Here is a 56,393-nt window from a genome sequence, read left to right as displayed (position 1 = left end):
AGCAAGAACCCGATCTACGCCAAGATGGCGAAGGCCTACGACTTCGTCGGCTTCGACCCGCGCGGCGTCGGCCACTCCGCGCCGATCTCCTGCATCGACCCGCAGGAGTTCGTCAAGGCGCCCAAGGCCGACCCGGTCCCCGACAGCGAGGCGGACAAGCTCGGCCAGCGCAAGCTCGCCAAGGAGTACGCGGACGGCTGCTACGAGAAGAGCGGCGAGATGCTGCCGCAGATGACGACGCCGAACACCGCGCGCGACCTCGACGTCATCCGTGCCGCCCTCGGCGACAAGAAGCTCAACTACCTCGGCGTCTCCTACGGCACCTACCTGGGCGCCGTCTACGGCACGCTCTTCCCGGGCCACGTCCGCCGCATGATCGTCGACAGCGTCGTCAACCCGGCGAAGAGCAACATCTGGTACCAGGCGAACCTGAACCAGGACATCGCCTTCGAGGGCCGCTGGAAGGACTGGCAGGACTGGGTCGCCAAGAACGACGCGACCTTCCACCTCGGCGACACCCGCGCCAAGGTGCAGCAGCAGTGGGAGACCCTGCGCGCCGCCGCGAAGAAGAACCCCCTCGGCGGGGTCGTCGGCCCGGCCGAGCTGATCGGCTTCTTCCAGAGCGCGCCGTACTACGACTCCTCGTGGGTGCCGGTCGCCCAGACGTGGAGCAAGTACGTCGCCGGTGACACACAGGCCCTGGTCGACGCCATCGCCCCCGACATGTCGGACACCGCGGGCAACGCCGCGTCCGAGAACAGCAACGCGGTCTACACCGCCGTCGAGTGCGCCGACGCCAAGTGGCCCACCAGCTGGTCCAAGTGGGACAGGGACAACACCGAGCTCCACAAGAAGTACCCGTTCATGACGTGGGCCAACGCGTGGATGAACCTGCCCTGCGCCACCTGGAAGACCAAGCAGCAGACCCCGCTCGACGTGAAGACCGGCAAGGGCCTGCCGTCGGTCCTGATCGTGCAGTCCGAGCGCGACGCCGCCACCCCGTACGAGGGCGCCGTCGAGCTGCACAAGCGCTTCAAGGGCTCCCGCCTGATCACCGAGAAGGACGCGGGCTCGCACGGTGTCACCGGTCTGACCAACCCCTGCATCAACGACCGGGTCGACAATTACCTGCTCACCGGGAAGACCGACAGCAAGGACGTGACGTGCGCGCCGCACGCCACGCCCAAGCCGTAACGATTCCCTAGGCCTACGCGGCCGAGGAAGCCAGCCAGGCGTCCTCGGCCGCGTAGTCGAAGATGCCGGTCGTGTACGACGCCACCATCTTCGGGAAACCGGTCTCCCAGTCCTGCTCCCGCAGCCGTCCGGCCAGCCACTCGACCGTCTCCGGAAGCGCGTCGGCGTACGTCGTCACCGGCTTGTACCCGAGCTCCCGCTCGGCGGCGGACATGTCGAGGATCAGCGGGTGCGGTACCGACCAGGGGCTGTCCCCGACGTTCGGCGCCGGGGGAGGACCGTCGACGAGCACCGTCTCGGTCTCCACACCCATCAGTTCGTCGACCATCGCCCCGATCTCGGCGACCGAGGGGTGATCGGGGTCCGCCGCGTTCAGCACCCGCGATCCGGGCCGCGCCGCCGCGAGCCGCACCAGCTCCGCCAGATTCCGTACGCTCGCCGGATGGAAGCGGCTCTCGCCGTTGTACGCGAGCACGCGCGTACGGCGGCCGTCGAGGTTCCGCTTGACGAAGTAGAGCTCCCGGGGCGTTCGGCAGTACGGACCGTGCACGGCGGACGGCCGCAGCACGGTCGTCGGCAGCCGGTCGCCGAGCGCCAGCAGGTCCTGTTCGATCCGCACTTTGCGCGCCCTGGATCCGTCGCCGGGTGACGCCGTCCGCAGCGTCTCCGGGATCGGCACGGGATAGTGCGGCCAGCCGTCCGGCTCGCCCTGCGTGTGGAAGCCGCGCCCCTGCTCGTCCTCGTACACCGCCGCGCTGGAGGCCACGACCGCCGACCCGATCCGGTCGGCGAGCCCCGCGAGCTGCTGCGCGTGGGCCGGCGTGAAGGCGATGAGGTCCACGACGAGGTCGACCCCGTCCCCGACGAGCGCCGCGACGGCGTCCCCGTCCTCCCGGTCGAACGCCACCGCCCGTACGTCCCCCTGCCAGCCCGCGTCCCGCCCGCCACCGCGCGAGGCCGCCGTCACCTCCCAGCCGTCCGCCGCGAGCGCCCGCACCGTGGGCCGCCCGATCTGCCCTGCCGCACCGATCACCAATGCCTTCTTCATGACCGGACCGTACGTCGGTGGGGGCCGCCCCGGCCCCGGAATCTGCTCAGCGCAGAGCGCGGAACCCTGGGAAGGTCAACTCAGCGGCAACCGCGGGAACTTCCGGGCCTTCTCCTCCTCGGCCTCCGCTTTCACGAGGGCCGCGTACTTGTCGACGTACTCCTGCCCGGACAGTTCCAGGATCGCGTACATGATCTCGTCGGTGACCGCCCGCAGGATCGCCTTCTCCTCGTCCATGCCGTCGTAGCGCGAGAAGTCGAGCGGCTTGCCGAACTTGATGGTCACCCGGCGCATGTTCGGGATCTTCTGGCCGGGCGGCTGCGCCTCGAACGTGCCGATCATCGCGCACGGGACCACCGGCGCCCCCGCCTTGAGCGCCATCGCGGCGACGCCCACCTTGCCCTTGTACAGGCGTCCGTCGTGCGAGCGCGTGCCCTCCGGGTAGATGCCGAGCAGCTCCCCGCGGCGCAGCACCCCGAGGCCCTCGCGGATCGCCGCCTTCCCGGCCTCCTTGCCCGAGCGGTCGACCGGGATCTGGCCCGCGCTGCGGAAGAACGCGGCGGTGAGCCGGCCCCTGATGCCGGGGCCCGTGAAGTACTCGGCCTTCGCCAGGAACGTGATCCGCCGCTTGATGATCGCGGGCATCAGGAAGTGGTCGGAGAACGACAGATGATTGCCCGCGACGATCGCGGCGCCGGATTCCGGTATGTGCTCCAGGCCCTCGATCCGGGGCCGGAAGAGCAGCCGCAGCAGCGGCCCGAGGATCACGTACTTGAGCAGCCGGTAGAACATCCCGATCGCCTTCCCCCACGAACCACTTGAACCGCTTGTACTGCCGCTTGTACCGCCGTGTGCTTGCGCACAGTAACCAATCGGCAGCGTCGGCGCGAGAGCCCGATCGGGCCCTGTCCTGGGCCCGCACGGCGCGTCCGCTTGGCGGTGGCGGTCCCGGCGGGTGCGCTGTTTCCACCCTGACGTCCCACCGCCCTGACGTTCCCCTGACGCCACAGGCGGACGTTCCAGCACCGGAGGTTGTCCGTATGCGTTCCCTCTACGTAGCCGCGGCCGCGTTCCTGTCCCTGGCCGCGGCCGCCCCGGCCGCCCACGCCGGGGCCGAGCAGCCGCGGGGCCTGTTCCTGACGGTCTCCCGCGCCGAGAACACTTGGGTCCGGGGTGTCCTCCTGCGCTGCACGCCCGAGCCGTCGGGCCACCACCCGTACGCCGCCGAGGCCTGTGCTGCCCTCGATGAGGCGGGCGGCGACCTGGACGCGCTGCCGGTCGAACAGCAGATCTGCACCAAGGAGTACGACCCCGTCACGGTCGCGGCCACCGGCACGTACCGCGGCAAGGCGATCACCTGGGACAAGACCTTCGGCAACGCCTGCGAGATGAACGCGTCGACGGGCCACGTCTTCCGCTTCTGACCTCCAGGGCGCCTGCCGTCAGTTGCCGCGTGAGGCCACCATCGCCACAGTGAGTAGGCCGAGCACCACCCAGCCGAACCACAGCCACCCGTTGCTGCCGAGCGCCACCGTGTAGGCGGTCACGGCCACCAGGCCGCCCACGGTGAACGCACCCATCGTCTTCGTGGAACCGGGCATCACACCCTCCTCCCAGCAGCCGGACAAAAGTCCGAGCCGCGACCAGGAGGCCATATTCACCTGTAACGGGGCAGTGGCGCTACTGCCGCGCGCGGGGTGGCGCTTTACCGGCCCCTACTGGCCGCGCGCGTTGAGGGAGGCCAAGTAGGCGTTGTACGCCGCCAGCTCCTTGTCGCCGTCCCGGTCCGCGGCCCGGTCCTTGCGGCGCGCCTGCCGGTCCTCCGACTTCTTCCACTGGAAGAGCAGCGCCAACAGGACGAGCACCGAGGGCACCTCGCTGAACGCCCAGGCGATGCCGCCCGCCGCCGTCTGGTCGGCGAGCGGATCGATGCCCAGCGAGGCCGGCGGATTCTCGAACGTGCCGACCATCGTCGTCGACGCCATCATCAGCGCGATCCCGAAGAAGGCGTGGAACGGCATACCGGCGAACAGCTCCAGCATCCGCATCACATAGCCGGGCCGGTGCGGCCCCGGGTCCACGCCCATGATCGGCCAGAAGAACACCAGGCCGACGGCGAGGAAGTGCACCATCATCCCGAGGTGCCCGACCTTGGACCCCATGAGGAAGTCGAAGAGCGGCGTGAAGTAGAGCGCGTACAGGCTCGCGATGAACAGCGGGATCGTGAAGGCCGCGTGCGTGATGATCCGCATGTAGCGGCTGTGCAGCAGCGCGAGGAGCAGCTCGCGCGGCCCCTTGCTGCCGCGCTTCGCGGAGACCGGCAGCGCCCGCAGCGCGAGCGTGATCGGGGCGCCCATCAGGAGCAGGATCGGCGACAGCATGCTGATGACCATGTGCTGCACCATGTGCACGCTGAACATGACCATGCCGTAGTCGTTGAGCTTCGTGCACATCACCAGACCGATGGTGAGCACGCCCACGACGTACGCGATCGTCCGGGACACCGGCCACGCGTCACCGCGCCGGGCCAGGCGCACCACGCCCCATCCGTAGAGGGCGAGCGCCAGCAGGCACCCGACGAGGAAGAAGGGGTCGGCCGACCACTGAAGGCCACGCCCCAGCGTGAACGGCGGCAGATCCATGTTCATGCCGTGCCCGCTGTGATCCATCCGCCGGCTCCTGTTGCTCGTTTCGTACGGATTGTGCGCACCCAGACTAGAACTGCCCCCGGCCGGTGTTTCGGCCGGGGGCAGTTCTGTGTGTCCTGGAGCAGGTGTGGATCAGAGGGTGTCGATCAGCGGGTGTGGATCAGAGCACGCACTCGGCTTCGGCGTACCGCTCGTCCGGCACCGTCTTCAGCGTCTCCACGGCCTCGGCCAGCGGCACCATCAGGATGTCGGTGCCACGCAGCGCGGTCATCTTGCCGAACTCGCCGCGGTGCACGGCCTCCACGGCGTGCCAGCCGAACCGCGTCGCGAGCACGCGGTCGTACGCGGTGGGGGTGCCGCCGCGCTGCACATGGCCGAGGATCACGGGGCGCGCCTCCTTGCCGAGGCGCTGCTCCAGCTCGATGGAGAGCTGGCGGGCGATCCCCGCGAAGCGCTCGTGGCCGTAGACGTCCTTGCCGCCCTCGTCGTACTCCATCGAACCGGCCCGGGGCTTGGCGCCCTCGGCGACGACCACGATGGCGAACTTCTTGCCGGCCTCGAACCGCTCACCGACCTTCTTGGTCAGCTCGTCGATGTCGAAGGGGCGCTCCGGCACGACGACGGCGTGCGCGCCCGCGGCCATGCCGGAGTGCAGCGCGATCCAGCCGGTGTGCCGGCCCATGACCTCGACGATCAGCACGCGCTGGTGCGACTCGGCGGTGGTCTTGAGGCGGTCGAGCGCCTCGGTGGCGACGCCGACGGCCGTGTCGAAGCCGAACGTCACGTCGGTGACGGCGATGTCGTTGTCGATCGTCTTCGGTACGCCGACGATCGGGAGGCCGTTGTCCGAGAGGAGGCGGGCCGCCTTCAGGGTGCCCTCGCCGCCGATCGGAATGATCGCGTCGAGACCGAGGTCCGCGACGTGCTCCTTGGCCCGCTCGATGCCGTCGCGCAGATGCGCGGGCTGTACGCGGGAGGAGCCGAGGATGGTGCCGCCGCGGGCGAGGATGCCGCCCACCGCGTCGAGGTCCAGCTTGCGGTAGTCGCACTCGAGCAGGCCCTTCCACCCGTCGTGGAAGCCGATGACCTCGTCGCCGTGGTCGACGACGGCACGGTGCACGACCGAACGGATCACGGCGTTCAGACCGGGGCAGTCGCCGCCTGAGGTGAGGACACCAATACGCATAAGCCCGGATTACCTTTGCAAACGTGGGCCGATGGCCGGACTGCGTCGTCCGCCTTGACCCCCGTACCTTATCGGCGGCCGGGGGCCCGTCCGCACGTGGCGTCCGACTGGTGGACTGGCCTGCTCACATGGGCGCGAGGGCGCCCTAAAGGGCCCTGGGGGAGGGCCCCCGAGAGGGTCAGGCGGGCTGCGTCGTGGCCGCCGCGATCCGCTCGTTGCGGAGCTCCTCGTACCACTGGTCGTTCACCGGCGGCAGCGCGTTCACATCGAGCGCCAGCTTGATCAGCAGGTCGGCGATCTGCGGATTGCGCGCGAGCACGGGCCCGTGCATGTACGTGCCGAAAACGGTGTCGTTGAAGGCGCCTTCGGTGCCGTCCCCCGTGCCGTTGCCCTTGCCCATCCGGGTCCGGGCGAAGGCCCGCGCCGTGGGGCCGAGGTGCGTGACGCCCTGGTGGTTCTCGAAGCCGGTCAGCTCCGGCAGGCCCAACGACGGGTCGATGTCGCCCAGTACGTCACCGACGCAGCGCTCGCCCTCGCCGCGCGTCGAGACGACGTCGAGCAGGCCGAGACCGGGCTCGCGCTCACCGAGGTCGTTCACGAACTCGTGGCCGAGGATCTGGTAGCCGGCGCACACGGAGAAGACGATCGCGCCGTTGGCCACCGCGCGCTGCAGGCCGCCGTCGCGGCGCAGCCGCTCCGCGGCGAGGCGCTGCGGACGGTCCTCGCCGCCACCGATGAGGTAGATGTCGCCGGAGGTCGGCACCGCCTGATCGCTGCGCACGTCGTAGCGCTCGACCTGGAGGCGGCGCTGCTGGGCGCGGCGCTCGACCACCAGGACGTTGCCCTGGTCGCCGTAGGTGCTCAGCAGGTCGGGGTAGACCCACACGACACGCAGGCTGTTGTCACTCATGCTCATGATCCTTCGCTCTTCGCGCTCTGTGTGGGGCTCGTCAGTTGCCCACGCGGCGGCGGACGTCCTGGAACGCGGTGTAGTTGGCGATCAGTTCGATCCGCCCCGGGGGCGACATCTGCACCGCCTCGTCGAGCGTCTCGCAGACCCGGAAGTCCAGGCCCGCGACCTCGAGCCGGACCGCGAGGTCGAGCCGGCGGTCGCCGATCACGCAGATCGGGTGCCCGGCCAGGCGCGTGTAGTCGACGTCCCACAGCCAGGAGGTGTCGGTGCCGTCGGCGCCCCGCGCGTTCACCGAGAGGATCACCGGGGTCGGCGGCGGGTCGATCAGAGTGAACGTTTCGAGCCAGCCCGCCGGGTTCTTGGCGAGCAGCAGCCGCAGGTCGCGCTCCTGGAACTGCACGACGTCGTAGCGACCCGCCACCGCCTGCACCTGGTACATGCGCTCCAGGGCGACCTGCGGGGGTACCCCGAAGCAGGCGGCCACGGCCGCGGACGTCGCCGCGTTCGCCTTGTTGGCGCGGCCCGGCAGTTGGAGGTTGATCGGCCATGCGGAGCCGTGCGGGTCGATGACGTGGTCGCCCTGGAGCGCCCAGCTCGCGAGCGGGCGGCGGAAGCCGCACTCGCCGCAGAACCAGTCGTCACCGGGGCGCTGCATCACGCCGCCGCACGCCGGGCAGGACCAGGCGTCGTCCTTCCACTCCTGGCCCGCGGCGACCCACACCACGTTCGGCGAGGAGGAGGCGGCCCAGACGATCAGGGGGTCGTCCGCGTTCGCGATCACGATGGCCTTCGAACCGGACAGGCCCTCGCGCCACTTCTCGGCGAGCATGCGGGTCTCACCGGCGCGGTCCAGCTGGTCGCGCGAGAGGTTGAGCAGCGCGATCGCCTTCGGGTCGGTGTCGCGGGCGACACCGGCCAGGTACTTCTCGTCGACCTCGATCACGCCGTACTTGGCCTCGCCGCCGCCGGCCAGGGCGGAGGTGATGCCCGCGGGCATGTTCGCCCCCAGCGCGTTCGACACGACGGGGCCGCTGGCGCGCAGGGCCTCCGCGAGCAGTCGCGTGGTCGTCGTCTTGCCGTTCGTGGCCGAGACGAGCACCACGTCCAGGTGCTGGGCGACCCGCGCGAGCAGCTCGGGGTCGAGCCGCAGCGCGACCTTGCCGCCGATCACTGATCCGCTGCCGCGGCCCGCCGCCCGCGACACCGCGGCCGCGGCCCGGCCGGCCGTCACGGCCAGCTTGGCGCGCGGAGTCATCGGCTCCGAGTTGCCTGCCATCTTCCTGGGTCCTCCTTGCGTACGGCGCCGCGCCTGCCCCCGGCATCGTTTATGGGCTCAGCCTATCGAGATCCTCTGACAAGCCCGAACAGTGGCACCACCAGCACTTCGTGGTGCGCACAGGACCGTACCCTTACCGGCATGCGACACGGCTCGATCCCGGGCGCCTCAGGGCGCGTACGACCCCTGACCCTGCTCGGTGAAACCGTGCTGCACCAACCCTGCGCGCAGGTAACGGACTTCGGCCCGGCCCTCGCGCGCCTGGTCGAGGACATGTTCGCCACGATGTACGCGGCGCAGGGCGTGGGCCTCGCCGCGAACCAGGTCGGCGAGGGACTTCGGGTCTTCGTCTTCGACTGTGAGGATGACGACGATGTGCGCCATGTCGGCCACGTCGTGAACCCGCGCCTGGTCGAGGCCGACGGCGACGTGATCCGCGGCCCCGAGGGCTGCCTGTCGCTCCCCGGCCTGGAGGCGGGCACGCCCCGCTTCGACCACGCGCGCGTGGAGGGGTACGACCTCGGCGGCGAACCCGTGGTGATCCACGGCACGGGCTGGTTCGCCCGCTGCCTCCAGCACGAGTGCGACCACTTGGAGGGGCGCACGTACACGGAGTGGGTCACCGGGTGGCGGCGCAGGAAGGTGCTGCGTCAGGCGGCGAAGGCGCCGTGGGCGTCGGGTTCCGTGCCTTCCTGAGGCCCGGTCAGAAGCCGGGGCCGCCGACCTTGTCGCCCGCCGCGGCGAGCCGCCCCCACAGCAGGTCGGCCAGTGCGCGCACCAACTCGGCGCGCTCGCACGGGCGGTCGCCGAGCCACCAGTCGCCGGCGGCGTGCATCATGCCGACGATCCCGTGCCCCCACACGCGCGCGAGCTGCTGGCTGCCGGGGCCGAGGTCCACGCGCTCCTCGATGACCTCGGCCAGCTCCTCGCCCATCCGGCGCAGCAGCGGCGCCGAGTGCCGTCCGATGTCGAACCCGGATTCGGCGGGGGCGCCCTCCGACGGATGCATCAGGAAGCGGTAGACCTGGGGGCGGGCCTCGATCGCCGCCAAGTAGGTGTCGAGCGTCGCCTCCACGCGCTCGCGCCGCTCCGCGGGCGCGTCCAGGGCGGCCCGCAGCGAGGCGAGCAGCGCGTCCGTGTGGCGCGTGGCGAGCGCGGCGTAGAGGCCGCCCTTGTCGCCGAAGTGCCGGTACAGGATCGGCTTGGTGATCCCGGCCTCGGCCGCGATGGCGTTCATCGAGGCGCCTGGGCCGTCCCGGAGCACCACGCGGTCCGCGGCCTCCAGCAGCTCGCGCCGCCGACGCTCGGCGGCGGACTGTTGGTCCGCGCGCTGATCGGTCCGCTGTGTGGTCTCCATGAGCTCTCCCCACCCCCGTGCGATTGCCTGACGCACGCCGAAAGGTAACACCCGGCGGCCATCCGGTATCGAACGCGTACTCGGAGGTTGACAGGGGCTACTCGCCAGTAACAGACTCGGGTTACCTTAAGTAACACAGTATTGCGTGCGCCCTGGAGGGGTTATGGCCGAGTTCACCATGGATCTCAGCGACGAGCAGAAGGAAGTCCGTGACTGGTTGCACGGCTTCGCCGCCGATGTGATCCGCCCCGCGGCCGCCGAGTGGGACGAGCGCGAGGAGACCCCCTGGCCGGTCATCCAGGAAGCGGCCAAGCTCGGAATCTACTCCCTGGACTTCTACGCGCAGCAGTTCTTCGACCCTTCGGGCCTCGGCATTCCGATGGCCATGGAGGAGCTGTTCTGGGGCGACGCGGGCATTGGCCTGTCCATCGTCGGCACGGGCCTCGCCGCGGTCGGCGTCCTCGCCAACGGCACCGAGGAGCAGATAGGCACCTGGATCCCGCAGATGTACGGCGACGCGAACGACGTGAAGGTGGCCGCCTTCTGCTCCTCCGAGCCGGACGCCGGCTCCGATGTCGCCGCCATGCGCACGCGTGCCGTCTACGACGAGGCCAAGGACGAGTGGGTCCTGAACGGCACCAAGACGTGGGCGACGAACGGCGGCATCGCCAATGTCCACGTGGTTGTCGCCTCCGTGGACGCGGAGCTCGGCTCCAAGGGGCACGCCTCCTTCATCGTGCCGCCGAACACCCCCGGCCTGTCCCAGGGGCAGAAGTTCAAGAAGCACGGCATCCGCGCCTCGCACACCGCCGAGGTCGTCCTGGAGAACGTCCGGGTGCCCGGCTCCTGCCTGCTCGGCGGCAAGGACAAGCTCGACGAGCGCCTCGCCCGTGCGCGCGAGAAGGCCAAGAAGGGCGGCGAGCGCGTGAAGAACGCCGCGATGGCCACCTTCGAGGCCTCGCGTCCCGCCGTCGGCGCCATGGCGGTCGGCACGGCCCGCGCCGCCTACGAGGAGGCCCTGGAGTACGCGAAGACGCGTGAGCAGTTCGGCCGCCCGATCATCGACAACCAGGGCGTGGCCTTCCAACTGGCCGACATGCGCACCCAGATCGACGCCGCGCGCCTCCTGGTGTGGCGTGCCTCCTGGATGGCGTCCACGGGCAAGAAGTTCGAGAACGCCGAGGGCTCCATGTCCAAGCTGTTCGCGAGCGAGACCGCCAAGAAGGTCAGCGCCCAGGCGGTCCAGATCCTCGGTGGCAACGGCTTCACCCGTGAGTACCCCGTGGAGCGCATGCACCGCGACGCCGCGATCTACACGATCTTCGAGGGCACGAGCGAGATCCAGCGCCTGGTCATCGCCCGCACCCTCTCGGGCATGCCGATCCGCTAGCGATTTCGCGGTGGCCGCAATGACGTCGGTGCGGCCACCGCGGGACTTCACCTAGTAGGACTGCGCCTGGTGGGACTCCGCTTGGTGGGACTACGTCTACCCGTCCTCGTCGGCGGAGCCGAGCGCTCCGGCCAGCGCGGAGGCGGGGTCGGACGCCGAGGGCCCGGCGGGCGCCCAGCGGCCGCGCTGCTTGCGGTAGGGCCACCAGCGACCGTCCCGGCCCAGCCGCAGTTGGGCCTGCCCGTCGGCGGTGCTCCAGCGGCCGCGGGCGGCCTTGAACGCGGGGCGCTCGTCGTCGTCCCAGGCCGCTTCGAGCGCGGCACGCGCGCGTACCAGGCCTTCCGCGTCGGGGACCCAGTCCTCGTCCAGTACGTCGAGCGCGGCGGCGCCCCCGTACCCCCAGGCGTGCACGGCGAGCGTCAGGCCCTCCCGGCCGCGGCCACCGACCTCGGCGAGCCGTGCCCGGATGTGCGGCACGGGGGACGCGGAGGCCAGGCGTACGGCGTCCTGCGGCACGGTCAATTCCGGTGGGGCGGGGCGCTGTTCGTGTCCGGGGGACAGCGCTTCCGCGAGCAGCCGGTGCGCCTCGGCCGCCGCCTGCCCGCCGAGGAAGCCGAGCGCGTCGACGTCCGTGCCCGCGGGCGGCGCCGTCTCCGTGTCGAGCGACGGCGGCAGGCCGGGCTCGTCGGGCAGTGGCGGCGGACCCGGCAGCGGCGGCAGCACGATCGCCGACGCGTAGGCCTCGGCCGCGTCCACGCCCTCGGCCTCCTGGGCCTCGTGCGGCGCTTCCGGTTCGGCCCCTATGGTGCTGCGCACCTGAAGCTCGTCGAGCAGCGCGCGCTCGCCGCGCCCGCGCAGCAGGAGCAGCACGAACGGATCCTGGTCCAGCAGGCGGGCGAGCTGATAGCTCAGCGCCGCCGTGTGCGCGCAGTGGTCCCAGGCGTCGCAGTCGCAGCGCGGCTCCAAGTCGCCGATCCCCGGCAGGAGTTCCACCCCGGAGGCCGAGGCGTCCTCCACGAGGTGCGGTGGCATGTCGCGGTCCAGGAGCGCCGCGATGTGCCCGGACCGCTCGGCCGCCATCGCCAGGAAGCCGTCCCACTCGTCCTCGTCCAGGCACTGCAGCAGCACGTCCGAGCGGTGCGTGGCGCCGCCGCGGTCCTCCACCACCGCGGTGATGCGACCCGGTCTGACCGACACCGCGCCCACCGCTCCCGCGCGCGCGAGCCGGCGCCCCGCCTTCAGTTGCGCGGTGTCGAGCGCGGTGTCCTCCAGGGCCTTCAACCAGGCCTGCCCCCACCAGGTCTCGGCGAAGGCCCGTCCGCGCGCGGGCGGCAGCGCTGCGAACGTGCGCACGTCGTCTTCCATGTGGCTCATCGGGTGCCCCCTCGCAACTCGACCAGGTCCGCCAGTTCCGCGTCGGTGAGTTCGGTCAGCGCCGCCTCACCGGAACCGAGCACGGCGTCCGCCAACTCCTGCTTACGGAGCAGCATTTCCGCGATCCGGTCCTCGATCGTGCCCTCGGCGATCAGCCGGTGCACCTGCACCGGCCTCGTCTGTCCGATGCGGTACGCGCGGTCGGTGGCCTGCGCCTCCACGGCCGGGTTCCACCAGCGGTCGTAGTGCACGACGTGCTCCGCGCGCGTGAGGTTGAGTCCCGTGCCCGCGGCCTTCAACGAGAGCAGGAACACGGGTACCTCGCCCTCCTGGAAGCGCTGCACCATGGCCTCGCGCTCCGCGACCGGGGTGCCTCCGTGGAGGAACATCACCGGGATGCCGCGGGCCGCCAGGTGCCGCTCCACGAGGCGGGCCATCTGCACGTACTGCGTGAAGACCAGCACGCCGGCGTCCTCGGCCAGGATCGTGTCCAGGAGTTCGTCGAGGAGTTCCAGCTTCCCGGAGCGGCCGGTGATGCGCGGCTTGTCCTCCTTGAGGTACTGCGCCGGGTGGTTGCAGATCTGCTTGAGGGCGGTGAGGAGCTTGACGATCAGGCCGCGCCGCTCGAATCCGGCCGCGCCGGAGATCTCCGCGAGCGTCTCCCGCACCACGGCCTCGTACAGGCCCGCCTGTTCGGCGGTGAGGGAGACTGCGCGATCCGTCTCGGTCTTGGGCGGCAGCTCCGGGGCGATGCCGGGGTCCGACTTGCGCCGACGCAGCAGGAAGGGCCCCACGAGCTTGGCCAGACGCTCCGCGGCCGCCGGGTCCTTGCCGCCCTCGATCGCCTGGGCGTAGCGCGTACGGAAGGTGCCGAGGCGGCCCAGGAGGCCGGGCGTCGTCCAGTCGAGCAGGGCCCACAGCTCGGAGAGGTTGTTCTCGACCGGGGTGCCGGTGAGCGCCACGCGCGCGCGTGCGCCGATCGTGCGCAGCTCCTTGGCCGTCGCCGAGTAGGGGTTCTTCACGTGCTGCGCCTCGTCGGCGACGAGCATTCCCCAGGACGCGGCGCCGAGTTGGGCGGCGTCGAGGCGCATCGTGCCGTAGGTGGTGAGCACGAACTCGCCGTCGGCGAGGTTCTCCAGGGAACGGCGTCCGCCGTGGAAGCGGCGTACGGGGGTGCCGGGCGCGAACTTCTCGATCTCGCGCTGCCAGTTGCCCATCAGGGACGTCGGGCAGACCACGAGTGTCGGTCCCGCGCTCTCCGGGGAGCTCTGGCGGTGCAGGTGCAGCGCGATCAGCGTGATCGTCTTGCCGAGACCCATGTCGTCGGCGAGGCAGGCGCCGAGGCCCAGCGAGGTCATGTGGGCGAGCCAGTTGAGTCCGCGCAGCTGGTAGTCGCGCAATTCGGCTTCGAGCGCCGCCGGTTGGCCGACCGGCGTCATGCCCTCGGGGTCCGCGAGGCGGTCCCGCAGGGCCGTGAGCCAGCCCGTCGGCCGCACGTCGACCCGGCGGCCCTCGACCTCCGTCGACCCCGTGAGAACGGCGCTCAGCGCGTCGACCGGGGTGACCTTGCGGTCCTGGTGCGAGCGGGCGCGGCGGGCCTCCGCCGGGTCGATCAGCACCCACTGGTCGCGCAGCCGTACGACGGGACGGTTCGCCTCGGCGAGCATGTCCAGCTCGGCGCGGCTCAACTCCTGGTCGCCGAGGGCGAACCGCCAGTCGAACGCCAGCAGGGCGTCGGCCGACAGGAAGGACGGTCCGTCGGAGGAGAGCCCGTCGGGGGCCTCGCCCTCGGCCGGGCCGATCACCGCACGGGCCGTCAGCTTGCGGGCCAGCTCCTTGGGCCAGTGCACCTCGACGCCGGCCGCGGACAGCGCCCGCGCGCCCTCGCCGAGCAGCTCCGTGACCTCCTCGTCGGCCAGTTCGACGGCGTCGGGCACGGTCGCGGAGAGCAGTGGCGCGAGCGGTGTCCACGCGCGCGTGGCGCGGCGCAGCGCCAACAGCGCGTCCATACGGGCGCGGTCGCCGAAGGCCCGGGCCGAGGATCCGCCCCCGGACCACACCTGTGCCGCGTCCGCGACCAGGGTGGGGTCGCTGACGCTGTGCAGTTGGAGCACCGCGCGGAACGCGGCGCGGGGCTCGTCGTCCGTGAGCTGTTCGAGTCCGGGGACCTCCACGCGCAGCGAGATCCGCACGCCCGCGTCGAGCCCCGCCGCGACATCGCCTGCCCAGGGGCGCAGCTCGGGCACCCGCTGCGGTTCCCGCGCGGCGAACGCCGGTCCACCGGCGGCGTGCGCGGCGGCGGGGGAGCGCGGCAGGGCGTCGGCCACCGCGTCCAGGAACGCGCGCAGCAGCCGCTCCGGGGCGTGCAGGCGCGGCGCTTCGGCCTCGTCCAGCGGCACGGCGTGCGCCTCGGGCGGCATCGCGGCGGCCAGCTCCCTGACCCGGTCGAGGTCGCCCGCCCCCAGCGGGCCTGCGCGCCACGCGTCGTGGCCCTCGGCGCTCACCCCCGGCAACAGCAGCCCACGGGCGACGAGTTGCAGCGCCAGGAGGCCGGCCGCGCCCCAGAAGGTCGCCGTCGGGTCGGCGTCCGCGGTGGTACGCGCGCGGGTGAGCACCGGCAGCGCGGCGCGCACGGGCAGGGTGACGGCCGGTACGGTCACCGGCTCCACGGCGTCCTCGCCGGGCAGCGCGAGGCGCAGCTCGGTGCGGGTGCCCGCGTCCGGCAGTGGCGGCTCGCCGCCTTCGGGCCGCCAGAAGGCCACGGTCGAGGTGCGGGCCGGGTCGGCGGGGGTGAACACGACGCCGCAGCGCGCGAGTTCGGTGGTCTCGGAGGGGGTGGGCGGAGCGGTGCGGGTGTGCTCGGAGATGGCGACGTCCTCGTATTCATCAAACTTGACTACTCACCCTGGAGGCGCCGAGGGTACACCTCCCGATCAGCCGGACGCGCCTCCATATGTCGTGATCTGAATCACCTGACCCTTAAGGGTGGGGCTTACCCCCCTGTCGCGGTGGGGTGACCCCAGGCGGTACTCGGGTGGTGGCGCCATGGTCGACGAAGGTCCGTGATCCATAGGTTTTCAGGGGTCGGGCGACGCGTAGCCCGCCGCATCGACCTCACCCACCACAGACCGGAGACCGCCATGCCCTCGGCCGTCGGAACCCTGCCGGAGCCCACCACCGGGCCGGCCGCCCCCGAAGGGGGAAGCGAGTTCACGCCATTGCTGCGCGCCATCAAGGGGCAGGGGCTGCTGGAGCGGCGCACCGGCTGGTACGTGCGCACCATTGTGGTCAACGCCCTGTGCCTCGGCGCCGTCGTCACGGGCATGGCCCTTCTCGGCGGATCGTGGTGGGTGCTCGCCCTGGCGCCGGTCCTTGCGGCGCTGTGCGCACGCACCGCCTTCATCGGGCACGACGCGGGCCACGCCCAGATCACCGGGAACCGCTCGGTGAGCCGGCTGATCGGCCTGGTCCACGGCAATCTGCTGCTCGGCATGAGTTATTCCTGGTGGAACGACAAGCACAACCGGCACCACGCCAACCCGAACCACATCGAGAAGGACCCCGACGTCGCCGCCGACGTACTCGTCTTCACCAGCAAACAGGCCGCCACGCGCGCGGGGTTCCGCGGCTGGCTCACCCGCCACCAGGCCTGGCTCTTCTTCCCGCTGACCCTGCTCGAGGGCCTCGCCCTGAAGATCTACGGATTCCAGGACCTGCGCCGCCAGAGCGGCCGCGAACGCCTCGTGGAGGGCGCGTTCCTGGTCGCGCACGTGGCCGGTTATCTCACGCTGCTCCTCACCACCATGCCGCTCGGCCACGCACTCGTCTTCGCGGCCCTCCACCAGGCCCTGTTCGGGCTGCATCTGGGGATGGCGTTCGCCCCCAACCACAAGGGCATGGAGATGCCCGACCCGGACGGCGACAAGTGGGGCCACCTGCGCCGCCAGGTCCTCACCTCGCGCAACATCAAGGGCAGCGCGTTGACCGACTGGTTCCTCGGCGGCCTCAACTACCAGATCGAGCACCACCTGTTCCCGAGCATGCCCCGCCCCCACCTGCGCCTCGCCCAACCCCTGGTGAAGGCCCACTGCCGCGGGCTCGGCATCCCCTTCGTGGAGACAGGGCTTGTCGACTCCTACCGCCAGGCGCTGCGCCACATGTATGAAGTGGGAGAGCCGCTGCGGGTCGACATCTGACGGCCGCCCGGCCGTGCGCGGGGGCGCGGAATCAGGGATGTCTCAGGGTTACCCGACGGAACTGCGGGCGACGTGGGCCCGTTTCTCACAGCAGAGGCGGGTCCGCTCCACTCAGGCGAGGGCGGGCCGCCCCGAAGGAGGGCACACATGTCGAAGAACGCGAAGATTGCCGCGGGAGGTGTGGCGGCCGGCATCATCCTGCTGATCTGGCTGCCCTGGTGGGCGGCCCTGCTCATCGTGCTGGGCGCGCCCGCCGCCGCGTACATGATGCTCGACCCCTCGCAGCGGCGCAGGCTGCGCCGCGCCTCGCGCAAGGAGCTGGGGCGCTGACGGGGCCTCGTGACGGTCGCAGCCGCGCGGGGCGTGAACGTCCCGTGCGGCTCCGGCGATTCACGTAGGGCGTACGGCCATCTTGTCGAGCGCTTCGAGCAGGCTCGGCAGTTCCCGGCCGCGGCCGACCGGGAGCACTTCGCCCGGCTCGTCGTCGAGGAGCACGAAGGCGATGTCGTCGGTCCGCGCGACCATCGACCAGCCGGGCCCGTCGGCGCGCAGCGTCCGGGCGTCGCCGGAGGCGAACGAGGAGCGCACGCGGCCCAAGGGCGGCGGCGAGTCCACGTACCCGCGCACCTCCGAGAGCACCCGCCGGATGCCCGTCCGCGTGCCGCTCGGCTCGCCCTCCTGAGGCGCCTCGGCGTCCTCCTCCGTGGCGAACTGGGAGTCGTCGAGCTGTTCCCGCCACACGGCCCACTGGAGCGCTATCTCGTCCGCCCCCAGGCGCCGTTGGGCCGGGCCCCAGGTCTCCGTGTCGGGCGGCGTCAGCGGCGGCGCGTCGTCGTACTCGGGGTCGGGCTCGGGATCGTGCGGCGCGGGGACGCCCGGGGCGGCCACGGCGAGCGCGAGCGGCCAGCCCGGCAGCGCGGCGACCATGCTGTCCTCGTCGGGCGAGAGCTCGTACTCCATGCCGCAGTCCCACGACGCGATGGCGACGGCGACCAGCGACACGTCGTCGACCACGACGGTCCAGCGGGCGCCCGTCCCGTCCTGGCCGAGCACCAGGCCGTACCCCTCGGCCACCGGCGCGAGCCCCAGGGCCCCGCAGGCCTCCGGGTAGTCGTCACCGAGCACGCTCGGGAACTTCGCAGGTGTCAGCAACACCGCCGTCAGCACGTACAGCGCGTCGTCCCCTTCGACCGCCGCTTCGTCCACTCCGGTCACGCCGGCCTCCCCTGAACTTCGTTCCACCGGCGAGACCTTAGCCAGTGCCCGATGCCGTCGTACAGGGGGGTCCACGCTCGATGACCAGGAAAATCGACAGCGATCCAGCCCCTGCACCCCTCCCGTGAACAAACTGTCGACATCCCGTGCCCGCCATGTGCGCCGCGCGCACGCCGGTCAGCCGGCCGGCAGCCCAAGAAGAGCGCGGGCGACGGTTCGTGGCGGCTCGTCGCGTTCCCGCGCGAGGGCGATGACGGCCCGGCAGGCGAGCTCATTGACCCCGAACGCCAGCGCACTCGGCTCGACCCAGCCCGCCGCCTCGTCGGCCCGCTCCTGATCGTCCTCGACGCCCGCCACCACGTAGGTGGCAGCCGCCTCGAACAGATTGTGCCCCCGCTCCTTCTTGCTCGGCGTGCCACTGTCCTCGTGCCACGTTTTCCACGCCTTACGGATCCGATCGATCATGGACGCCACCGTCCCCCTACCCGTAACCCCCGACGTGTGTCACGGAGTTCCGGCCATGGTGACAGACCCGACCACGCAACGGATCCCGTGCGGCGGGGGTCAGTGGGCCCCGGTTCCGGGCGGCCGCCTTCCAGTGTTGTGGGCGCGGTTCAGTCCTCCTCCCGTACCGCGAGTGCCAGGAAGCGATCGTCCTCGTCGGTGTACGAGGTCAGGCGCCAGCCGGCGGCGGCGAGCAGGGGGCGCAGGTTGGGCTCGGCGCGCAGGTCGTCCGGTGTGAGTGCGCGGCCGTGGCGGGCGGCGAGGGCGGCACGGCCGATCGGGTGGAACAGTGCGAGCAGTCCGCCGGGGCGCACCACGCGCGCCAACTCGCGCAGATTCTCGGCCGGTTGCGGCAAGTGCGAGATGAGCCCGGCGCCGAACACCGCGTCCAGCACGCCCGCGCGCAGCGGCAGCCTGGCCACGTCCGTGAGCAGCAACCGCCCCTCGGCGTCCCTGCCCGCCCGTACGGCCCGCTCCAGCATGGCCGCCGTCAGGTCGGCGCCCAGGACCACCCCGGAAGGCCCCACGGCCGCGCGCAGTGGCGCCAGCGCCCGTCCCGTGCCGCACCCGGCGTCGAGCACACGGGCACCGGGGCGCAGCCCCAACGCGGCCACCGCGGACGCGTAGGCCGGGCCGTCGTCGGGGAAACGGGTGTCCCAGTCGGCGGCTCTGGCCGCGAAGAACTCCTGCACACGTGTGGCGTCGTCGCTCATGCGCTCCATGATTGCGCAGCGCACTGACAGCGGCGCCGAGGCGCGTCCCGTGACACGAGTGGGGGACGCAGGATCGAAAGGTCCCGTTCTTCGGCGAAGACATCGCATGCACGTGCGGTGCGCATGTTCGACTCTCCGGCGACCGTTCCGAACCGTATCTCCTCCGTATTCCAAAACCTTTCGAACTGCGCCCCTGCTGTACGCCCCCACCGGCATACCGTCCCTGACCCATGGGACACCTGGACCACGCCACCTTCGGCTGGCTTACCCCCGTGCTGTCGTACGCGATGGCCTGCATCGGCGCCGCGCTCGGACTGCGCTGCACCGTACGCGCCCTGAACACCACGGGGAGCGCGCGGCGCAACTGGCTGCTCACCGCCGCCTCCGCCATCGGCACCGGCATCTGGACCATGCACTTCGTGGCGATGCTCGGATTCACCGTCACCGGCACCGAGATCCGCTACAACGTCCCGCTGACCATCCTCAGCCTGCTCGTCGCCGTGACCGTCGTCGGTGTCGGCGTCTTCGCCGTCGGCCATCACCACGAGCGCGGGCGCGCGCTGGTCCTGGGCGGCCTCACCACGGGCATCGGCGTGGCCAGCATGCACTACCTGGGGATGGCGGCCCTGCGCCTGCACGGGAAGGTCGGCTACGACCCGCTGCTGGTCGCCCTCTCCGTGGTGATCGCCGTCGTCGCGGCGACCGCCGCGCTGTGGGCCGCCCTCAACATCAAGTCACCGGGCGCCGTCGCGGTCGCCTCCCTCGTCATGGGCGGCGCCGTGAGCAGCATGCACTACACCGGAATGATGGCGGTCAGCGTGCGGGTGACCCCCTCCACGGCGGAACTCGCCGGTGCCACGGCGATGCAGTTCATCTTCCCGCTGGCCGTGGGGCTCGGCTCCTACCTCTTCCTGACCTCGGCGTTCGTCGCGCTGTCCCCGACCGCGGACGAGAGGGAGGCCTCCACGTCGGCGCAGCGCCCGCTGGAGCACCAGACCCCCTGACCGCATCCGCCCCCGCACCGCCACCGCCCCGGCACCAGGAGCGCGAATGGTGCCCCGACCCCGATCGAGGAGGCCATGCGCCCGCCCCGCAGCACCCCCAGCTCCGGCCCTCCGCACGAGACTTCGGCCCCCGCGCGCGGACGGCGTGCGCACGCCGGGCTGCCCGCCGACGAAGACGTCCTGGTGGAGCCGGAGCCCCGCAGCGCGTCCCCCGCGCGCGGGGAAGCCATGCATCTGCGTCCGCGTACGGTCCGGGCGAAGATCATCTGCCTCCTGATGGTGCCCGTCGTCTCGCTGCTCGCCCTGTGGGCCTTCGCCACCGTGAGCACCGCCCAGGACGTCGCACGGCTACGGCAGTTGCAGCGGGTCGACGAGACGGTGCGCACCCCCGTGGGCGCGGCTGTCGCCGCCCTGCAGGCCGAACGCACCGCGGCCGTCGCCTACGCCACCGAACCCACCGCCGGCCGCGGCGATGCCCTCACACGGCGTGCCGCCACCACCGACCGCACCGTTTCCGCCCTGCGCATCGGCAAGGACGGCACGGTCGCGGACGGAGCCGACCTCCCGCGCGCGGTGGTCGGACGACTGGACTCGTTCGTCGGCGGCGTCGAGCACCTACGAAGCGTGCGCAAGGCGGTACAGGAGCGGCGCACCGGCTGGGACGACGCATACGGGCAGTACACCAGGACCGTCGACAGTGCCTTCGCGGTCAGCGGTGCGCTCACCGGCATCCAGGACTCCGAACTCGGCTCCGACGCGCGTGTACTCCTGGAGTTCGGCCGCTCCGGCGAGATGCTCGCCCGGGAGAACGCGGTGCTCGTCGGCGCACGCCTGGCCGGTTCCCTGGATGGCGAGCGGCTGCGGCTGTTCACCGGGGCGGTAGGGACCCGCGGGAACCTGATCGGGACGGCCGCGAGCGACCTGCGCGGGCCCGAACGTGCCGCCTGGAAGCGCCTCTCGGCGAGCCGCGCCTACGGAGACGTACGCGCCGTCGAGGACCGCACCCTCATCGCGGAACCGGGCGGGAAGGCGCTCGCCGCCGCCTCCGCCGACGACTGGAACACGGCGTACGCGACCGTGCAGGACCGCATGCGCGCCATCGAGACGGACGCCGCACGCGGCGCAGCCGTCCGCGCGGACCCGCTCACCCGCGGACTGCTCACCCCGGCGGGAGGCGCCGTCCTGCTCGGCCTCTTCGCCGTGGCGGCCTCGCTGGTGATCTCCGTGCGCATCGGCCGCGGCCTCGTCGTCGAACTGGTCAGCCTGCGCAACACCGCGTTGGAGATCGCCCGCCGCAAACTGCCCGACACCATGCGCAGGTTGCGGGCCGGCGAGGAGATCGACGTGGCGGCCGAAGCCCCCCAGGGGCCACCCGCGGAGGACGAGACCGGTCAGGTGTCCGAGGCGCTCACCACGGTGCACCGCGCGGCCCTGTACGCCGCCGTGGAGCGCGCCGAACTCGCCAGTGGCATCTCCGGGGTCTTCGTCAACCTCGCCCGTCGCAGCCAGGTCCTCGTCCACCGTCAACTCGGCCTCCTGGACGGCATGGAGCGCCGCGCCGACGACCCGAGCGAACTCAGCGACCTGTTCCGGCTCGACCACCTCACCACACGGATGCGCCGCCACGCGGAGAGCCTGATCATCCTCTCCGGAGCCGCGCCCGGCCGCGCCTGGCGACAGCCCGTACCGCTGACGAACGTCGTGCGGGCCGCGGTCTCCGAGATCGAGGACTACGCGCGCGTGGAGGTGCGCCACTTGTCCGCCGCCCAGGTCTCCGGTGCAGCCGTCGCCGACCTCACCCACCTCGTGGCCGAACTCGTCGAGAACGCCGCGCAGTTCTCGCCCCCGCACACCAAGGTGCGCATCAGCGGCGAGCCCGTCGGCAACGGGTACGCGATCGAGATCGAGGACCGCGGCCTCGGCATGGGCAAGGAGAGCCTCGAAGAGGCCAACCAGCGCATCGGGCACTCGGAGGCCCTCGACCTGTTCGACAGCGACCAGCTCGGCCTCTTCGTGGTCAGCAGGCTCGCCAAACGCCACGACATCAAAGTGCACCTGCGTACGTCCCCGTACGGAGGCACCACCGCCGTCGTCCTCCTGCCCACCCCCTTGCTGCACAAGGACGGCGAGATCGGGCCGAGCGCCCATGAAGCGCACCAACTGTCCCAGGAAGAGCGCCGCTACGCGCGCGTGCCCGAGCCCGAAGCGGGGCCGATGAACGACAGCCACCCCGTCCCCGCGCCGGCGCCCCGCCCGGCGCTCGCCCCCTCGACGGAGCCCGAGATCCCCCGGCACCCACCAGGCGTCACCGCGCTGCGCCTGCGCACCTCACCGGAGCCCGCGCCCCCCGAACACCCCGGGGACGAGACGGACCCACCCACCGACGGCCTCCCACGCCGCGTACGCCAGGCCAGCCTCGCGCCCCAACTGCGCGAGCGGCCGACCGAACAGACGTCCCCCGCGCGCGTACCCGCACCGAACGAGCGCACCCCCGAACAGGTCCGGGCCCGGATGGCCTCCTTCCGGGACGGCTGGGCCAGAGGCGGTGGCCGACCGCCCGGCCCCGACACCCATGAAGGAGATCCCGCATGATCAAGGAACCGAGCACCACGGGGACGGCTCACGGTGCCGGCGAACTCGACTGGCTCCTTGATGACTTGGTGCTGCGAGTGCCCGAACTGCGGCATGCCGTGATCCTCTCCAACGACGGGCTCGCCGTCGGCTCCTCCAGCGGCCTGCGCAGGGAGGACGCCGAACATCTCTCGGCCGTCGCCTCCGGCTTCAACAGCCTCGCCAAGGGCACAGGGCGGCACTTCGGCGCGGGCGGGGTGCGGCAGACCATGGTCGAGATGGATGAAGGTTTCCTCTTCGTGGCGGCCGCGGGCGACGGTTCCTGCCTCGCCGTCCTGAGCACCGGGACCGCCGATATCGGGCTCGTCGCCTACGAGATGGCGCGCCTGGTCCGGAGGGTCGGCGAACACCTCTACACGGCCCCGAGGGCCGCCGGGCAGACGCCCACCGCGGGTTGACGGGCACGGTCGACGACATGAACGACAACGACCCCGGCAGCCAGTGGTTCGACCAAGAGGCCGGGCCCCTGGTCCGCCCCTACGCGATGACCGGTGGACGGACCGCGCCGGGGCCCCAGGGAGCGCACTTCGACCTGATCGCCCTGGTGTCGCTCGACACCGGGGCACCCGGCACCCACGACGACACCGCCCTCGGTCCCGAGCACCGGTCGATCATCGAGCTGTGCCGCACGGAGACCCAGACGGTCGCCGAACTGGCCGCGGGCACCGACGTACCCGTGGGCGTGGTCCGTGTGCTCCTCGGCGACCTGATCGAACTGGCCTGCGTGAAGGTCAGCAGGCCGGTGCCGCCCGCACAGCTACCTGACGAGAAGATCCTGAGAGAAGTCATCGATGGACTCAGAGCACTCTGACACCACAGCCGAAGGCACCACCACCGCACTGGCCCTGAAGATACTGGTCGCGGGCGGATTCGGGGTGGGCAAGACCACCCTGGTCGGCGCGGTCAGCGAGATCAGGCCGCTGCGCACCGAGGAACGCCTGAGCGAAGCGGGCCAGCACGTGGACGACACCGGGGCGGTCGAACGCAAGACGACCACGACCGTCGCCATGGACTTCGGCCGCATCACCATCAGATCCGGTCTGTCGCTCTACCTGTTCGGCACGCCGGGGCAGGACCGCTTCTGGTTCCTGTGGGACGAGCTCTCGCAGGGCTCGCTCGGCGCCGTGGTCCTCGCGGACACCCGGCGGCTGGAGGACTGTTTCCCCGCCGTGGACTACTTCGAGCACCGGCACATTCCGTTCGTCGTGGCGGTGAACTGCTTCGCGGACAGCAGGGCATTCGGGGCGCACGAAGTGGCCCGCGCCCTGGACCTCGACCGCGGGACACCCGTGGTGCTGTGCGACGCGCGCGACCGTGACTCGGGGAAGGAGGTGCTGATCAGACTGGTCGAGTACGCCGGGCGCATGCACTCCGCCCGGCTGCTCGACTCCGTGGGCTGACGCGGGTGACCGGCCGGCTCAGCCGGTCATGTCGCCCAGCGCCACGACCTTCTCGACCCGTACGCGGACGACGAGTTCACCCGGCACCGCGTTGCGCCGGCCGAACTCCTCGGCGCGGTCGGCGCCCATGTACCGGCCGCCGATCCTGGTGGCCGAATCCAGCAACTCGTCCGGGTCCTCGCTGAGTTCGGCGCGGCCCTGGATCGACACGAACGAGAACGGGGGCCGCTCGTCGTCGATGCAGAGGGCGACCCGCCCGTCCCGGGCCAGGTTGCGCCCCTTGACGGTGTCCTTGCCGGTGTTGAACACGATGTCGTCGCCGTCGACAACGAACCAGACGGGCGCGATGTGCGGGCTGCCGTCGGCCCGCACGGTGGACAGCTTGGCGGTGTGAGTGCCTTCGGAGACGAAGGCCTTCCATTCCTCATCGGTCATCTTGTGTGCCATGCGCCCATCCTCCTTGCCCGGATGCCCACCGTGGGGAAGGCTTGCGAGTGAATCCTCCGGCCAGGGGAGCGGATCCCCTCCGGGGCGGGGAGCCACAGGGAAGCGGGGACAGGGGATCATGGGGCAGCAGTACGAAGGACTCGGTTGGCTGCTGGACGACCTGACGCAGCGCGTCGAACACGTGCGGCACGCTCTGGTCCTGTCCAACGACGGCCTGGTGACGGGGGCGAGCACGGGCCTGCGCCGCGAGGACGCCGAGCACCTCGCCGCGGTCTCGTCCGGACTGCACAGCCTCGCCAAGGGATCCGGAAGATACTTCGGCACCGGCGGAGTGCGCCAGACCATGGTCGAGTTCGACGACGCGGTGCTGTTCGTCACCGCGGCGGGCCAGGGCAGCTGCCTGTGCGTGCTCAGCGCGGCCGAGGCAGACATCGGGCAGGTCGCGTACGAGATGACGCTGCTGGTGCACCGCGTCGGCGAACATCTCACCGTCGGTGCGCGCAATCCGGAGCGAGGCCCGCTCGCAGACCTCTGACCTGCGGCGATACAAGGCTCGGAAGGGTTATCCACAGGCTCGCACGGGCCTGGTCGATCCGAGCTACGGTTTTCTCAAGTGGTCACGGAGAGTGACCGCGTCTGATTCGCAGACGGGGGAGAACCATCGTGCAAGGCGACATCATGACCAGGCCTCAAAGCAGCGCGGCGCGGGAACTGGGGCTGAAACGCGGCGAGTTGGACCTCGCCGTCCGGCTGGGCCGTATCCGTACCGTCCCGGCGCCGGGCGGCGGCCGACGCCGTGTCCCGCGCGAGGAGATCGTCCGCATCCGTGAGGCCGAAGGGTTCCCGGACACCCTGCTCGAGCAGGTCAAGGTCGTGGGCACGGCGGAGGGTGCCGGGCTCATGGACATCCCGTCGTCCCGCTTCACGAGGCTGGCCCGCGCCGGGATGCTGACGCCCGCGAAATTTTACGTCAACCGGTACCGCACGGTGGTGTGGCTGTATCTCGCCCAGGAACTACGGGAGTTCGCGGCGGCAGAGGTCAATGGGCCGCTCCTGACGGGGCGGGCGCCCGACCGGGTGCGCGCCAGGCTGCAGGACGGCGCGGATCTGCGGCCGAAGAACTGGCGGGCCAGGCACGCCGGGTACTTGCTCGGGCAGGCCGACGGTCCGTGGGACCGGGCGGCGGCGGTCGCCACGCTCCTGGACCCGACGCAGCTCGCGGAACTCGTCGTGAGCCCCTACGAGCGGGCCCATCTGCAGCGGCTGCGGCCCGACGAGTTCTGGTACGGCGCACCGGAGTCGCCCAACGCCGCGATCGTCCAGCGCATCGTGACCGCCGACGACCCGGACGAGATCAGCTGGCTGCGCGGAACCCTGCTGCTCAACCTGGAGGAGGCCCGGAGGCGGCGCCCCGCACCGCGGCCCGTCGCGCACATGGAGCCCGCGGCGGCGCTGCCGCAGGCCCCGCCGCAGCCCGTCGCCGAGCCTGCGGAGGTGCGGCCGCGGAGCCTGTGGGCCCGCCTCGTCGGAAGAGGAGCCTGAACCGCCGCGCGGCCCCCGCCGGTTCGCTCGCCCTGCGCGGGCCACCGGCCTCGCGCCCGGTCAGCCCTCGAGCTTGCGGAACAGCCCCTCTTGGACCACGGAGACGAGCAAACGCCCCTCCGTGTCGTAGATGCGGCCACGGGCGAGGCCACGGCCGCCCGTCGCGATCGGCGACTCCTGGTCGTACAGGAACCACTCATCGGCACGGAAAGGACGGTGGAACCACATGGCGTGGTCGAGCGAGGCCATATCGAAGCCGCGCGGCCCCCACAGCGGCTCGACCGGCAGCCGCACGGCGTCGAGCAGCGTCATGTCGCTCGCGTAGGTGAGCGCGCACGTGTGCACGAGCGGATCGTCGCCGAGGGGGCCCACGGCACGCATCCACACCGCGCTGCGCGGCTCGGCCGCCTCGATGTCCTCGGGCGACCAGCGCAGCCGGTCGACGTAGCGGATGTCGAAGGGCTGCCGGCGGGCCATCCGCTCCAGGGCGTCGGGCAGCGCGCCCAGATGACCCCGCACCTCGTCGGCGATCGTCGGCAGCGAATCCGGGTCCGGCACCTGCCGGGCCGGCGGCAACTGGTGCTCGAAGGCACCCTCTTCGGGCTTGTGGAAGGAGGCGGTGAGATTGAAGATCGTGCGGCCTTGCTGCACGGCGGTGACGCGCCGCGTGGTGAACGAGCGCCCGTCGCGCATCCGCTCGACCTGGTACACGATCGGCACGCCGGGGCGGCCGGGGCGGATGAAGTACGCGTGCAGCGAGTGCACGGGACGGTCGCCCTCGGTGGTGCGTCCCGCCGCCACCAGGGCCTGGCCCGCGACCTGCCCGCCGAAGACGCGCTGGAGGGACTCGTCCGGGCTGAGTCCGCGGAAGATGTTGACCTCGATCTGCTCCAGGTCGAGCAGGTCGACGAGCTTCTCCGCAGGATTCGTCATGGGTGGATCTCTTTCGTGTGTGCGGCCGGAGGGGCCCGGCGCAGGGGCGCGGCCGGAATCTACCGTCCGGCCGTCCTTGGAATTACAACTGACCGACGTCCGTGACCCGGACGACGGCACGGCCCTCGGCGTCGGATGCCGCGAGGTCGACCTCGGCGCTGATGCCCCAGTCGTGGTCGCCGTTCGGGTCCGCGAAGGTCTGGCGCACCTTCCACAGCCCGTGCTCCGGATCCTCCTCGATCATGAGCAGCTTGGGGCCGCGCGCGTCGGGGCCGGTACCGAGGTCCTCGTACTCGTCCCAGTACTTGTCCATCGCGTCGCCCCAGGCGTCCGCGTCCCAGCCCGAGTCGCCGTCCATCTCGCCGAGTTCCTCGACGTTGTCGAGCGCCGCGAGTTCGACGCGGCGGAACATGGCGTTGCGGACGAGGACCCGGAAGGCGCGCGCGTTCGTCGTGACCGGCTTGACCTGGTCGGCCTTCTCCTGGGCCTCCTCGGCGGTCATCTCACCCGGGTTGGCGAGCTGCTCCCACTCGTCCAGGAGGCTGGAGTCGACCTGGCGCACCATTTCGCCGAGCCAGGCGATCAGGTCCTCCAGGTCCTCCGACTTCAGGTCGTCGGGCACCGTGTGGTCGAGCGTCTTGTACGCGCTCGCCAGGTAGCGCAGAACGATGCCCTCGGTGCGGGCCAGCTCGTAGTAGGACACGAACTCCGTGAAGGACATGGCGCGTTCGTACATGTCGCGGATCACGGACTTCGGGGACAGCGGGTGGTCACCGACCCACGGGTGGCTCTGCCGGTACGTGTCGTAGGCGTGGAAGAGCAGCTCCTCCAAGGGCTTCGGGTACGAGATGTCCTGGAGGCGCTCCATCCGGTCCTCGTACTCGACCCCGTCCGCCTTCATCTGGCCGACGGCCTCGCCGCGCGCCTTGTTCTGCTGGGCGTGCAGGATCTGCCGCGGGTCGTCGAGCGTGGACTCCACGACGGAGACCATGTCGAGGGCGTACGAGGGCGACTCCTGGTCGAGCAGGTCGAACGCGGCGAGGGCGAACGTCGACAGCGGCTGGTTGAGCGCGAAGTCCTGCTGCAGGTCGACGGTGAGGCGCACGATGCGGCCGCTCGGATCCGGCGTGTCCAGCTTCTCGACGATGCCGCCGTCCAGGAGCGAGCGGTAGATCGCGATGGCCCGGCGGATGTGCCGCAGCTGCGCCTTGCGCGGCTCGTGGTTGTCCTCGAGGAGGTGCCGCATCGCGTCGAAGGCGTTGCCCGGGCGGGCGATGACCGACAGGAGCATCGTGTGCGTGACACGGAAGCGCGAGGTGAGCGGCTCCGGATCGGAGCCGATCAGCTTCTCGAAGGTGCTCTCCGTCCAGGCGACGAAGCCCTCAGGGGCCTTCTTGCGGACCACCTTGCGGCGCTTCTTGGGGTCGTCGCCGGCCTTGTTGAGCGCCTTCTCGTTCTCGATGACGTGCTCGGGCGCCTGCGCCACGACGAAGCCCGCCGTGTCGAACCCGGCGCGACCCGCGCGGCCCGCGATCTGGTGGAACTCCCGCGCGCGCAGCGTCCGCACGCGCGTGCCGTCGTACTTGGTGAGGGCGGTGAACAGCACCGTGCGGATGGGCACGTTGACACCGACGCCCAGGGTGTCGGTGCCGCAGATGACCTTCAACAGGCCCGCCTGGGCGAGCTTTTCCACCAGGCGGCGGTACTTCGGCAGCATGCCGGCGTGGTGCACACCGATGCCGTGGCGTACGTAACGGGAAAGGTTGCGGCCGAACTTGGTGGTGAACCGGAAGTTGCCGATCAGCTCGGCGATCTGGTCCTTCTCCGCGCGCGTGCACATGTTGATGCTCATCAGCGCCTGCGCGCGCTCGACGGCCTGCGCCTGCGTGAAGTGCACGATGTAGACGGGCGCCTGCTTCGTCTCCAGGAGCTCCGTCAGCGTCTCCGTGAGCGGCGTGAGCCGGTACTCGTACGAGAGCGGTACGGGGCGCGTGGCCGAGCGGACCACCGACGTGGTCCTGCCGGTGCGGCGCGTGAGGTCCTTCTCGAACATGGAGACGTCGCCGAGCGTCGCCGACATCAGGATGAACTGCGCCTGCGGCAGCTCGAGCAGCGGAATCTGCCAGGCCCAGCCGCGGTCCCCCTCCGCGTAGAAGTGGAACTCGTCCATCACGACCTGGCCGATGTCGGCCTGCGCGCCGTCGCGCAGCGCGATGGACGCGAGGACCTCGGCGGTGCAGCAGATGACGGGCGCGTCCGCGTTCACGGAGGCGTCGCCGGTCAGCATGCCGACGTTCTCCGTGCCGAAGAGCTTGCACAGCTCGAAGAACTTCTCGGACACCAGCGCCTTGATCGGCGCCGTGTAGAAGGTGACCTCGTCCCGCGCAAGCGCCGCGAAGTGCGCACCGGCGGCGATCATGGACTTGCCGGACCCGGTGGGCGTCGAAACGATCACGTTCGCGCCCGACACCACCTCGATCAGCGCCTCCTCCTGGTGGGGATAGAGGGTGAGCCCACGCTCCTCGGACCACGACTCGAAGGCGTCGTAGAGGGCGTCCGGGTCGGCGGTCTTCGGGAGCTGATCGATAAGGGTCACAGCACCATCTTGCCTGCCTTCCGGCTCGATCCGGCAATCGGATGTCGGAGCGAAGATCACGAAGGCTACGCTGGGTCGCCGACGGGGCGTCAGCACGCGCGCGGCCCTCACGGGGCAACTCGGCGCAGCAACAAGCGACATGTCGGTACATCGCGCGCGGCCGGCACAACGGAAACAGGGGCGGAACACAGCCATGATGGGACCGGCACACTCGCTGTCAGGAGCGGCGGCCTGGCTGGGGGTGGGGGCGGCGACGACGGCGGCCGGGTACCCGATGCCGTGGCCGGTCCTCCTCGTCGGAGCGCTGATCTGCGCGGGCGCCGCACTCGCCCCGGACCTCGACCACAAGTCGGCGACCATCTCGGGCGCCTTCGGACCCATCTCCCGGGGCCTGTGCGAGATCGTCGACAAACTCTCGTACGCCGTCTACAAGGGGACCCGGATGCAGGGCGACCCCCGGCGCTCGGGCGGTCACCGCACGCTCACCCACACGTGGGTCTGGGCGGTCCTCATAGGGGCGGGCGCCTCGGCCCTGGCGATCTTCGGCGGCCGCTGGGCCGTCCTCGGGATCCTCTTCGTGCACATGGTGCTCGCCATCGAGGGCCTGCTGTGGCGGGCGGCCCGCGGTCACAGCAGCGACCTCCTCGTGTGGCTGCTCGCGGCGACCAGCGCGTGGATCCTCGCGGGCATCCTGGACAAGGCCGGCAACGGCTCGGACTGGCTGTTCACGGACCCCGGCCAGGAGTACCTGTGGCTGGGCCTGCCGATCGTGCTCGGCGCGCTGGTGCACGACATCGGGGACGCGCTCACCGTCTCGGGCTGCCCGATCCTGTGGCCCATCCCGATCGGCCGCAAGCGCTGGTACCCGCTCGGACCGCCGAAGCCGATGCGGTTCCGGGCCGGCAGCTGGATCGAGCTGAAGGTGCTCATGCCGGTGTTCATGCTGGCCGGCGGCGTGGGCTGCGCGGCCGCACTGAACTTCATCTGACCGAGGGCCGCCCTCGCGCTGGGCGGGCCTCAGCCGCCCAGGTCGAGGTCGGCGGACGGCCAGACCCGACCCGTGCCGTCCACCAGGTCGATCAGGCCCACCATGTCGACCCGGTCGATACGCCTACTGAAGCGACGCCGGTCGGGAGCCGTACCGAAAGAGGGCTCCCGACCGCCGCCGTCGGCACGTCAGCCGTGCCAGGACCGCCACAGCGCCGCGTACGCGCCGTCGGCCGCGACCAGGTCGTCGTGGCTGCCGAGTTCACGGATCCGGCCGTCCTCGACCACGGCGATCACGTCCGCGTCGTGCGCGGTGTGCAGCCGGTGCGCGATGGCCACGACCGTGCGGCCGTCGAGGACCCGGCCGAGCGAGCGCTCCAGGTTGCGGGCCGCACGCGGGTCGAGCAGCGAGGTCGCCTCGTCGAGGACCAGCGTGTGCGGGTCGGCCAGGACCAGCCGGGCCAGCGCGATCTGCTGCGCCTGCGCCGGGGTGAGGGCCACCCCGCCCGAGCCGACCTCCGTGTCGAGTCCGTCGGCGAGGCCACCGGCCCACCCCTCGGCGTCGACCGCGCCCAGGGCGGCCCACAGTTCCGCGTCCTCGGCGCCCGTGCGGGCCAGGCGGAGGTTGTCGCGCAGGGAGCCCACGAAGACGTGGTGCTCCTGGTTGACCAGGGCCACATGGGAGCGGACCCGCTCGGCCTGCATCCGGGAGAGTTCCGCGCCGCCCAGCGTGACCTGCCCGGTGCGCGGCGCGTAGATCCCGGCGAGCAGCCGCCCGAGCGTCGACTTGCCCGCGCCCGAGGGGCCGACCAGGGCGAGCCGCGTGCCGGGCGCGACCTCCAGGGACACCTTGCGCAGCACGTCCACGCCCTCGCGGTAGCCGAAGTGCACCGCGTCGGCCTGCACATCACGGCCGTCGGGCCGCACGGAGGCATCGCCCGCGTCCGGCTCGATGTCCCGCACACCGACGAGCCGGGCCAGCGACACCTGGGCGACCTGAAGCTCGTCGTACCAGCGCAGGATCAGCCCGATCGGATCCACCAGCATCTGAGCGATGAGCGCACTCGTGGTCAGCTGCCCCACGCCGATCCAGCCCTGGAGGACGAAGACACCGCCGACCACCAGCACCGACAGCAGCACGAGGACATGCACGGTGTTGATCACAGGGAAGAGCACGGAGCGCAGATAGAGGGTGTACCGCTCCCAGGCGGTCCACTCCTTGATGCGTCGCTCCGACAGGTCGATGCGGCGGTCGCCGAGCCGGTGCGCCTCGATGGTGCGCCCGGCGTCGACGGTCTCGGCGAGCGCGGCGGCGACGGCCGCGTACCCGGCGGCCTCCGAGCGGTACGCGGACGGCGCCCGCTTGAAGTACCAGCGGCAGCCGAGCACGAGGACCGGTACCGCGATGAGCAGCGCGGGCGCCAGCGGCGGCGCGGTCACCGCGAGCCCGCCGATGAGCAGCGCCGCCCACACGACACCGATGGACAGCTGGGGCACGGCCTCCCGCATCGCGTTCGCGAGCCGGTCGATGTCCGTGGTGATCCGGGACAGCAGGTCGCCCGTGCCCGCCCGCTCCAGGACGCCCGGCGGCAGGCCCACGGACCGCACCAGGAAGTCCTCCCGCAGGTCCGCCAGCATCCGCTCGCCGAGCATCGCCCCGCGCAGCCGGACCTGCCGGATGAACACGGCCTGGACCACCAGGGCGAGCGCGAACAGGCCGATGGTGCGGGCCAGTTGGGGCCCTTCGAGGGAGTCGACACCGCCCGGGTTCTCGGAGACGTCCTGGATGAGTCCACCCAGCAGGTACGGGCCGGCCATCGAGGCGATGACGGCGACCGTGTTCACGCCGATGAGCAGGAGGAACTCGCGCCGGTGGCGCTGGTACAGCTCGCGCACATAGGCGCGGACCGTGGCCGGGGCACCGACCGGCAGGGTGTGCGCCGTGGTGGGGGCCGCCGGGTCGTAGGCCGGGGGCGCTACGCCGATCATGCCGTCTCCTCGATGTCGATCTCGATATCGGTGCTGATGCCGGAGCCGGAGCCGCCGGTCCCGATCCCGGTGCCGGCTCCGGTGTCCGTGCCGTCCTCGCCGAGCCGCGGCCCGGCGCCGGGGGAGGACTTCTCCTCGTCGGTCTCGCGGGTGACGACCGCGCGGTACCGGGGCTCGGTGCGCACCAGTTCGCGGTGCTCGCCGACCGCGGCGACCACGCCCTCGTGGACGAACACCACGCGGTCGGCGCGGTCGAGGACCAGCGGGGACGAGGTCAGCACCACGGTCGTGCGGCCGCGCCGCAGCGCGCGCACGCCCTGGGCGATCCGGACCTCGGTGTGCGAGTCGACGGCGGACGTCGGCTCGTCGAGCACCAGCGTCTCCGGGTCGGTGACCAGCGAGCGGGCCAGCGCGAGCCGCTGGCGCTGGCCGCCGGAGAGGGACCGGCCGCGTTCGGTGATGCGGGCGTTCATCGGGTCCTCGTCCAGGGAGCCCTGGGTGAGAGCGTCCAGCACGTCGGAGCACTGGGCCGCGGCCAGCGCGTCGTCGGGTGCGACGGCTCCGGAGGCCGGTACGTCGAGGAGTTCGGCGAGGGTGCCGGAGAGCAGCACCGGGTCCTTGTCCTGGACGAGGACGGCCGCCCGCGCGACATCCAGCGGCAGCTCATCGAGCGGAACGCCGTCGAGCAGGACGGAAGGCGCCGCCCCGCCCGACTCGCCCGCGTCGTCGTCGGTGGCGGAAACGGGGTGCCCGCCGAGCCGGTCGGCGAGACGCCCCGCCAGATCCGGATCGCCGCAGACCACGGCCGTGAGCCGCCCCGCGGCCGCGAGCACACCGGTCTCCGGGTCGTACAGGTCGCCGGTCGGCGCCTTGACGTCGCGAAGCCCGCCCTCCGGTTCGGTGACGCGCTCCAGCGCAAGCACCCTGGACGCCCGCTGCGCGGACGGCCGGGAGAACGAGTACGCCATGGCGATCTCTTCGAAGTGCCGCAGCGGGTAATTGAGGAGCATCACCCCGCTGTAGACGGTGACCAGTTCACCTACGGTGATCCGGCCCTCGCGCGCGAGGGCGACGCCGTACCAGACGAGCACGATCGTCAGCAGACCGGGAAGGAGGACCTGGATCGCCGAGATCAGCGCCCACATGCGCGCGCTGCGCACGGCGGCCCGGCGCACGTCCTGCGAGGCGCGGCGGTAGCGGTCGAGGAACAGCTCCTCACCGCCGATGCCGCGCAGCACACGCAGGCCCGCGACGGTGTCCGAGGCCAGTTCGGTGGCATGGCCCGCCTTCTCCCGCTGATGGTCCGCCCGCCGGGTGGCGCGGGGGAGCAGGGGCAGCACGGCGAGCGCCAGGACCGGCATGCCGAGCGCGACGACGACGCCGAGCGCGGGCTGGTAGATCAGGAGCCCCACGGCGGCGATGACGATGGTGAGCGCGGCGGCGGTGAAGCGGGAGAGCGCCTCGACGAACCAGCCGATCTTCTCCACGTCACCGGTGGACACCGCGACGACCTCGCCCGCGGCGACCCGCCGGGTGAGGGCGGCGCCGAGCGTCGCGGTCTTGCGGGCCAGCAGCTGCTGGACGCGGGCGGCGGCGGTGATCCAGTTCGTGACGGACGTGCGGTGCAGCATCGTGTCGCCGACCGCGACGCCGATGCCGAGCAGCACGATCAGCGCGCCGGCCTTGGCGAGACCGGCGCCGGAGCGGTCGACGACCGCCTGCACCGCGTAGCCGACGCCGTACGCGAGACCGGCGACGGAGACGAAGTGGATCAGGCCCCAGCCGAGGGACTTGGCCTGCCCACCGAGCTGGTTCCGGCCGAGCCAGAGCAGGAACCGGGGGCCCGAGCGTGCGTCCGGCGCACCGGGGTCTGGATACGGAAGGTCGGAGATCTGCATGACGTCCCAGGGCTCGAAGCGGGGTGGATCGAAGAAGCGGACTCAAAGGCAGCAAACCGTGAAAGGTTCGCGCCCCGTGGCGAGCCGAGGCAAACGGTTTTCCGGTGCCGGGCAAAGAATCGGACCGGATCGACCGTCGTGATCTGAGTCGGTTCCGCGGTTTTTGACCTGTGGTGCGACCATGGAACGCATGCGGAGTGCGGGTGCGATCAGGGTGGGCGTCGCGATGGCGGCGTGCGGTGTCCTGCTGACGACGGTGGCCGCCTGCGGCGCCGACGGTGGCGACGGCGGGAAGAAGACGACGGGGGCGAACTCCTCGGGCGGCGAGTCCCGGGGCGCCGAGGCGCGCGCGGCGGACCTCAAGCGCATCCCGGGAGTGGGCGACCGCTACCAGAAGCAGATCCCGGCGAACGCCCGGCAGGTCGTCGCCGTGTACGGAGACGGCAAGGACGCGGCGGGCTCGACCATCGCGCTCTACACGAAGTCCGGCGACACCTGGAAGAAACAGCGCGGCTGGTCCGGGCACAACGGCAAGAAGGGCTGGACGACGAGCCACCACGAGGGCGACAACCGCAGCCCCGTCGGTGTCTTCACGCTCAGCGACGCCGGCGGGGTCCTGGCCGACCCGGGCGCGAAGCTGCCGTACACGCAGTCCGCGTCGTTCCAGGCCCCGCACTACTGGTCGAAGTCGCACTGGCACGACTTCGACTACGTCATCGCCATCGACTACAACCGCGCCAAGGGCACCTCGCCCAACGACCCGACCCGGCCGCAGGGCCAGTCCAAGGGCGGCAGCATCTGGCTGCACATGGACCACGGCAGCGGCACCTCGGCGTGCGTGAGCCAGTCGAAGGGCGACATGGAGTACCTGCTCAAGACGCTCGACCCGAAGCAGCACCCTGTGGTCGTGATGGGCGACAAGGCCGAGCTCAAGGCGTGAGCCGCGCGGGCCCTCACCCTGGGCTCAGGTCCGTCAGGCCTCGCTCGGCTTCTCCGAGTTGACTCCGCTACGCGCCTTGCGCCAGCCGCCGCGCGTGAAGTCGGGGATCTGCTGCGGCGCGCCCTTCGCCTTGATCGACAGGTGGCTCAGCGGGACCGGCGAGGTCCAGGTGGCGGCGTCGTACACGTCGAAGTCCGGGACGAGCCCGAGGCGCATCGTCTGCATCAGGCGGAACACCATGATGTAGTCCATACCGCCGTGCCCGCCCGGCGGGTTCGCGTGCTCCTTCCACAGCCAGTGGTCCCAGTCGGCGTACTTCGCGAAGTCGCCCCAGGCGTCGTCCGTGTGGTCGGGCTCGATGTAGATCCGCGCCGGATAGTCCTCGAACACACCCTTCGTTCCGCCGAGTTGATTGATCCGCGAGTACGGGTGCGGGGTGCTGACGTCGTGCTCGAGACGGATCACCCGGCCCTTCGCCGTCTGGACCAGGCTGATCGTGCGGTCCGACTCGATGTACGACTCCTTCCAACTCGGGTCGTCCTTGGGCATGTTGGCCGCGCGGTACTCGGCGAGGCCCAGGGACGGTGTGCCGAAGCTGGAGATGTGGGTGACGCGGTCGCCGCGGTTGACGTCCATGTAGTTCGCGACGGGACCGAAGCCGTGGTTCGGGTACAGGTCGCCGCGCAGCCGCGTGTGCCACAGCCGGCGCCACGGGCCCTCGTAGTAGTCCGGGTCGAACATGAGGCCGCGCAGGTCGTGGTTGTAGGCGCCTGCGCCGTGCAGCAGCTCACCGAACTTGCCCGCGTGGGCCATCCGCAGGACGCGCATCTCATTGCGCCCGTAGCAGCAGTTCTCCAGCTGCATACAGTGTCTTCGGGTGCGCTCGGAGAGGTTCACCAGTTCCCACAGCTGATCCAGCTGGAGCGCGATGGGACACTCGACGCCGACGTGCTTGCCGTTCAGCATCGCCGTCTTCGCCATCTCGAAGTGCCAGTCCCACGGCGTCGCCACGTACACGAAGTCGATGTCCCCGCGCTTGCACAGGTTCTCGAAGTCGTGGTCGCCCTTGACGTAGGTGGCGGGCGCGGGCTGGCCCGCCGCCGTCACCTTCGCCGCCGCCTTGGCGGTCTTCTCCTTGACCGGGTCGCACAGGGCGACGACCTGGACGCCCTGCATCGCGAGGAAGAGGTCGATCATGCTGCCGCCGCGATTGCCCAGGCCGACGATGCCGACCCGGACCGTGGAGCGCCGCTCGAACGGTACGCCGATCATCGTGTCGCCCTGCCGGGCCGGTGCCACCGCGGTGGTGGCCTCGGCCGCCCCGGAGCCATTGGCGTCGGAAGCCTCCGCGGCCCCTGCCGGCGAGCTCGAACCCAGTGCGACGAACCCGAGTCCGGCACCGGCGGCGCCCGCGGTGCGCAGCACCTCGCGACGGGATCGGCCATCGGGTTCGGGGGAGTCGAGGGGGCTGCGCTCGTTGTCGTGCATCGGACCTCCAACAGGGTGGGTGCGGTGCCGGGGCAAGCGCAAGCCACCCTGCTGGGAGTGAGAGCAGGGGCGCAAGAGGTCGAATCGGACGGGTGGTTGGACTTATGTCATCGGGCTTTTGGACTCATGTGACGCGCCCTCGCGCACGCTCACGCGTGGGCCGTGCCGCGCCGCGTCGCCCGCTCCAGCTCGACCAGTACGGAGTAGTACGAGCGGCCCGTCGCATGGTCCATGCCGACCTCGCACATCCGGTTGGCCGACAGATGGGCGTCGTACGCGCGGGACGTGACCTCCGCGGCCTCCTTGGCCGTGGCGGACTCGGTCAGCTCCTTGTGGAGCATGCCGCGGTCGCCCGCGAAGCCGCAGCAACCCGCGTCGTCCGGCAGCACCACCTCGTCGGCGCAGGCCTCGGCCAGGGCTCTCAACTGGCCCACGTCGCCCAGGTGTTCCATGGAGCACGTCGGGTGCAGCACGGCAGAGCCGATCGTGCGCTCGATGGTGAGCCGCGGCAGCAGCTCCTCAGCGGCCCATACGAGGGAGTCCACGATGGTCAGTTCCGCGTGCAACTTCCGGTTGTCGTCGGTGAGATACGGCACCACCTCGTGCGCGATGCCCAGCGTGCACGAGGAGGCGTCCACCACGAGGGGAAGCCTGCCGCCCCCGGTCCAGGCCCAGGCCGCCTCGACGATCCGGTTCGCCATCACCGTGTTGCCCTCGTCGTAGCCCTTGGAGTGCCAGATCGTGGCGCAGCACGTCCCGGCCACATCGTTCGGGATCCACACCGGCTTGCCCGCGCGCGCGGAGACCGCGACAACGGCCTGAGGCAGCGATACGTCGCCGGGGGTGCCGAAGATGCGGTTCACGCACGCCGGGTAGTAGACGGCCGTGGCCCCCACGCGCGCGGTACGCGGTAGCTTCCGGGCCGCCGCGGCAGGTACCTCCGGCAGCCATTCCGGCACCAGGTCCGGCCGAACCGCCTTGCGCGCGGCGCCCGTTACGGCGGTCAGGAGACGGTCACCGATCTTGTCGGCCGCTGCCACGGCGAGCCGGGCCGAGGCCTCCACGGCCTTGAAGTTCTTCGCGACGAGCGCGGCCGTCCGCTCCTCGCGCGGCGAGTGACGGGCGTGCCGGAAGCCCTTCATGAACGCCCCCGTGTCGATGCCGACGGGGCAGGCCAGCTTGCATGTGGAGTCGCCGGCGCAGGTGTCCACGGCGTCGTACCCGTAGGCGTCGATCAGCTCGTCCTCGACCGGCGAACCGGATGGCTGGCGCATCATCTCGCGGCGCAGCACGATCCGCTGGCGCGGCGTGGTCGTCAAGTCCTCACTGGGGCACGTGGGTTCGCAGAAGCCGCACTCGATGCACGGGTCGGCGATCAGCTCCACCTTGGGGATCGTCTTGAGGCCCCGCAGATGCGCCTTCGGGTCCCGGTCCAGCACGATGCGCGGCGCGAGCACCCCGTCCGGGTCGATCACCTGCTTCGTGCGCCACATCAACTCCGTGGCCTTGGCGCCCCATTCGAGCTCCAGGAAGGGGGCGATATTGCGGCCCGTCGCGTGCTCCGCCTTCAGGGAGCCGTCGAACCGGTCGACCGTGAGGCGGCAGAACTCGTCCATGAACGCCGCGTACCGCTCCACGTCCTCCGGCTTCGCCGCGTCGAACGCCAGCAGGAAGTGCAGGTTGCCGTGCGCCGCGTGCCCCGCCACCGCCGCGTCGAAGCCGTGCCGCGTCTGCAGTTCGAGCAGCGCCTCGCACGCCTCCGCGAGCCGGGAGGGCGGCACCGCGAAGTCCTCCGTGATGAGCGTGGTGCCCGAAGGGCGGGAGCCGCCGACCGCCGTCACGAACGCCTTGCGCGCCTTCCAGTAGCCCGCGATGGTCTTCGCGTCGCGCGTGAACTCATTGGTCACCGAAGCGACGGGCGCGACGAGTTCGAGACCTTCAAGCGCCTTCGCGGCAGCCTTCTCGTAGGCGGCCTGGGTCTTCTCGTCCGGGGCGCGGAACTCAACAAGCAGCGCCGTCGTCTCCTTGGGCAGCTCGGCCCAGTCCTGCGGCACGCCCTGCACGCTGACCGAGGCGCGCAGCGTATTGCCGTCCATCAGTTCCACGGCCAGGGCGCCCGCCTCGTTGAACACCGGCACCGCCGCCGCGGCCGCCGGCAGGGAGGGGAAGAACAGCAGCGCCGTCGACACCTTCCGGTCCAACGGAAGGGTGTCGAAGACGACTTCGGAGATGAACCCGAAGGTGCCCTCCGAACCCACCATCAGTCCGCGCATGATCTGCACCGGGGTCTCGCCGTCCAGGAAGGCGTCCAGCCGGTAGCCGTTCGTGTTCTTGATCTCGTACTTGGCGCGGATCCTGCGAGTGAGCTCGGCGTCGTCCTCGATCTCCCGCTTGATCGCCAACAGGGCCTCGCAGAGCGCCGGTTCGGCGTGCGCCAGGTCCTCGTCCGCGCGCGGGTCGCCCGTGTCGACGACCGTGCCGGACGGCAGCACGAAGGTGAGGGAGGAGACCATCCGGTACGAGTTCCGGGTCGTGCCCGCCGTCATCCCCGACGCGTTGTTCGCCACCACGCCGCCCACCGTGCAGGCGATCGCGCTCGCCGGGTCGGGGCCGAGCACGCGCCCGTGCCGCGCGAGCGTGGCGTTCGCCCGCACGATCGTGGTGCCGGGGCCGATCCGCGCGCGCGAACCGTCGCCGAGCACCTCGATGCCCGCCCAGAACTTGCGGACGTCGACGAGGATGTCCTCGCCCTGCGCCTGCCCGTTCAGCGACGTGCCCGCCGCGCGGAAGACGACCTCGCGGCCCTTGCCGTGCGCGTAGGAGAGCACCGCCGACACGTCGTCGATGTCCTCGGCGACCACCACGACCTGCGGCACGAAGCGGTACGGGCTGGCGTCCGACGCGTAGCGCACCAGGTCCGAGATCTTGGTGAGCACCTTGTCCGCGCCGAGCAGCCGCGTCAGCTCCGAGCGCAAGGGCTCGGGCGTGCCACCGGCCTGCCGGTCCGCGACCCGGTCGGGCGCAGGACCCGCCGGACGGGCTCCGGGACGCAGGGCTTCCGGCTTCGGCTCCAGCAGCGGCATGGCCTCTCCTCGATCGCTGTCAGTACTCCGGCGTTGTCAGCGCTCCGGACTCCCGCGTTGTCAGCACTCCGGATTCCGGCACTGTCAGTACGCCGGCGCGGTCAGCACTCCGGTGTGCGCGGGGGCTCGAACAGTGCGTTCAGCAAGACCGTCAGCTGCGCGCGCTGCTCTTTGTCCAACGGTGCCAGGATCTCCTCTGCCGCCGCGCGGCGCGCGCTGCGCAGCTCCCGCAGGGCGGCCCGGCCCTTGTCGGTGAGCTCGATGCGGATGACCCGGCGGTTCGTGGGATCCGGCGCGCGGCGCACCAGATCGGCCGCCTCCAGGCCGTCCACCGTCGTCGTCACGGCGCGCGGAACCACCTCGAGGCGCTCCGCCAGGTCGGCCATGCGCGGCGGCGTCTCGTAGTGCACCAGCGTGCGCAGCAGCCGGGACTGCGCGGGGGTGATCCCGACCGGCTCCAGCTGGCGGCGCTGTATCCGCTGCAGGCGGCGGGTCAGCCGCAGCAGCTGCTCGGCGAGGAAACCGTCGGCGTCCGGTGTCTTCATGCCGGGAACATTAGCAGGACCTTGTGCATTGTGAATAGAGGTAACAATGCATTATGCTCCTCGAGTCGAGCTCGACTGCTGCCCCGCCGGTACCCGGTGCGTGGCGCGTGCCGAGCTCCCTCTACGCCTAGGAGGCTCATGCCCCGCGACGAAATCCGCTGGACGCCGCCCCCCGATGCCAACGCACCGGGGCAGCCGCGCCAGATCCGCCGCATCCTGTCCCTGTTCCGCCCCTACCGTGCCCGGCTCGCCCTCGTCGGGCTGCTCGTCGCCGCCGCCTCGCTGGTCACGGTCGCGACGCCGTTCCTGCTCAAGGAGATCCTCGACGTCGCCATCCCGCAGGGTCGCACCGGGCTGCTCAGCCTGCTCGCCCTCGGAATGATCGTCAGTGCCGTCGTGACGAGCGTCTTCGGCGTCCTGCAGACTCTGATCTCGACGACGGTCGGCCAGCGCGTCATGCACGATCTGCGCACCGCCGTCTACGGTCGGCTGCAGAGCATGTCCCTCGCCTTCTTCACCAAGACCCGTACCGGCGAGGTCCAGTCCCGCATCGCCAACGACATCGGCGGCATGCAGGCGACCGTGACCTCCACCGCGACCTCCCTCGTCTCGAACCTGACGAGTGTCGTCGCCACGGTCATCGCGATGATCGCCCTCGACTGGCGCCTGACGATCGTCTCCCTGCTCCTGCTGCCGATCTTCGTGTGGATCAGCCGCCGGGTCGGCCGCGAGCGCAAGAAGATCGCCACACAGCGCCAGAAGCAGATGGCCGCGATGGCCGCCACGGTCACCGAGTCGCTCTCCGTCAGCGGCATCCTTCTCGGCCGCACCATGGGCCGCGCCGACTCCCTCACGAAGTCCTTCGCCGACGAGTCGGACGAACTGGTCGACCTGGAGGTCAGGTCGAACATGGCGGGGCGCTGGCGGATGGCCGTCATCAGCATCGTCATGGCCGCCATGCCCGCGGTCATCTACTGGGCGGCCGGCATCGCCCTCCACTTCGGCGGCCCCACCGTCTCCATTGGCACGCTCGTCGCGTTCGTCTCGCTTCAGCAGGGCCTGTTCCGGCCGACCGTGAGCCTGCTGCAGACCGGCGTCCAGATCCAGACCTCGCTCGCCCTGTTCCAGCGCATCTTCGAGTACCTGGACCTGCCGGTCGACATCACCGAGCGTGAGGACCCGGTCCACCTGGACACGGTTAAGGGCGAGGTCCGCTTCGAGAACGTCGAGTTCCGCTATGCCACCGACGATGCTGCCGACGAGCGGCAGCGCCCGATCCTCGACGGCATCGACCTCACCGTCCCCGCGGGCGGCAGCCTCGCCGTGGTCGGCCCCACCGGCTCCGGCAAGTCCACGCTCAGCTATCTGGTGCCGCGGCTCTACGACGTCACGGGCGGCCGCGTCACCCTCGACGGGGTCGACGTCCGCGACCTGGACTTCGACACCCTCGCGCGCGCGATCGGCGTGGTCTCCCAGGAGACGTACCTGTTCCACGCCTCAGTGGCAGAGAACCTGCGGTTCGCCAAGCCCGACGCCACCGACGAGGAGCTGTACGCGGCGGCCCGCGCGGCCCAGATCCACGAGCACATCGCCGCCCTGCCGGACGGCTACGACACCGTGGTCGGCGAGCGCGGTCACCGTTTCTCCGGAGGCGAGAAGCAGCGCCTGGCCATCGCCCGCACGATTCTGCGGGACCCGCCGGTGCTCATCCTCGACGAGGCGACCAGCGCGCTCGACACCCGCACCGAGCACGCCGTACAGGAAGCCATCGACGCGCTCTCGGCCAACCGCACGACGCTCACGATCGCGCACCGCCTGTCCACGGTCCGCGGCGCCGAGCAGATCGTGGTCCTGGAGTCCGGTCGAATAGCCGAGCGCGGCACGCACGAGGAACTGCTCGACCGGGAGGGCCGCTACGCGGCGCTCGTGCGGCGGGACGCGCGCGTGGAAACGGCGGCGTGACGGGGGTTGTGCCCGGGCCGCCATGACATCGGCGCGAACAGCGGGGAGAGAGTCCGTGAGGGAGTCAAGGAGGGCAGAGATATGTCAGGGATGCTCTGAGGCACGGGTTACCGTTCCGGCATGCAGACCGAGACTCCGCGACGGAACACGACGCGACTCACGCGCCGAGGACGCGTCGCCATGACGGTGACCGGGGCCGTCGTGGTGACAGCCGCCGTCGTGGTGCCGCTGGCCCTGTCGGGCGGGGACGAGTCGAACCGGGTTCTGACCATTCCGGAGGGCTGGCGTTCGGGCCAGGTGTACGAGGCCGTCGACAAGGCGCTCGACGTCCCGGCCGGCACCACGAAGAAGGCCGCGCCCAAGGCGCACCTCAAGCTTCCGGGCGACGCGGGTGGCAACGCCGAGGGCTACCTCTTCCCGGCGACGTATCCCTTGAACGACAAGTCGACCCCGCAGTCGGTCCTTTCGTACATGGTCGACACGGCGAACAAGAGGTTCGGCGCCGGCAGCGGCAGCAGCACGACCGCGGGCGCCGAGCGCAACGCCGTCAACCCGTACCAGCGCGTCATCATCGCGAGCATCGTGCAGGCCGAGGCGGACAACAAGGAGGACATGGGCAGGGTCGCCCGCGTCATATACAACCGGCTCGATCACGGCATGCCGTTGCAGATGGACTCCACCATCAACTACGCCCTCGGCCGCTCCACGTTGGACACCACCCACGACGACACGAAGATCAACAACCCGTACAACACCTACGCGCGCAAGGGGCTGCCGCCCACCCCGATCGGTAATCCGGGGGAGCAGGCGATGGAGGCGGCGACCAGTCCGGCGTCGGGGGACTGGCTGTACTTCGTGACGGTCAAGCCGGGGGACACGCGCTTCACCGCGGATCTGGGCGAGCAGGAGAAGAACGTGGCGGAGTTCAACCAGAACCAGGCGAAGGCCAAGAACGACGGTTGACGAGGTCCTTCGGGGTGCCGGGGTGCCGGGGTGCCGGGGTGTTGGGTTTCGGGGTACCGGGGTGCCCCGGGGGCTTGGAGGTCGGAGTGCCTTGGCGCCCGGGCGCTTGACCGGCAGGGAGGAGGCGCCGGCTCGCGTCGCCTCACACCGCGACCGATGTCCTCCGTCCCAGCAGCCGCTGGATGTCCCGGACCGCGGACCGCCCTGCGCGGTTCGCACCGATCGTGCTCGCCGAAGGGCCGTAGCCGACCAGATGGACGCGGGGGTCGAGGGCCGCGTGCGTGCCCTCCATCCGGATCCCGCCACCCGCTTCGCGCAGCTTCAGCGGCGCCAGATGCTCGATGGAGGCACGGAACCCGGTGGCCCAGAGGATCACATCGGCAGCCACCTCGTGCCCGTCGTCCCAGGCCACGCCGGTCGGCGTGATCCGGTCGAACATGGGGTGCCGGTCGAGGACACCGTTCGCGCGGGCCGCGCGGATCGCGTCGTTCACCGGAAGCCCGGTCACCGACACCACACTCAGCGGCGCGAGCCCCTGACGTACCCGTTCCTCGACCATCGCCACGGCGGCCCGCCCCGCCTCCTCGCCGAAGGGGCCCTCGCGGAAGACGGGCGGCCGGCGGGTCACCCAGGTCGTCGAGGCGGCGCCCGGCGCGATCTCCATCAGGTGCTGCGTCCCGGAGGCCCCGCCGCCCACCACCACGACGCGCTGACCTGCGAACTCCTCGGGCCCCCGGTACTGCGCGGTGTGCAACTGCCGCCCGCGGAAGGTCTCCTGCCCCGGATAGCGCGGCCAGAACGGCCGGTCCCAGGTGCCGGTCGCATTGATCAGGGCGCGCGTCGACCACACCCCGTCCGAGGTCTCGACGAGCAGCCGCTTGTCCTCCGCCTCGGGACCCTCGCGCCCCTCGTCCCCCTCGCGGCCCTCGCTTTCCTCTCGCACCGCCCGCACGTCGACCGGGCGCCGTACGCGCAGGTCGAAGGCTTCCTCGTACGAGGTGAAGTACCCGGAGATGACCTCCGAGGACGGCCGCGCGGGGTCGGCGCCGGTCAGCTCCATGCCGGGCAGCGCGTGCATGCCGTGCACCTTGCCGTAGGTGAGCGAGGGCCACCGGAACTGCCAGGCGCCGCCCGGGCGGGGCGCGTGATCGAGGACGACGAAGTCCCGCTCGGGCTCGAAGCCCACGCGGCGCAGGTGATAGGCGGCGGAAAGCCCTGCCTGGCCGGCGCCGATGACGACGACGTCGACTCGGCGCGGACCATCGGCGGAGGCGGCGTCTCGTACCCCAATGTCGTTCACGTTTCTACTAACTCCATGGGGGTGCGAGATCTTCCCGCACCAGCCGCCCCAAGTGGGTTCAGCGCCCACCCTCGACCGTCAGCGCCCGCCCGCGACCGCCAACGGCGCACCTGACCGGCGCGCGACCGGCTCCACGAGCCCGCGTGCGGCCAGTTCGGGAATGACACCCTCCCCGAACCAGTACGCCTCCTCCAGATGCGGATACCCGGACAGCACGAAGTGCTCGATGCCGAGCGCGTGGTACTCCTCGATCCGGTCGGCGACATCGGCGTGGCTGCCGACGAGCGCCGTCCCTGCGCCACCGCGCACGAGACCGACCCCGGCCCACAGATTGGGAGAGATCTCCAAGCTCTCCCGGTCACCGCCGTGCAGCGCCAGCATCCGCTGCTGCCCGACCGACTCACTGCGCCCGAGCGCGGCCTGCGCGGCGGCGACGGTCTCGGGGGAGAGGTCGTCGAGCAGCCGGTCCGCCGTGGCCCACGCGTCCCGCGCCGAGTCGCGCGAGATCGAGTGCAGCCGGATCCCGAACCGCACGGTGCGCCCCTCGCGCTCGGCGAGCGAACGGATCCAGTCGATCTTCTCCTTCACCTGCTGCGGCGGCTCGCCCCACGTCAGATACACATCGGAGTGCCGCGCCGCGACGGGCCCCGCGGCGGCCGAAGAGCCGCCGAAGAAGATCTCCGGCCGCGGTTCCGGCGGAAGCGCCGTGTAGCCGCCGTCGACCCGATAGTGCTCCCCGGCGAAGTCGAACGGCTCCTGCGAGCTGCCGCCCCACACACCACGTACGACCGAAAGGAACTCGTCGGTGCGGGCATAGCGCTGATCGTGGTCGAGGTGGTCGCCGAAGCGCCGCTGCTCGGCCGAGTCACCACCGGTGACGACGTTGAGCAAGAGCCGCCCGTTCGTGAGGCGTTGATACGTCGACGCCATCTGAGCGGCGAGCGTCGGCGAGATCACGCCGGGCCGGAACGCCACCAGGAACTTCAGACGCTCGGTGTGCTGGGCCAGCGCGACCGTCGTCAGCCACGCGTCCTCGCACCACGTCCCGGTCGGAGTGAGCACGGCCTCGAAGCCCAACTGCTCTGCCGCCTTGGCGATTTGAACGAGATAGTCGAGGTCGGGCGCGCGCACTCCGGAGATCGGCCCGCCCGGCGAACGTTCGAGGGCGCCACCACTGAAGGCGTGCCGGTCGACGAGGGTGCGCCCGTCGCCGCCGGTCGGCAGGAACCAGTGCAGATGAACGTTCATGGCTTCAGGACTCCTTGCCGTAGGTGCGCGGGGCGGTGGTGGAGGGCGGAAGCTTGTCGTTGAAGCGCGTGTCGACGTACTTCGAGAAGTCGACCTTGCGCGGAATGAGCTTCAACTTCGTGAAGGTGTCGGCGATTTGCTGCTCCGAGGCGATCACGTTCTTGTCGACGGCGACCGTGACACGCGTGCCGTTCGTACGCTTCACGGCGTCGTACGCCGCCCCGTACGGCAGCCCGGTGTCCTTGGCCCACACCTTCGCCCACGCCTGCGGGTGCTTGTAGACCCAGTTCTGGGCACGCCGCAGCCGGTCGAGATAGTCCTTGATGGCGGCGGACTTCTTCTTGTCGGCGAGGGCGATGGGGGAGGCGACCTGGAAGGCGAGCCCGTTGGTGACACCGTCGCCGTCGGTGAGCACGCGACCGAGCTTCGCGCGCAATGCCTGCGAGGTGTACGGGTCCCAGACGGCCCACGCGTCGACCTTGCCCGCGGTGAACGCGGCCAGCGCGTCGGCCGGTTGAAGGTACTTGACCTCCACGTCCTTCAGCGTGAGCCCGACCTTCTTGAGCGAGGCGACGAGCTGATAGTGCGCGGAGGACCCCTGGGCCACGGCGATCGACTTGCCCTTGAGCCCCGCAGGACTCTTCAGCTTCGAGCCCTTCGGGACAAGGATCGTGTCCCCCTTGGCGGTCCCGTGACTGGCGGACACCACCTTGATCTTTGAGTCGGCACCGGCCGCGAAGACGGGTGGTGTGTTGCCGACGCCGCCGATGTCCACGGCCTTGGCGTTGATGGCTTCGAGGAGCGGCGGCCCCGAGGTGAAGGTGGACCAGCGAATCTTGTAGTCCAGGTCGTCCAGTTCCCCGGCGGCCCTCAGGACCGCCTCCGAACCACCCTTCTGGTCACCGACGTTGAGGGTGAGCGACCCCTTCCCGTCGACGCCGCCACCACTGCCACCGCTGCCGGTGGAGGTGCTGGCGGTGGTGGCACCGGAGCAGGCGGCGAGCAGGAGGGCGAGGGGAGTGACGAGGGCGCCGGCTATGAGAGGGCGTCGCATGACAAGTCCGTTCAAAAATAGGGGGACGATGAGGGGGAACGCGAGAAGGTGCGCGGAGATGAGGTCAGGGGGACGGGGTCAGGGAGAGGGGACCAATGGGAGGGGATCAGTGGGAGGACTCGTCCACACCCAGCCGATTCAGCAGCTCGGCGCGCAGTTCGGCGAAGCGCGGGTCGGTGAGATCGCGCGGCCGCTCCAGATCGATTCGGGTCTCGTGGGCGATGACACCGTCGTCCATGACCAGCACCCGGTCGGCGAGCAGCACCGCTTCCTCGACATCGTGGGTCACCAACAGCACGGCGCAGCCCCGCCGTTGCCACAACTCGCCGACCAGTCGCTGAGCCTTGATCCGGGTCAGCGCATCGAGCGCGCCGAACGGCTCGTCGAGCAGCAGCAGATCGGGCTCGCGCACGAGGGCACGGGCGAGCGAGGCACGCTGGGCCTCGCCACCGGAGAGCGTCTTGGGCCAGGCGTCCGTACGATGCCCGAGCCCCACCTCGTCCAACGCCCGCTCGGCGACGCCGCGTTCGGACTTTCCCGGCAGGCCGAGCAGTACGTTGCGCCACACCCGCTTCCACGGCATGAGCCGCGGCGCCTGGAACGCGACGGCCTTGCGTCGGGGTACGAGCACGGTGCCTTCGATGTCGCGGTCGAGCCCGGCGAGGATGCGCAGCAGCGTCGACTTGCCGCACCCACTGCGTCCGAGCAGGGCAACGAACTCCCCTGACTGCACATCGAGTTGAAGGTTGTCGATAACAGCACGCCCGTCAAAGGAACGGGAGAGACCTTCGACGCGCACGGCGGAACCGGCGCCGACGGTGGTCTCGGGGGAAGGGGTCACCGGCCGGTGAACGTCGGTCGCCATTGCAGCAGCAGCCTTTCGAGGGAACGGACGACGAAGTCGGCGAGCAGGCCGAGGAACGCGTAGACGATCAGGCAGACGACGATGACGTCGGTGCGCAGGAAGTCCCGCGCCTGCACCATGAGGAACCCGATGCCGGCGTCGGCGTTGATCTGCTCGGCGAAGACGAGTGCCAGCCAGGCGATGCCGAGCGAGTACCGCAGCCCGGTCATGGCGCCGGGCAGCGCGCCCGGCAGCACGACATGACGTACGAGCCCCCACCGGCTCAGCCCCAACGACTCCCCGGCCTCGATGAGTTGGGAGTCGACACCACGAATCCCGGCGTACACATTCAGGTACAGCGGGAAGGACACACCAAGGGTGATGATGGCGACCTTCGGCGCCTCACCGATCCCGAACCAGATGATGAACAGCGGAATCAGCCCGACGAACGGCACGGTCCGCAGCATCTGCACACTCGCGTCGACGAGATCCTCGCCGACCCGGAAAAGCCCTGACAGCAGCGCGAGCCCGGTCCCGACGACGACACCACACAGCAGCCCGACGGCGACACGTTGCAGCGAGACACCCATGGCCGCGGGCAACGACCCGTCGGACACCAGATCCGCACCGACACGCGCGATGGTGCCCGGCGACGCCAGCACCTCGGGCGTCAACACCCCTACAGACGTGAGGACTTGCCACAGTATGAGGAGTAGCAGCGGCCCACTGGTGCGGCGCAGCCAACGGGGGACGCGGGTGCGGCGGGTGGAGGAGGGGACGAGAGGAACGAGCTCGGGTGGCGCCGCAGAGGGGGACTCGGACGATGACCGGTCCGGGGCAGGCGAAACGGGCGGAGCATGACTGATGCTCATGGCACTCCATGGCAGGCGAGGGCGCGCCTCGGCGTCAGCGGGCGCGCGTCAGCGGCGCGCCGTCACGGACGAACACCGAAGCGGCAACGAGAAAGGGGTGAGCGCAGAAGAGTGAAAAGCGCAGAAGAAGCGAGAGAAGGCGTCAGCAGCCGGGACGACACGCGGCAGAGGCCACCCGCAGCAGGTCGATGTGACCGCGCGTGGTGAGCATGGCTGAACGCAACATGCGGCAGAACGTATCCAGCTGTCGACGTACGGTCAATATCGTCTCAGCGTGTGGACCACGCGTACCGGCAGCCGGTCGTCCGAGCAGGCGCTCCGCGGTTGATCCGAGCGACAATGTCCCTATGTCAGACGTCTTCACGACCCGAGTCCTGAACCTCACCACAGGCTCCACCGAGCGCATCGCCGACCTCACCCGCGACTGCGAGTCCTTCCTGCGCGAAGTCGCCCAAGGCCGCGACGGCCTCCTCAACCTCTTCGTCCCGCACGCCACGGCAGGCATCGCCATCATCGAAACGGGCGCTGGCAGCGACGACGACCTCCTCGCCGCCCTCCACACCCTCCTCCCCGCGGACGACCGCTGGCAGCACAGCCACGGCTCCCCGGGCCACGGCCGCGACCACGTCCTCCCGGCGATCGTGCCGCCGCATGCGACGTTGCCGGTGGTGGACGGTGGGTTGGAGCTGGGGACGTGGCAGTCGGTGTGTTTGGTGGATACCAACGTTGATAACAACAACCGTCACGTTCGGTTGAGCTTCTTTGGTAGGTGAGCCGAGCTGGCTGCACGATAGTCGGGAAGTCCGGCCGCACCAACTGGACGATCGAGCCGCGTAGCGGACTCTGCGGCCCAAGCCTGCACCAGCCCTGCTGGGGTTCACGCGCCGTCCGCCTCGTGCGTCTTCTCCGCGCTCCAGCGGCGGGCTCGGGCGACGGCTTCGCGCCCGGCGCCGAAGAGTTCGGGCTCGGCGGGGACGATCGCGTCGTGTCCGAGTTCGTCCGCCAGGCCGGTGCGGTGCAGGACGTCCAGGAGGCCGGGTTCGACGCCGGCCAGGTAGAGGCGGCCGCCGTGGGTGTGGAGGTCGCGGGCGTAGCGGCGGAAGAGTTTCAGGACGGCGGAGGACGGGACGTCGGGGACGCCGCGCAGGCTCAGGACGATCGCGGCGCCTTGGGCGTGGCTGGTGTCGGGCCACTGTTGGTCGATGCGTGGGGCCTCGGCGAACAGGGACGTGCCGCCGTAGTGGAGGACGGTGACGGTGCCGGGTTCGACGCGGGCGGGTACGGGGGCCACCCGCCAGACACCGTTGTCCGGGCCGGTCGGTTCCAGGGCGTGCAGGCCGCTCTGACGGGTGGCCTGCACGCAGTACAGGAGCAGGGACAGCACCGCGCCGATGACGATGGCCTGCTGGAGCGGGAGTTGGGTGGTGGCCAGGAAGGTGACCACCATCGCCGCCGCCGAGAGTGGTGACGTGCGCAGGACCAGGCGGATGTCGGGCAGACGGCCCAGGATCAGTTCGCAGCCGATGACGATGATGAGGGCTCCGATGACGGGCATCGGGATGCGTTCGGCGAGGGAGCCGAGGGTGAGGACCAGGAGGGCGAGCCACAGTCCGGCGAAGATGCCGGTCCAGCGGGTGCGGGCGCCAGCGCCGACCGCGACGCCGGTGCGGGACATGGAGCCGCCGGTGGGCAGCGCGCCGAAGAGCCCGCCGCCGAGGTTGCCGAGCCCTTGCGCGACGAAGTCGCCGTTGACGGAGGACTTGGTGCCGTCGGGGTTGGGGACGGTCGGGCCGATGGAGGCGGCCTGGGCGAGGCCGACGAGGGCGACGGCGAACGCTCCGGGCAGCAGCGCGCCGACGACGGACAGGTCGGGGGCGGTGAAGGAGGGCAGCGCCGCCGGAATGTTGCCGATGTCGCGGGCCAGGTCGACGTGCGTGCCCAGGACGGCGACCCCGATGCTGACGGCGAGCAGCGCGATGAGGGTGGCCACCGTCTCCAGGCGTTTGACGAGCCGGAGCAGTGCCCAGGCGGCGACGGTGACGAGTGCGGTGAGGGTGGCGGCGAGCTGCCAGTGGCCGATGTGCCAGAGCCAGTCGGCGAGTTGGGCCAGTTTGTTGTGCGGGCCCGGCTTGTAGCCGGTGGCGTCCTTCAGCGAACCGGTGATGATCTGGAGGGCGATGCCGGTGGAGAAACCGGTCATCACGGCGTTCGACACGAACGACATGACGACGCCGAGCCGCAGCACGCCCATGAGCAGCATGACGGCCCCGGCCAGGACGGCGAGGGTGGCGATGTTGCCCGTGTCCTTCGCGTCGAGGCCGGCCTCCTTGATCGCGCTCTGCGAGGTCAGCGCGAGCGCCGAGGTGAGGGTGGTGACCATCAGGACGGTGCGCGAGAAGAGCGCGCCGAGGACGGTCGGGACGACGCCCGCGTAGATACCGGCGACCGGGTTGAAGCCGCCGATCGCCGCGTACGCCATGCCTTCGGGGATGGAGAACAGTCCGGTGACGAGCCCGGCGGAAACGTCGGAGGGCCGCGGCTTGCCCAGCCGCGGCAGCCGAAGTGACCGCTTACGTGTCACGAAGCGAGACCGCTGATCGCGTCACCGACGTACTTGGCGCCCAGCACGACCAGGACCACCGTCATGATCGCCGAGTTGTGCTCACCCATCCAGGATTTCCAACTGCCGAGCACCCGAGACGACTTGGCGCCGCCGAAGACGTACACGAGGAGCGGCAGCAGCACGCACAGCGATCCGATCACCACGAACAGAATCCCGGCGACCACCTTCCCGCCGCCGCTCGCCGAACTGCTCGCGATGGAGGCGGCGCCGCCGATGGCGAGGACGAGGTTCTTCGGGTTGGCGCCGGACAGCAACGCGGCGAGTCCGGCCGCCTTGCCGGGCGTGAACGTGTCGATCGCCTTCATCCAGCCTGGCAGCTGATGCTCCTGCCCTTCTCTCGGCCGGTCCTTCCACTGCTTGACGCCCAGCAGCAGGAACAGCACACCGAGGGCCAGCTTCAGCCAGTACGTCCAGGTGGCGGGGGAGCCGCCGTCGTCCGCGCCCGCGCCCGACCCGGCCGCCACGACGACGGTCGTGATCACGCCGAGGGTGACCATCCACCCGAGCGTGAACGCGGTGCCGTTCGCTTTGCCGCGCGGTGTGGCCAGCATCAGCACGACCGCGATCAGCGGCAGCGGGCTGATGGCGATGCCGACCGCGGAGGCCAGCATCTGTCCGATGGCGTCGCCCATGGCCGCCGCCTCAGCTCTGGACCGTCAACGGGGGCAGGGCCCAACTGCCGTCGAGGACAGCCGGGTCGGGCCCGTACATCCGGATGATGACGGAGAAGGGGCCGTCCGGCGCGGGCAGCCAGTTGGCGGCCTGTGCGGGGTCGGCGGGCCGGTCCTTCTGTACGTACAGGGTCAGGCCGCCCTCGGCGTCGTAATGGAGGCCGGGGGTGCGGTCGCCGATGGAGTAGCGGTCGATGGGGTTGGCGACGAGCAGGCGCTCCGGGAGGCGGTACATGGTCGCCGACCAGAAGAAGCGGGCGGGCGGCAGTGCGTCGGCCGGGAAGTGGATCGTGTAGTCGCGGCCGGAGGCGTCCGGCGGCCGGTTGCCTTCGCTGTCGACGGCCCAGCCGCCGTACCACGCCTCCTCGGCGGGCAGCCCGTAGATGCCCTTGTCGACGCCGACCGCGCGGGTGAGGAAGTCGGTGCCGAGCTGCTCGCGGGTGCCGAAGAGGCCGACGGACTTCACCGCGGTCCGGTTGGCCTCGTCCAGGCGCCCGCGCCCCTCGGCGATGCCCTGTTCGATCGCGGCCCTTACCTCGTCGGGGAGCGCGCCTGGCTCGAAGGTGCCGGTGCCGTCGACACCGAGCGCGGCGAGGCGTTCGCGCAGCTCGCGGATGTCGTCGCGGACGGGGAAGAAGGGCAGCAGGAAGTCGAGTACGGCGAAGAACTCGGCGGAGTCCATGCAGTCCTCGCGCCAGATCGGCCAGGCCGGTTCGGCGGCGGGCTCGGGCGCGGCGGTGCGGGTGAACTCGGACAGCGGCCGCAGCACGTACTGCTCCTGGATCCCCTTCAGCGTGCTTACGTCGTCGGGCCCGGCGAGGTAGGTGCGCCCGAGAATCCCGACGAACTGGGTCGCCGCTTGCAGCACACCGCTGATCCCGTCCGGTGTGGTGCCGTCCCAGTCGGGTCCGGCGATCAGGTAGTCACCGGCGTCCTGTCCGGTGGTGCGGGCGCCGACGAATCCGGCGTAGGCCGTGTCGAGGTCGTGGAAGGGGAGCACATAGTAGCGGTCGCCCATGGCGGGCACGGACACCACCCATGGTTCGGCGCGCAGATCGAGCCAGCCCCAGGAGTACGGGGTGTCGTTGTTGGGCGTGACGATGTCGGTGTTGTCGGGGGTGAAGGGATGCGGGTAGTGCCGGAAGCGGCCGAACCCGCCCGTGTAGCGGGGGTCGTCGGAGTCGACGGCCTGCGGATACAGGGTGCGGTAGTTCTGCAGGAGCGCGAAGCCCCAGATCCAGCCGTCGGCGGCGGTGGCACGCACGGTGTCGGGGGTGGGGTACTCCACGAGAGGCTCCTGACGTACGGAACGGACGAGGTCACGCGGGGCTGATGTCACCGAGCCGCCAACTGCGGTCAACGGCGGAATCCTCCAGGCGCCGAGTTCGGTGCCGAACGCCCCCAAACAGCCCTATGTCACCCATGGGTAGAAGCTAAGCCCCTCCTCTGAGGGGCGCATGTCAGGCGCGGCGGCGTCTCACGATGCCCCACACCGTGGCCCCGGCCGCGACAAGCAGGAGCGCGGCGGCGGTCAGCGCCTGTGTGTACCGGTCGAACCCCGTGTCCGCCAGGGACCCGGAGCCGGAGCCATGACCCGTAGGAGAAGGAACGGGGACCGGAGTGCCTGAGGCCGTGGGTGTGGGGGTGGGAGTGGGGCTGGGCGTCGGACTCGGCGGGGTGCTGTCGGCGGTGACGGTCCACCGCCCCTGGGTGTCGTTGTCGGTCGCGGACTCGTCGGTGTCGGTGGCGAGGGTCGGGACGACCAGGGGGCTGCGGTACTCCTTGATGACGTCCGCGTAACCGTCACCGTCGAGGTCGGTGGAGTTTTCGGGGGCCAGCGGGGCCACGTAGGCGACGTTCTTCATCGTGACGTCCTTGTCCGCCTCGGCGGTGATGCGCACGGTGACCTTGAGCGCCGGTCCTTCGGTGCCGGTGGCGAGGGCGTCGGTGGCGGTGGCTGTGCGGTCGTCGACGGTGTAGCCCTTGCCGCTGAGGGAGACGAGTTCGACGCCGTCCGGCAGGAGCTGGGTGACGCTCCAGCCCGCGGGAGCCGCTCGCAGACCGCTGTTGCGCGGCGTCAGGGTCCAGGTCACGAGGTCACCGGTGCGGAAGGTGGCGTCGGGCCCGGAATCGAGGTCTTCCGCCAGGGAGAGTTCGATGCAGTCGGTCGGGTAGAGGGCCCGCGCCGAGGTCAGCTCACGGACCGCCGCGCCCCCGCCGTCGTAGACAAGGCCGTCGTCGAGATAGCCGGTCGCCCGGCACGCCGATCCCCAGTCGTTGGGGTTGTCGTAGTCGCGGGCGTCCACCGCGACGGGGTCGGCCGCGGCACGGGCACGGGAGCGGGCGGCCGGGGCGTCGTCGCCGGTGAGCGCGTTGGGGAAGTTCCGGACGGCGGTGGAGCCGGCGGGGAAGGTGTTGCCGGTGACCAGGACGGCGTCGCGCAGGGCGCGGCGTTGCGCGTCGGGCGTCGACGGGTCGGCGGAGCCGGCCTGGACGAAGGTGCCCTCGCCGCGGAAAATGTTGTCGCGCACCGTGATGCCGGACGAGGAGTACGAGCCCGGGCGGGCCGCGTCCTCGTAGAGCGGGGTGGCCATGACGGCGGCCTGTCCCCCGGCTCCGTCCTGGGTGACGGTGTTGTCCGCGACGGTGACGTCGTGAGCGGGTGCGGCGACGACCGTGGACGGTTGCCCGGAGACCGTGTTCCTGGTGAAGCGGACGTCGCGTGTGCCGGAGTTCAGGCGCAGGCCGCCGCCGTTCCCGCTCATGACGGAGTCGTGGATGTCGATGTCCTCGCTCACGCCGGTGGCCGCGTCCAGGGCGCTCAGCATGCCGACGGCCCCCATGTCGGCGAAGCGTGACGCGCCCACGTCGAGGTTCGTGACGCTGCGGCCGTGGATGCCGTACTCCGAGATGTTCGCGACCTGCGTGTTGGTGATCTTCATGCCGTCGGTGTCGCGGAGGTAGAAGCCGTACGACCCGTCCTGGATCGAGGACGTGTCGACGGAGACGTTCCGTGTCTCGTACGCCTTGAGGATCGCGGCGCCCGAGGTGGGCGTGGGCCCGTCGTGGCCGGTGACGGTCAGTCTGCGCACGTCGACGTCCGCGGCGTTGTGCAGGACGACGCCGCCGCCGGTCACGTCGGCGTGGACGTCGGAGATGGTGGCGTTGACCGCGCCGAGCAGGGAGATTCCGGTGGAGCCGGTCGGAGTGCCGGTGATCCGCAGGTCGGTGAGCGAGTAGTCGTCACGCCGGGAGGTGCCGTCCATGGAGCTCTGTGTGGAGATACCGGTGTCGAATCCGGTGATGGTGCCGCCCGTGACGCTCGTCTTCCCGGAGTTCACGAGGCCGATGCCGCTGCTGGACGCGGTGCCGTCGCCGCTGATCGTGGGGTCGGTGATGCGTGTGCCCTGCGTCGATCCCAGGCTGATGCCGGCGGTCGACACCTCGGAGATCTGCGGACTGACGATCTTCGGTCCGGCTCCGGTGTCGGCGAAGTTGGTGACGACGCCGGAGCTGAAGTGCGAGATGCGGACCCGGTCGAGGACGGCCGCGGTGGCCTTGTAGAGCTGGATCCCGGCCGAGGTGGCGGTGTCGGTTCCGGTGATCTGCGGGGTCGTGACGTGTGCGCCGTCGGTCGAGCCCAGGGAGATGCCTTCGCGGCCGACGCGGGTGACGACCGCGTCGGTGATGTCCGGTCCCGCCGCCGTGCTCGTATTGGTGGTCCCGATGCCGCGGGCGAAGTCGCTCACGGACGGCGAATTGACGTGGGCGCCGCTGGAGTTCGCCAGATCGATACCCGTGCCCGCGTTGCCGGGACCGCTCACGGTGACGTCGGCGACGGTGGGAGTGGTGGTCGCGCCGAGCCCGATACCGGTCAGGGAGGCCTGGATCGAACCGCCCTCCACGGCGATTCCGCCGGCGGTCGACGTGCCGGTGACGCCGACGCCGGTCGCCACACCGCTGATCGCGGCGTTCGCGACGCGGGCGGACCCGGTCGTCAGATTGATGCCGAAGGACGAAGCCTGGTCGCCGCCGTCCATCGTGAAGCGGTCGATGACCACGCCCGTCGCCGCGGCGGCGAGCTGGATGCCGGTGGGGCGCGCGACGGCGTTGGGGTTGACGACCTTGAGGCGTCGCAGCGTGGCCCCGGCGGTGTTCACGGTCACCACCGCGCCCGTCGCCGACACCCCGAGGCTGACGTTGCCGTCCGCGGCGCTCAGCCCGCCACCGGTCACGGTGAACCGGGCGAAGAGGACCGAAGGACCCGACGTCGCCAGGGTCACCTCGCGGGGAACGGTGAGCCGGTTGGCGAAGACGTAGTCCTCCGGATCGAAGGAGACCGTCTGCCCCGCGGCGGCG

The 56,393-nt window shown here is 70.9% G+C and carries 48 protein-coding genes (2 of these 48 cut by a window edge); 18 read left to right on the top strand and 30 right to left on the bottom strand.

Annotated elements, in window-relative coordinates; genetic code table 11:
* Positions 1-1,194 carry the 3' portion of an alpha/beta hydrolase gene (locus tag ACYSUO_RS09605; RefSeq protein WP_461775633.1) on the top strand. It extends 423 nt beyond the left edge of the window, so the window shows 1,194 of its 1,617 coding nt (coding positions 424-1,617); the start codon falls outside the window, past its left edge; the stop codon is at positions 1,192-1,194.
* Positions 1,195-1,207: 13 nt separating this feature from the next.
* Here the strand turns inward: ACYSUO_RS09605 and ACYSUO_RS09600 are convergent, their stop codons facing one another.
* Entirely contained in the window at positions 1,208-2,242 is a 1,035-nt protein-coding gene (locus ACYSUO_RS09600; protein ID WP_461775632.1) for an NAD-dependent epimerase/dehydratase family protein, read from the bottom strand.
* A gap of 75 nt (positions 2,243-2,317) precedes the next feature.
* Positions 2,318-3,034 carry a lysophospholipid acyltransferase family protein gene (locus ACYSUO_RS09595; RefSeq protein ID WP_461775631.1) on the bottom strand — a complete coding sequence of 239 codons (717 nt, stop codon included), beginning with the start codon at positions 3,032-3,034 and terminating at the stop codon, positions 2,318-2,320.
* A gap of 248 nt (positions 3,035-3,282) precedes the next feature.
* On the opposite strand from ACYSUO_RS09595, the gene ACYSUO_RS09590 reads away from it, so the two are divergent.
* Entirely contained in the window at positions 3,283-3,666 is a 384-nt protein-coding gene (locus tag ACYSUO_RS09590) for a subtilase-type protease inhibitor (RefSeq protein ID WP_461775630.1), read from the top strand.
* An 18-nt stretch (positions 3,667-3,684) separates the two neighbouring features.
* Here the strand turns inward: ACYSUO_RS09590 and ACYSUO_RS09585 are convergent, their stop codons facing one another.
* From ACYSUO_RS09585 to ACYSUO_RS09565, 5 genes are all read right to left on the bottom strand, one after another.
* Positions 3,685-3,843 carry a hypothetical protein gene (locus ACYSUO_RS09585; protein WP_457477029.1) on the bottom strand — a complete coding sequence of 53 codons (159 nt, stop codon included), beginning with the start codon at positions 3,841-3,843 and terminating at the stop codon, positions 3,685-3,687.
* Between the two features lie 114 nt (positions 3,844-3,957).
* Entirely contained in the window at positions 3,958-4,911 is a 954-nt protein-coding gene (locus ACYSUO_RS09580) for a cytochrome c oxidase assembly protein (protein WP_461775629.1), read from the bottom strand.
* A gap of 139 nt (positions 4,912-5,050) precedes the next feature.
* Positions 5,051-6,076 (bottom strand): 6-phosphofructokinase, encoded by a 1,026-nt coding sequence (locus ACYSUO_RS09575; protein ID WP_266722339.1) that lies wholly within the window; start codon positions 6,074-6,076, stop codon positions 5,051-5,053.
* 178 nt (positions 6,077-6,254) lie between these two features.
* A complete protein-coding gene (locus ACYSUO_RS09570) occupies positions 6,255-6,986 on the bottom strand; it encodes a type 1 glutamine amidotransferase (RefSeq protein ID WP_461775628.1) in 732 nt (243 codons plus the stop codon).
* Between the two features lie 40 nt (positions 6,987-7,026).
* Positions 7,027-8,265: a Mur ligase family protein gene (locus tag ACYSUO_RS09565; RefSeq protein ID WP_426905209.1), complete on the bottom strand. Its 1,239-nt coding sequence runs from the start codon at positions 8,263-8,265 to the stop codon at positions 7,027-7,029.
* Positions 8,266-8,406: 141 nt separating this feature from the next.
* Between ACYSUO_RS09565 and def the strand changes: the two genes are divergently transcribed.
* The gene (gene def / locus ACYSUO_RS09560) at positions 8,407-8,961 is read left to right on the top strand and encodes a peptide deformylase (protein ID WP_461775627.1); all 555 of its coding nucleotides are present in this window, start codon (positions 8,407-8,409) and stop codon (positions 8,959-8,961) included.
* A 7-nt stretch (positions 8,962-8,968) separates the two neighbouring features.
* Here the strand turns inward: def and ACYSUO_RS09555 are convergent, their stop codons facing one another.
* A complete protein-coding gene (locus ACYSUO_RS09555) occupies positions 8,969-9,622 on the bottom strand; it encodes a TetR family transcriptional regulator (RefSeq protein ID WP_461775626.1) in 654 nt (217 codons plus the stop codon).
* A 163-nt stretch (positions 9,623-9,785) separates the two neighbouring features.
* Between ACYSUO_RS09555 and ACYSUO_RS09550 the strand changes: the two genes are divergently transcribed.
* A complete protein-coding gene (locus ACYSUO_RS09550) occupies positions 9,786-11,012 on the top strand; it encodes an acyl-CoA dehydrogenase family protein (protein ID WP_461775625.1) in 1,227 nt (408 codons plus the stop codon).
* Positions 11,013-11,108: 96 nt separating this feature from the next.
* Here ACYSUO_RS09550 and ACYSUO_RS09545 read toward each other — a convergent pair whose 3' ends face one another.
* A complete protein-coding gene (locus ACYSUO_RS09545) occupies positions 11,109-12,386 on the bottom strand; it encodes an SWIM zinc finger family protein (RefSeq protein ID WP_461775624.1) in 1,278 nt (425 codons plus the stop codon).
* Entirely contained in the window at positions 12,383-15,184 is a 2,802-nt protein-coding gene (locus ACYSUO_RS09540; protein WP_461775623.1) for a DEAD/DEAH box helicase, read from the bottom strand. The genes ACYSUO_RS09545 and ACYSUO_RS09540 overlap by 4 nt, the downstream gene beginning before the upstream one ends.
* A gap of 342 nt (positions 15,185-15,526) precedes the next feature.
* Here ACYSUO_RS09540 and ACYSUO_RS09535 point away from each other — a divergent pair, with 342 nt between their 5' ends.
* Together ACYSUO_RS09535 and ACYSUO_RS09530 are read left to right on the top strand one after the other, a co-directional pair.
* Positions 15,527-16,582, top strand: a complete 1,056-nt coding sequence (locus ACYSUO_RS09535; protein ID WP_461775622.1) for an acyl-CoA desaturase — start codon at positions 15,527-15,529, stop codon at positions 16,580-16,582.
* Between the two features lie 147 nt (positions 16,583-16,729).
* On the top strand, positions 16,730-16,912 hold the full coding sequence (locus ACYSUO_RS09530; RefSeq protein ID WP_461775621.1) for a hypothetical protein: 183 nt from the start codon (positions 16,730-16,732) through the stop codon (positions 16,910-16,912).
* A gap of 60 nt (positions 16,913-16,972) precedes the next feature.
* Here ACYSUO_RS09530 and ACYSUO_RS09525 read toward each other — a convergent pair whose 3' ends face one another.
* The 3 genes from ACYSUO_RS09525 to ACYSUO_RS09515 form a co-directional block, all read right to left on the bottom strand.
* Entirely contained in the window at positions 16,973-17,797 is an 825-nt protein-coding gene (locus ACYSUO_RS09525; protein WP_461775620.1) for a hypothetical protein, read from the bottom strand.
* 177 nt (positions 17,798-17,974) lie between these two features.
* On the bottom strand, positions 17,975-18,262 hold the full coding sequence (locus tag ACYSUO_RS09520) for a hypothetical protein (protein ID WP_461775619.1): 288 nt from the start codon (positions 18,260-18,262) through the stop codon (positions 17,975-17,977).
* Positions 18,263-18,411: 149 nt separating this feature from the next.
* On the bottom strand, positions 18,412-19,014 hold the full coding sequence (locus tag ACYSUO_RS09515; protein ID WP_461775618.1) for a class I SAM-dependent methyltransferase: 603 nt from the start codon (positions 19,012-19,014) through the stop codon (positions 18,412-18,414).
* Between the two features lie 230 nt (positions 19,015-19,244).
* On the opposite strand from ACYSUO_RS09515, the gene ACYSUO_RS09510 reads away from it, so the two are divergent.
* The 5 genes from ACYSUO_RS09510 to ACYSUO_RS09490 all read left to right on the top strand — a co-directional run bounded on the left by ACYSUO_RS09510 (position 19,245) and on the right by ACYSUO_RS09490 (position 24,049).
* Entirely contained in the window at positions 19,245-20,018 is a 774-nt protein-coding gene (locus ACYSUO_RS09510) for an MHYT domain-containing protein (protein WP_461775617.1), read from the top strand.
* A 75-nt stretch (positions 20,019-20,093) separates the two neighbouring features.
* The gene (locus ACYSUO_RS09505) at positions 20,094-22,610 is read left to right on the top strand and encodes a sensor histidine kinase (RefSeq protein ID WP_461775616.1); all 2,517 of its coding nucleotides are present in this window, start codon (positions 20,094-20,096) and stop codon (positions 22,608-22,610) included.
* Positions 22,607-23,047 carry a roadblock/LC7 domain-containing protein gene (locus ACYSUO_RS09500; protein WP_461775615.1) on the top strand — a complete coding sequence of 147 codons (441 nt, stop codon included), beginning with the start codon at positions 22,607-22,609 and terminating at the stop codon, positions 23,045-23,047. Before ACYSUO_RS09505 ends, ACYSUO_RS09500 begins: the two co-directional genes overlap by 4 nt.
* A gap of 17 nt (positions 23,048-23,064) precedes the next feature.
* Positions 23,065-23,460, top strand: coding sequence for a DUF742 domain-containing protein (locus tag ACYSUO_RS09495; RefSeq protein ID WP_461775614.1), 396 nt, complete (start codon positions 23,065-23,067; stop codon positions 23,458-23,460).
* Complete coding sequence (locus tag ACYSUO_RS09490) at positions 23,441-24,049, top strand: GTP-binding protein (protein WP_461775613.1); 609 nt, start codon at positions 23,441-23,443, stop codon at positions 24,047-24,049. The genes ACYSUO_RS09495 and ACYSUO_RS09490 overlap by 20 nt, the downstream gene beginning before the upstream one ends.
* An 18-nt stretch (positions 24,050-24,067) precedes the next feature.
* Here the strand turns inward: ACYSUO_RS09490 and ACYSUO_RS09485 are convergent, their stop codons facing one another.
* Positions 24,068-24,496 (bottom strand): PPOX class F420-dependent oxidoreductase, encoded by a 429-nt coding sequence (locus ACYSUO_RS09485; protein WP_461775612.1) that lies wholly within the window; start codon positions 24,494-24,496, stop codon positions 24,068-24,070.
* A gap of 118 nt (positions 24,497-24,614) precedes the next feature.
* Here ACYSUO_RS09485 and ACYSUO_RS09480 point away from each other — a divergent pair, with 118 nt between their 5' ends.
* Entirely contained in the window at positions 24,615-25,031 is a 417-nt protein-coding gene (locus ACYSUO_RS09480; protein ID WP_461775611.1) for a roadblock/LC7 domain-containing protein, read from the top strand.
* A 143-nt stretch (positions 25,032-25,174) separates the two neighbouring features.
* Entirely contained in the window at positions 25,175-26,038 is an 864-nt protein-coding gene (locus tag ACYSUO_RS09475) for a DUF6397 family protein (RefSeq protein ID WP_461775610.1), read from the top strand.
* 60 nt (positions 26,039-26,098) lie between these two features.
* Here ACYSUO_RS09475 and ACYSUO_RS09470 read toward each other — a convergent pair whose 3' ends face one another.
* Entirely contained in the window at positions 26,099-26,971 is an 873-nt protein-coding gene (locus ACYSUO_RS09470) for an acyl-CoA thioesterase (RefSeq protein ID WP_422405858.1), read from the bottom strand.
* A gap of 82 nt (positions 26,972-27,053) precedes the next feature.
* Entirely contained in the window at positions 27,054-29,708 is a 2,655-nt protein-coding gene (locus ACYSUO_RS09465; RefSeq protein ID WP_461775609.1) for a DEAD/DEAH box helicase, read from the bottom strand.
* A gap of 52 nt (positions 29,709-29,760) precedes the next feature.
* Here ACYSUO_RS09465 and ACYSUO_RS09460 point away from each other — a divergent pair, with 52 nt between their 5' ends.
* The gene (locus ACYSUO_RS09460; RefSeq protein WP_461775608.1) at positions 29,761-30,555 is read left to right on the top strand and encodes a metal-dependent hydrolase; all 795 of its coding nucleotides are present in this window, start codon (positions 29,761-29,763) and stop codon (positions 30,553-30,555) included.
* A gap of 188 nt (positions 30,556-30,743) precedes the next feature.
* Here the strand turns inward: ACYSUO_RS09460 and ACYSUO_RS09455 are convergent, their stop codons facing one another.
* A complete protein-coding gene (locus ACYSUO_RS09455; protein WP_426905227.1) occupies positions 30,744-32,543 on the bottom strand; it encodes an ABC transporter ATP-binding protein in 1,800 nt (599 codons plus the stop codon).
* On the bottom strand, positions 32,540-34,441 hold the full coding sequence (locus tag ACYSUO_RS09450) for an ABC transporter transmembrane domain-containing protein (RefSeq protein ID WP_461775607.1): 1,902 nt from the start codon (positions 34,439-34,441) through the stop codon (positions 32,540-32,542). The genes ACYSUO_RS09455 and ACYSUO_RS09450 overlap by 4 nt, the downstream gene beginning before the upstream one ends.
* Positions 34,442-34,631: 190 nt before the next feature.
* Between ACYSUO_RS09450 and ACYSUO_RS09445 the strand changes: the two genes are divergently transcribed.
* Entirely contained in the window at positions 34,632-35,381 is a 750-nt protein-coding gene (locus ACYSUO_RS09445) for a L,D-transpeptidase family protein (RefSeq protein ID WP_461775606.1), read from the top strand.
* A gap of 33 nt (positions 35,382-35,414) precedes the next feature.
* On the opposite strand, the gene ACYSUO_RS09440 is transcribed toward ACYSUO_RS09445, so the two are convergent.
* The 3 genes from ACYSUO_RS09440 to ACYSUO_RS09430 all read right to left on the bottom strand — a co-directional run bounded on the left by ACYSUO_RS09440 (position 35,415) and on the right by ACYSUO_RS09430 (position 40,497).
* Positions 35,415-36,869, bottom strand: a complete 1,455-nt coding sequence (locus ACYSUO_RS09440; protein ID WP_461775605.1) for a Gfo/Idh/MocA family protein — start codon at positions 36,867-36,869, stop codon at positions 35,415-35,417.
* A 149-nt stretch (positions 36,870-37,018) separates the two neighbouring features.
* Positions 37,019-39,952, bottom strand: a complete 2,934-nt coding sequence (locus ACYSUO_RS09435) for an FAD-binding and (Fe-S)-binding domain-containing protein (protein ID WP_461775604.1) — start codon at positions 39,950-39,952, stop codon at positions 37,019-37,021.
* Positions 39,953-40,053: 101 nt separating this feature from the next.
* Positions 40,054-40,497, bottom strand: a complete 444-nt coding sequence (locus ACYSUO_RS09430; protein ID WP_327664558.1) for a MarR family winged helix-turn-helix transcriptional regulator — start codon at positions 40,495-40,497, stop codon at positions 40,054-40,056.
* 138 nt (positions 40,498-40,635) lie between these two features.
* On the opposite strand from ACYSUO_RS09430, the gene ACYSUO_RS09425 reads away from it, so the two are divergent.
* Together ACYSUO_RS09425 and mltG are read left to right on the top strand one after the other, a co-directional pair.
* On the top strand, positions 40,636-42,459 hold the full coding sequence (locus tag ACYSUO_RS09425) for an ABC transporter ATP-binding protein (protein ID WP_461775603.1): 1,824 nt from the start codon (positions 40,636-40,638) through the stop codon (positions 42,457-42,459).
* 120 nt (positions 42,460-42,579) lie between these two features.
* Positions 42,580-43,422, top strand: coding sequence for an endolytic transglycosylase MltG (mltG, locus tag ACYSUO_RS09420; RefSeq protein WP_461775602.1), 843 nt, complete (start codon positions 42,580-42,582; stop codon positions 43,420-43,422).
* Positions 43,423-43,564: 142 nt separating this feature from the next.
* Here the strand turns inward: mltG and ACYSUO_RS09415 are convergent, their stop codons facing one another.
* From ACYSUO_RS09415 to ACYSUO_RS09395, 5 genes are all read right to left on the bottom strand, one after another.
* The gene (locus ACYSUO_RS09415; RefSeq protein WP_461775601.1) at positions 43,565-44,722 is read right to left on the bottom strand and encodes an NAD(P)-binding domain-containing protein; all 1,158 of its coding nucleotides are present in this window, start codon (positions 44,720-44,722) and stop codon (positions 43,565-43,567) included.
* A gap of 78 nt (positions 44,723-44,800) precedes the next feature.
* Entirely contained in the window at positions 44,801-45,970 is a 1,170-nt protein-coding gene (locus tag ACYSUO_RS09410; RefSeq protein WP_461775600.1) for an LLM class flavin-dependent oxidoreductase, read from the bottom strand.
* A gap of 4 nt (positions 45,971-45,974) precedes the next feature.
* Entirely contained in the window at positions 45,975-47,024 is a 1,050-nt protein-coding gene (locus ACYSUO_RS09405; protein WP_461775599.1) for an ABC transporter substrate-binding protein, read from the bottom strand.
* A gap of 106 nt (positions 47,025-47,130) precedes the next feature.
* Positions 47,131-47,889: an ABC transporter ATP-binding protein gene (locus ACYSUO_RS09400; protein ID WP_461775598.1), complete on the bottom strand. Its 759-nt coding sequence runs from the start codon at positions 47,887-47,889 to the stop codon at positions 47,131-47,133.
* Positions 47,862-48,740 (bottom strand): ABC transporter permease, encoded by an 879-nt coding sequence (locus ACYSUO_RS09395; protein WP_461775597.1) that lies wholly within the window; start codon positions 48,738-48,740, stop codon positions 47,862-47,864. The genes ACYSUO_RS09400 and ACYSUO_RS09395 overlap by 28 nt, the downstream gene beginning before the upstream one ends.
* Positions 48,741-49,087: 347 nt before the next feature.
* Between ACYSUO_RS09395 and ACYSUO_RS09390 the strand changes: the two genes are divergently transcribed.
* A complete protein-coding gene (locus ACYSUO_RS09390; protein ID WP_461775596.1) occupies positions 49,088-49,513 on the top strand; it encodes a YjbQ family protein in 426 nt (141 codons plus the stop codon).
* 104 nt (positions 49,514-49,617) lie between these two features.
* Here the strand turns inward: ACYSUO_RS09390 and ACYSUO_RS09385 are convergent, their stop codons facing one another.
* The 4 genes from ACYSUO_RS09385 to ACYSUO_RS09370 all read right to left on the bottom strand — a co-directional run.
* Positions 49,618-51,321 carry a SulP family inorganic anion transporter gene (locus tag ACYSUO_RS09385; RefSeq protein ID WP_461775595.1) on the bottom strand — a complete coding sequence of 568 codons (1,704 nt, stop codon included), beginning with the start codon at positions 51,319-51,321 and terminating at the stop codon, positions 49,618-49,620.
* A complete protein-coding gene (locus tag ACYSUO_RS09380) occupies positions 51,318-51,995 on the bottom strand; it encodes a GAP family protein (RefSeq protein WP_461775594.1) in 678 nt (225 codons plus the stop codon). The genes ACYSUO_RS09385 and ACYSUO_RS09380 overlap by 4 nt, the downstream gene beginning before the upstream one ends.
* A gap of 10 nt (positions 51,996-52,005) precedes the next feature.
* Entirely contained in the window at positions 52,006-53,322 is a 1,317-nt protein-coding gene (locus tag ACYSUO_RS09375; RefSeq protein ID WP_461775593.1) for a DUF1254 domain-containing protein, read from the bottom strand.
* Between the two features lie 172 nt (positions 53,323-53,494).
* Positions 53,495-56,393 carry the 3' portion of a right-handed parallel beta-helix repeat-containing protein gene (locus ACYSUO_RS09370; protein WP_461775592.1) on the bottom strand. Its footprint extends 158 nt past the window's final position, so the window shows 2,899 of its 3,057 coding nt (coding positions 159-3,057); its start codon lies beyond the right edge, outside the window; the stop codon is at positions 53,495-53,497.

This window comes from Streptomyces sp. UC4497 (assembly GCF_054871485.1).
The sequence above is the reverse complement of the archived record's forward strand: the minus strand, read 5'-3'. Positions and strand labels throughout refer to the sequence as shown.

Bases quoted from the DNA above. Each gene is read 5' to 3' on its own strand.
- ACYSUO_RS09550 (WP_461775625.1), top strand. From the start codon at position 9,786: ATGGCCGAGTTCACCATGGATCTCAGCGACGAGCAGAAGGAAGTCCGT.
- ACYSUO_RS09480 (WP_461775611.1), top strand. From the start codon at position 24,615: ATGGGGCAGCAGTACGAAGGACTCGGTTGGCTGCTGGACGACCTGACG.
- ACYSUO_RS09455 (WP_426905227.1), bottom strand. From the start codon at position 32,543: ATGATCGGCGTAGCGCCCCCGGCCTACGACCCGGCGGCCCCCACCACG.
- ACYSUO_RS09600 (WP_461775632.1), bottom strand. From the start codon at position 2,242: ATGAAGAAGGCATTGGTGATCGGTGCGGCAGGGCAGATCGGGCGGCCC.
- ACYSUO_RS09425 (WP_461775603.1), top strand. From the start codon at position 40,636: ATGCCCCGCGACGAAATCCGCTGGACGCCGCCCCCCGATGCCAACGCA.
- ACYSUO_RS09500 (WP_461775615.1), top strand. From the start codon at position 22,607: ATGATCAAGGAACCGAGCACCACGGGGACGGCTCACGGTGCCGGCGAA.
- ACYSUO_RS09595 (WP_461775631.1), bottom strand. From the start codon at position 3,034: ATGTTCTACCGGCTGCTCAAGTACGTGATCCTCGGGCCGCTGCTGCGG.
- ACYSUO_RS09400 (WP_461775598.1), bottom strand. From the start codon at position 47,889: ATGGCGACCGACGTTCACCGGCCGGTGACCCCTTCCCCCGAGACCACC.
- ACYSUO_RS09565 (WP_426905209.1), bottom strand. From the start codon at position 8,265: ATGGCAGGCAACTCGGAGCCGATGACTCCGCGCGCCAAGCTGGCCGTG.
- ACYSUO_RS09440 (WP_461775605.1), bottom strand. From the start codon at position 36,869: ATGCACGACAACGAGCGCAGCCCCCTCGACTCCCCCGAACCCGATGGC.
- ACYSUO_RS09490 (WP_461775613.1), top strand. From the start codon at position 23,441: ATGGACTCAGAGCACTCTGACACCACAGCCGAAGGCACCACCACCGCA.
- ACYSUO_RS09530 (WP_461775621.1), top strand. From the start codon at position 16,730: ATGTCGAAGAACGCGAAGATTGCCGCGGGAGGTGTGGCGGCCGGCATC.
- ACYSUO_RS09570 (WP_461775628.1), bottom strand. From the start codon at position 6,986: ATGAGTGACAACAGCCTGCGTGTCGTGTGGGTCTACCCCGACCTGCTG.
- ACYSUO_RS09430 (WP_327664558.1), bottom strand. From the start codon at position 40,497: ATGAAGACACCGGACGCCGACGGTTTCCTCGCCGAGCAGCTGCTGCGG.
- ACYSUO_RS09505 (WP_461775616.1), top strand. From the start codon at position 20,094: ATGCGCCCGCCCCGCAGCACCCCCAGCTCCGGCCCTCCGCACGAGACT.
- ACYSUO_RS09555 (WP_461775626.1), bottom strand. From the start codon at position 9,622: ATGGAGACCACACAGCGGACCGATCAGCGCGCGGACCAACAGTCCGCC.
- ACYSUO_RS09470 (WP_422405858.1), bottom strand. From the start codon at position 26,971: ATGACGAATCCTGCGGAGAAGCTCGTCGACCTGCTCGACCTGGAGCAG.
- ACYSUO_RS09590 (WP_461775630.1), top strand. From the start codon at position 3,283: ATGCGTTCCCTCTACGTAGCCGCGGCCGCGTTCCTGTCCCTGGCCGCG.
- ACYSUO_RS09380 (WP_461775594.1), bottom strand. From the start codon at position 51,995: ATGGGCGACGCCATCGGACAGATGCTGGCCTCCGCGGTCGGCATCGCC.
- ACYSUO_RS09395 (WP_461775597.1), bottom strand. From the start codon at position 48,740: ATGAGCATCAGTCATGCTCCGCCCGTTTCGCCTGCCCCGGACCGGTCA.
- ACYSUO_RS09465 (WP_461775609.1), bottom strand. From the start codon at position 29,708: ATGTCGCTTGTTGCTGCGCCGAGTTGCCCCGTGAGGGCCGCGCGCGTG.
- def (WP_461775627.1), top strand. From the start codon at position 8,407: ATGCGACACGGCTCGATCCCGGGCGCCTCAGGGCGCGTACGACCCCTG.
- ACYSUO_RS09435 (WP_461775604.1), bottom strand. From the start codon at position 39,952: ATGCCGCTGCTGGAGCCGAAGCCGGAAGCCCTGCGTCCCGGAGCCCGT.
- ACYSUO_RS09520 (WP_461775619.1), bottom strand. From the start codon at position 18,262: ATGATCGATCGGATCCGTAAGGCGTGGAAAACGTGGCACGAGGACAGT.
- ACYSUO_RS09495 (WP_461775614.1), top strand. From the start codon at position 23,065: ATGAACGACAACGACCCCGGCAGCCAGTGGTTCGACCAAGAGGCCGGG.
- ACYSUO_RS09485 (WP_461775612.1), bottom strand. From the start codon at position 24,496: ATGGCACACAAGATGACCGATGAGGAATGGAAGGCCTTCGTCTCCGAA.
- ACYSUO_RS09535 (WP_461775622.1), top strand. From the start codon at position 15,527: ATGCCCTCGGCCGTCGGAACCCTGCCGGAGCCCACCACCGGGCCGGCC.
- ACYSUO_RS09475 (WP_461775610.1), top strand. From the start codon at position 25,175: ATGACCAGGCCTCAAAGCAGCGCGGCGCGGGAACTGGGGCTGAAACGC.
- ACYSUO_RS09575 (WP_266722339.1), bottom strand. From the start codon at position 6,076: ATGCGTATTGGTGTCCTCACCTCAGGCGGCGACTGCCCCGGTCTGAAC.
- ACYSUO_RS09515 (WP_461775618.1), bottom strand. From the start codon at position 19,014: ATGAGCGACGACGCCACACGTGTGCAGGAGTTCTTCGCGGCCAGAGCC.
- ACYSUO_RS09580 (WP_461775629.1), bottom strand. From the start codon at position 4,911: ATGGATCACAGCGGGCACGGCATGAACATGGATCTGCCGCCGTTCACG.
- ACYSUO_RS09450 (WP_461775607.1), bottom strand. From the start codon at position 34,441: ATGCAGATCTCCGACCTTCCGTATCCAGACCCCGGTGCGCCGGACGCA.
- mltG (WP_461775602.1), top strand. From the start codon at position 42,580: ATGCAGACCGAGACTCCGCGACGGAACACGACGCGACTCACGCGCCGA.
- ACYSUO_RS09390 (WP_461775596.1), top strand. From the start codon at position 49,088: ATGTCAGACGTCTTCACGACCCGAGTCCTGAACCTCACCACAGGCTCC.
- ACYSUO_RS09405 (WP_461775599.1), bottom strand. From the start codon at position 47,024: ATGCGACGCCCTCTCATAGCCGGCGCCCTCGTCACTCCCCTCGCCCTC.
- ACYSUO_RS09460 (WP_461775608.1), top strand. From the start codon at position 29,761: ATGATGGGACCGGCACACTCGCTGTCAGGAGCGGCGGCCTGGCTGGGG.
- ACYSUO_RS09445 (WP_461775606.1), top strand. From the start codon at position 34,632: ATGCGGAGTGCGGGTGCGATCAGGGTGGGCGTCGCGATGGCGGCGTGC.
- ACYSUO_RS09410 (WP_461775600.1), bottom strand. From the start codon at position 45,970: ATGAACGTTCATCTGCACTGGTTCCTGCCGACCGGCGGCGACGGGCGC.
- ACYSUO_RS09545 (WP_461775624.1), bottom strand. From the start codon at position 12,386: ATGAGCCACATGGAAGACGACGTGCGCACGTTCGCAGCGCTGCCGCCC.
- ACYSUO_RS09510 (WP_461775617.1), top strand. From the start codon at position 19,245: ATGGGACACCTGGACCACGCCACCTTCGGCTGGCTTACCCCCGTGCTG.
- ACYSUO_RS09585 (WP_457477029.1), bottom strand. From the start codon at position 3,843: ATGCCCGGTTCCACGAAGACGATGGGTGCGTTCACCGTGGGCGGCCTG.